The following is a 52,178-nucleotide window of genomic DNA, read 5'->3' on the forward strand; positions in this document are numbered from 1 at the left end:
CATCAATGAGTGGCTGTGACCAGCACTCTCGAAACACGCCCTAGGCGCCTGCCCATGCCCACGGCTTGGAAGCAGTGAGGGCACCCTCCGTCCCTCGGCGGAGAGCGCCCTCTTCAACGATCAGCCGTTGCTGATGTCGCCAAACGATGACACCGGGGACGCCAGCTCGATCAGCGTGCCAGATGCACCGGTGGCCACTGCCTTTGATTCGGCGTCGTACATGATCGAGCCCTCCGTCGCGGACCGGTCGGACGAGGCCGTACTCGCCGCGGTCGGCGGGCTCGTAGGCGCCGTTCTCGGGGCTGAGTTCAGGAGTTGGGAGTCCAGGAGAACACCACAATTCCGCGGTGGCCGGCTTGGCCGCCGGCCCCACGGCGGCGAAACTGAACGTGGTGGTGCGGTCGGGAACGGTGAAATAGCCGCTTTCGGTGAACGTCTGCGTCTTGTAGCTCGGGGCGCCGCCTGCCAGGCCGGGCGGAGGCACGTTCGCGGCGACTGCCGGTACGGAACTACCAGCTGCCAGTAGTCCCGCACCGGCAGCCAGGGCGGCGACGGTGCGGCGGAGCACCCGGCCAGTGGCACATGTCACGAGAGAAGGCTTCTTCATGTGGCACATCGTTGAGCTGGCCTCCCCTCTTCGCTGACGCTCGTTGGCAAACCACCTGATCGAGCGGCTGGACACCCTGCCCGCCAACTGGGACACCGGGCCCCGCCGAACAAGCGCTCATCCGCTACGCGCGCGATGTGTGAGCGGGCTACCCCCGGCACAGGGCGTCATGCGCGAGATCGAGTGCGCAGCCGCTGTGCTGTTGACCAGGGAAAATGGCATTACGCCCATAAGACCGGACAACCACGGTAAACAGCGGGGCGAAGTCAGCTCTCGAAGTACTCGGTGGCGCCTTGATCACGATGGCGGACTCGTAGCGGATGAGGGCGGTGGGATCGACGCCTCGCCCGCCGCACTGGGACGTACCTCCATGTGGGGCGGCCTGGGCGGTCGGGATGGTGCTTGCGGGAACGGCGGCGACGGCGAGCGAGACCGCGGCCGTGCCGGCGCGAGGCCGGCGCAGGAGGGTTCGCGTGCGCGGGAGCAAGGGCCGGGGCTACTGATCGTGCACGTTCGACGGGCCGGCGCCGAACATGGTGTTCCTCTCGTTTCGTCGTGGTGATCGGATCGGGCCACTCGGGTCCTTGCTACAGGTTCAGGACGACCTTTCCGGCAACGGTGCCCGACTCGGCCAGCCGCAGGGCGTCGGCGACGCGGGTGAGCGGCAGTTGCGCGGCGATCTGGGCTGTGACCTCGCCGCGCTGGAGGGCGGCGAAGACCTGGGTGAGGTCGGTGCGGAGGCGGGCGCGGAAGCGGTTCTTGGCCAGGGCTCGGCCGGCCCAGACATTGAAGAAGTACGCGCGGCGGCGGTTGGGCAGGGCGTTCCACAGCCACACCCGGCCGAGCAGCTTGAGGACGGGCCATTGCTTGGAGCCCTCGTCGTCCCGGGTCGAGGCGCTGCCGTAGGAGACGAGCGTGCCGCCGGGGGCGAGGAGGCGCCAGGAGTCGATGATGCCGCGGCCGCCGACGTGGTCGAAGACGGCATCCACCCCAAGGGGGGCGAGTTCGCGGATCCGTGCGGCGACGTCGTCGGTGCGGTAATCGACGGGGACGACTCCCCGTTCCCGCAGGGCGTCGTGGTGGCGCACGGACGCCGTGCCGATCACCTGCGCGCCTGCGGCCTGGGCGAGCTGGACCAGGACCGATCCGACGCCACCGTTCGCGCCGTGCACCACGACGGTGTGCCCCGCACGGACGCGGGCCTTGCGGTGCAGCATCTGCCACGCGGTGATGCCGTTGACGACGAGGGTCTCCGCCTCCGCCGCACCGATTCCGTCGGGCACGGGTACCACGTCCGCCGCGTCGACGAGCACGTGACTGGCCCAGCCACCGACCTTGATCAGCGCGGCGACCCGGGTGCCGGCCAGGCCCTGCTCGACCCCCTCGCCGGTCGCCAGCACCGTACCCACGAGGTCGTAGCCGGGCACGAACGGGAATGGCGGCTGGTCGTAGTAGCGGCCACGCCGCATCTGCTGCTCGGCGAAGGAGACGCCGGTCGCCTCCATCCGGATCACGACCTGGCCCGGACCCGCGGCGGGTACGGCTCCATGCCGGATCTGAAGTCCTTCGGGCTCGACCTTGCCCGGCAGAACGACCTCGACGAGTCCTTCGGCGTTCATGGCGACCTCCACTGCGTTCCAGATCTGGTTACTTGGCTTCTCGTTCGTTAGAAGTTGTAACTCAATGCCCTGGGGAGAGTCAATAGCTTTCGTGATAGCATCTAACTAGATGCGCGGATGCAGCCGCAGCGGTGCGGAAAGGTAGCAGGCCAGTGACGGAACAGGTCGCGAAGACCCCGCGTGCGCGCTACCGCGCCCAGGTGCGTACGGAGATCAAGCAACGCGCGTGGGACCAGATCGCCACAGCGGGCGCGTCCGCGCTCTCCCTCAACGCGATCGCCAAGCAGCTGGGCATGAGCGGACCCGCGCTGTACCGGTACTTCGGCGGCCGCGACGAGCTGATCACCGAGCTCGTCAGGGACGCGTACCGAAGCCTCGCCGACACCTTCCGCGCGGCCTCCGAGGCCGGTGCCGATGTGACCGCGCTGGCGCACGCCTTGCGGGGATGGGCCCTGCAGGACCCCCAGCGTTACTTCCTCATCTACGGCACGCCCGTGCCCGGTTACCAAGCGCCCGACGACACCACCGCGATCTCGTCCGAGATCATGGCGACCTTGTTGGACGCCTGTGCCGCGCTGCCCTTGGACGGATCGGCGACACCGTTCGACGCGCACCTCGAAGACCACCGGGACTGGGCGGACAGCCATCCCGCCCCGCCCGCGGCCCTCCACCGGGCCCTGACCTTCTGGACCCGGCTGCACGGCGTCCTGTCCCTGGAACTCGCCGGCCACTTCACCGGCATGGGAATCGACCCCGCGCAGCTCTTCGCCGCCGAGCTGGACGACCTGACGGGTGCGCCGGCGAACTGACCACACCACGCCCGGCCTTGGTGCGTGCCCACGGCGTGCCCTTCAGAGCGGGCAACCACGGTCAACAGCGGCGGGATCGCGCACCTGCGAGACTGCGGCCCCGAGCACGTATTCGCAGGTCATGGCCAACCTCACCGCGCAAGCGCCATCGCTTCCCAAGCTGAGAGCGCGAGTTCGATTCTCGTCACCCGCTCCAGAGAGAAACCCCAGGTCAGTGGCCTGGGGTTTGTTTATTGTCTAGGCCAATCTGGGGGTTGCGCGCCCTCTGCGCGCCCTAAGTGCAGACAGGCACCTCGGACGCGATCGGGCGCCACTCCGGGCGCTCAACCCCTCATTCATCTCAAACAGCGAGATGCATTTCATGTGACCTGCCCCCATAAGAGGTCCGATGGTCGGCGACGTCACGTTCGAAAAATCGCAGTTCAGGCTCAGGCGCTCGACGGTCGGCCGATACTGCGCTTGATCTTGGCCACGGGTGCTGGCTGGATCGAGGGTCTGGTGTCGCCATCCGCCGGGGCACCTGGAGCCGGGGAGGGGTTGTCGGTGCGAGGCGCGGACGTGGTGGTGGCGGGGGCGGGTGTGCTGGGCCGATCGGTGGCGTTCGCGGTCGCCTCGGCGCACCCGCCGGTCCGGGTGGTGCTGGCCGGGGACCCGGCGGGGGCCGGGGCCTCGCAGGCGGCGGGGGCGATGCTCGGCGTACTAGGAGAGGTCACGGACCACGGCGTACGGACCCGCCACGGGCGCCTGCGCATCGAACTGGCTGTCATGGCAGGCAAGTTGTGGCCCAGCTGGCGGGAACGTGTCCGTGCGGTCGCAGGTCCTGCCTCACCGGCGCAGGACGGCTTCGGCAGCGGCACCTTCGTGATCCTCAACGCGGTCTCGTCCCGCTTGGACGAGGCGTCCTTCGCCGCCGTCGCCGACGCAGCGGCCGCTCACGGTCTGGGCTGCGAGCAGACGGACCCGGCTGAAGTGCCCGGCTTCCGTCCGTTGGACAACGACCGTGCGCTGCGCGCCTGGTACCTGCCCGACGAGAGGTTCCTGGACGGGCGGGCCTGGCTGGACACCCTCGACGCCGCCCTGACCGCGCTGCCGAACGTCATCCGGACCGGCCCCGGCGCCCTGAGCGCCCTGACCGACGGCGGCTACCTCCTCGCCACACCGGAGGGGTCCTTCCGTGCCCCGCAGGCCGTGGTCGCGGCCGGTGCCTGGGCCGGTCGGCTCATCGAAGCCCTCGACCCCGAACTCCCTGTGCTGCCCGTGGTCTCCGCCGCCGGCACCGCCGTCACCGTGGCCGCACCACAGCCCATGCCGGCCGTGGTCCGCACCCCCAACCGGGCCTACGCCTGTGGATTGCACACCGTCCCCCAGCAGGACGGATCCTGGTACGTCGGCGCCACCGCCCAGCCCGCTCTGAGCCCGGCCCCCGCCCCCACGGCCGGGGCACTACGGTTCCTCCTTGAGGCAGCCCTCGGCCAGCTCGACCACCAGCTGGCCACCGCGTCCCTGCTGCGCACCCACCACGGCAACCGGCCCCTCAGCCTCGACGGCCACCCTTTGATCGGCCCCACCCTCCGCGCGGGCCTGTGGGTGGTCTCCGGCACGCACCGTGACGGTCTCCACGCCTCCCCGCTGATCGCCACCGCCCTCGCCGAAGCCCTGCTGGCCCCGACCGGCGCAGCTGACCAACTGCCGGGTCCGCTAGCCGCGTTCCCCCCATGCCGGGAACCGATCACCGACCTGACCGCCAATGAAGCAGCGGCACAAGCCGCGAACCACCACGCCGCGCTGGCGGCCGAGGCCCGGATGCGCCCGCCCCTGACCGGAAACTGGCCCAGCCAGCTCTCCGAGTCGTACAGCAACCTGATGGATCGTGCGTACGCGGCCATGCCTGACGGCTACGTGCCGCCTCCCGACCTTGCCCCCCTGGCCTACGAGAAGACCGGTCCGGCCCTGGCCGAACTCGCCGCAGCACACCTGCAGCGCTGCCGACGCGCGGGCCACAGCGGACGGCCACCGGCATGAACCTCGTGGACCGTGAAGGGACGGATGACGCCTTGGCCACCTCCCTCACTTGCCTTCGGCGCGGATCAGTCGCGGCCGACGTCTCGTGGAGGCCATGGCCTGTCACAACCACCCAGTTGGCCTGTCCTGCTGGTCAACAAGGTTCCCTTGCCGACCGATCCTCGGTGGGACGAGAGCGTCGAGCCTTTCCCCAGAAGACCGATGAAGATCTCGGGGTCGGGCGGTGGGGTTCGTTTCGAGGGACGGCCGTGATCACGCAGTGAGGGCGTAAGTTCGCTGGTCGGGGGGCGGGGGGCGGGCAGAGACGCTCGTGCTCGCGGGCGGTGTGGTAGCGCCAGCAGGGGTTGAGGTCCCCGTTGGAGACGACGGCGCGAAGTCGCAGGACGGCTTCGGCTTCCGGCAGGCTCCAGTGAGCGCCGGTGATGTCCATCCGGCCCTTCAGACAGAGCCGCGCCCATCCCCGATGACGCAAACGAACTCGCCACGCGAACGCCCCCGGGCACACCTCGCCCCCGGTAACACAAACGGATTCGGGCGCGCTGGTTAACGCGCGTAGCGCAGGCCCGCGCGCATGCCGCGCACAGAGTCAAGTTTCAGCCAGTCAACACCCATCCCCCACCTATTGATCGGTAAGCACCCAACCCTCTTGAGTAATGCGGGAGTCAGGATTTCGCAAGGCTTCTTGTTGTCGCGTACTCAACAAAGCGATGGTCGTCGCGGGCCGCCGCCCCCACCGGTCACCCATCGGTGGACCCCCACACCCGCAGGCCTCTGTCCACCACTTCCAGGAGGCTGTACCTTGCGTACGACCAACCCCAACTCCCCCCACATACGAGGCAGATGGGCCCGGATCGGTTCGGCCGCCTTCGGCGCCGCCGCGCTCGTCGTCGCCGGACTCGGCACCGCCGCCCACGCCAGCGCGGACACGGCCGCCACGAGCCACAAGGTGAGCGCCAAGGCGATCGCCGCCCAGGTCGCCAAGGCCCACGTGCAGTACACGCGGGCATGTGGCGCCACCCCGAAGAAGGGCTACGCCGCCTGCAACGCGCTGCGCGTCACCGGCGGCACCACCGCCTTCATGGAGAAGCAGGCGGCCCTGAAGGGCATCGCGCCCAAGACCATCAAGCCGAACGCCTCCTCCGCCTCCCCCACCGGATTCGGCCCCTCGGACATCCAGTCGGCCTACGGCCTGGCCTCCGCAGCCTCCTCCAACGGCTCCGGCGAGACCGTCGCCATCGTCGACGCCTACGACGACCCGAACGCCGAGGCCGACCTCGCGACCTACCGCTCGCAGTACGGCCTCCCGGCCTGCACCAGCGACAGCGGCTGCTTCAGCAAGGTCGGCCAGGACGGCTCGTCGTCCAACCTCCCCACCGCCGACAGCGGCTGGGCCGGTGAGGAGTCGCTCGACCTCGACATGGTCAGCGCGACCTGCCCGAACTGCAACATCCTCCTGGTCGAGGCGAACTCGGCGAGCGACGACGACCTGGGCGCGGCCGTGAACGAGGCCGTCGCCCTCGGCGCGAAGTTCGTCTCCAACAGCTACGGCGGCGCCGAGTCCGCCTCCGACACGACGTACGACTCCGAGTACTACAACCACCCGGGCGTCGCCATCACCGCCAGCGCGGGTGACAGCGCCTACGGTGCCGAGTACCCGGCCGCGTCGCAGTACGTGACCGCCGTCGGCGGCACCGCCCTCAAGACGGACTCCAGCAGCCGCGGCTGGACCGAGTCCGTCTGGCACACCTCCAGCACCGAGGGCACCGGCTCCGGCTGCTCCGCCAACGACCCCAAGCCCAGCTGGCAGACCGACAGCGGCTGCTCCAACCGCATGATCGCCGACGTCTCGGCCGTGGCCGACCCCGCCACCGGCGTCTCGGTCTACGACACCTACCAGGCGAGCGGCTGGAACACCTACGGCGGCACCAGCGCCTCCTCGCCGATCATCGCGTCCGTCTACGCCCTCGCCGGCACCCCGGGCAGCGGCGACTACCCGGCCCAGTACCCGTACGCCAAGGCCGGCACCTCCGCCCTCAACGACGTGACCAGCGGCAGCAACGGCTCCTGCTCCACGTCGTACTTCTGCACCGCCGGGCCCGGCTACGACGGCCCGACCGGCTGGGGCACCCCGCAGGGCACGTCCGCCTTCAGCGCGAGCTGAGTGACGCCACCACACATCACGCACGGAACGACCGCCCCGTCGGGTCACGGGGAGCCGCCGGTGTGAGGGGGACGTGGGGTCCCCTCGGCGGCGCGGAGAAGGAAAACGGGTCACGGCAGCCGGCCGCGGCCCGTTTTCCCTGTTCTGCCTTGGTGCGGCTCGGTTTGAGGGACGTTGATCGCGAGGAGTTCCCGGCCACCGAGCGGCGGGGCGGCGAGATCGCGCTGGAGATCCTCCAAAGCCGGGCCGAGCAAGCCGCCGACGCCCTCGAAGCGCGGGCTGACGCGAAGGAACTGGACGGCCGGCGGCGCTTCGGGGCGGACAAGGCGGTCGGCTACCTGCGGGCCAAGCCCCCTGCCTCGGAGACGACAACGCGCTCACCGAGGGCCGGCCGATCGCCACCGGCGTGATTGAGGGGCGTGCCGGCACCTGACGAAGGACCGGATGGACATCACCGGCGCCCGCTGGGGCCGGCCGAAGCCGTGCTCAAGCTCCGTGCGGTGGTCAGAAACGGCGACTTCGAGGAGTACTGGGAGTACCACGCGCAACGCGAGCACCTGCGGGTTCATGCAGTCCGCCACCGCGACGCCCCCGCACTCGCCGCGCGACGATGTTCTTCGCTCCGCCGACCCGATCATCCTGTACCGCGGCAGGTACCGCCCTCGCCCAGGACCTCAACCGGCTCCGCAGAACCCCGCCTGCTGCCCGCCCCGCACGCCGCTGGTCGCATTCTCCGAGGACTGAGACAAGGCAAGGGCTGGGCTTGCGCCGCAGCAGTGCGACGTGGCCCAGCCCTTGTCGGCCAGAAAGCGCCGCCGTCAGAAGGCGCCGGTGCCGTTGGGTGTGCCGAGACCGGTCGGCCCGTCGTAACCCGGACCCCCGGTGCACAGGTAACTGCCTCCGCAGAAGCCGTTGCTGCCCGAAGTGACGTCGTTGAGTGCCGAGGTGTGGCTGTACGGATACGAGCCGTCAACGACTTGAGAGGTGTTCCCGGCCAGTGCGTAGACGCTCGCGATGATCGGCGACGAGACGCTGGTGCCTCCGACTTCGACCCATCCGTCGGCACCCTGTGCGAGACCGAGTTGAAGCTCGGTGTCGCACAACAACGCGCCGCCGCAGCTGTTGTACGTGTCGTAGACCGCTACCCCGGTGTTGGGGTCGGCGACCGCGGACACATCGGCGACGGCGCGCTTGGCACACCCGGAGTCGTGCTGCCAGGACGGCTTGGCCTCGTACGCAGAGCAGCCCGAGCCCGCGCCGCTCCAGGCCGTCTCCGTCCAGCCGCGCGAGTTGGACGCCCTGCTCAGCGAGGTGCCGCCCACGGCGGTGACGTACGGGGAGGAGGCCGGCCAGGAGACACCGTAACCGGAGTCACCCGAGCTCGCTGTGATCGCGACGCCGGGGTGGTTGAAGTGCGAGTCGACGGAGGTGATGGTGTTGTCCTCGGACCCACCCCAGCTGTTGGAGACAGAGACGACGCCCGATGTGGCGGCTGCGGTGTCCTCGGCCGTCATGAGATCCGGGACATTGGCCGAGTTCGCCTCGACCAGGAGGATGTGGCAGCCAGGGCATGTCGCCGAGACCATGTCGAGATCGAGGCTGATCTCCTCGGCCCATCCGTAGTCACCAGAGGGCAACGGCGATGCCTGGCCGCTCTGGTTCACCTTGCGGAAGCAGCCGTTGGCGGTGGTGCACGACGGCAGACCGTAGGCGCTGCGGTAAGCGGCCAGGTCGGACTCGGCGTGCGCGTCGTCCATGGCGTCGACGATGGCCACCGTGCGACCGGATCCCGAGGTACCGCCCAGGTTGTAGGCGGAACGCAGATCGGACGGCACGTACCCCACCGTGGTCGGGGACCCGGTGGTGAACGGAGACAAGCGGCCCGAGGCGGTGCGGTGGGCCTTCATGACGCCGAAACAACGGGCCTGCCCCGCTTGCAAGGGATGGACGCAGCCGAAGCCCGTCGTACTCGCGGAGGCGGACGCGCGCGGTGCGGACGAGAGAGCGGCGGCCTGGACGCCGGTGGCCAGGCCGATGGTGAGGGCAGTGACGGCGAATGTGAGCAGCGCGGTGAGGGCCGCTGCCATCCGCCGCACCCGGCGTCTCGTTTGGTGGCGGTGGATCACGAAGGATCCGGAGGGTATCTCGCTGCGCTGCATCAAGCCTCCGTGCGGTTTGAGGCGGTTCGGAAGGGCCACATGACCAAAAGCAGCGTTGACAGACGGCATGTCAGGTCAACTGCGGGCCGGATGGTTTCACCATGCGGCCGCCCTCTTGTGCTGGTCAAGGCCATGTCAATGCAGGTCTTGTGAGGTTGCCGCGGTCAGCGAGTGAACCGCCGTTCATGCCGGCGCGTCCGCGGTAGTGCTCACTACAGGACAACGAAAACGCCTGCACCACCTGTGGGATGAGGCCCCACCCAGAGCGAACTGGCGACCCTGTTCCGCTTCGACGGACAGCATCGGCGTGGTGGTCAGGCTGCGCATGCGGTCTCGTATGCGGCGGGACTGCGACAGCCGAGGCCGCTGTGGAGCCGGTGCAAGTTGCACCAACCAACCCTGACCCCCGACGAGGCGGTCGTACGGGACTTCGCGGACCGAGTGGTCCAGATACAGGACGGGCGGGGCCATCACCTGCCCACCGACCCAGGAGGACTCACGCGCTCGGCCCAGCAGAGCCCAGGGTGAGCCCATGCATGAATCAGCAGTCATATGGACATGGGTTTCATTTCCATCTAGCCTGGCGTGCATCCATTCGGCGGGTGTCACAGGAGGTGGTCTGCGGTGAGTGGCCGGATGACACGGCAGCGCAGAGCGGTCACGCGCGCACTCGCGGGCTACCAGGACTTCGTGTCGGCCCAGGAGTTGTACGCCCTTCTGGTGGCCGGCGACCACGCGATCGGGCTGACCACCGTCTACCGCGCCCTACGTGAGCTGGAGGCGGACGGCGGTGTGGACGTCGTACGCGAGGAGACGGGCGGGCGGCTGTACCGGCTGCGCCCCACCGACGGGCACCGCCACTACCTGATGTGCCGTGACTGCGGCCGCAGCCGGCCGGTCGACTCCGAGGTCGTCGAGGAGTGGGCAGGCCGGATCGCCGCCGACACCGGCTTCGCCGCGGTCGAGCACACCGTCGAACTCACCGGTGTCTGCCCCGACTGTCCGCCCCACACGGGCGGATGCCGGCCGTCCGGGGAGCAAGGATCCGGGCACGAAGGATCCGGCCGTGAAGGAGAAGAACCGCCATGCCACTGGGATCGCGCCCCGGGCCCTCGGGGCCCAGTCCGCAGATGCGCGAGCTGAAGGAGGCCGTGCGCACCCTGCTCGGACTCGACGACGACACTGCCGTCGTGGTCCGCCAACTCGCCTGTACCGAACCGGGCTGCCCGCCGCTGGAGACCGTCGTCGCCGTGCTGCCGATGGAGGGCGCGGCCCGCCGCTGGACCCTGCACCGCCCCGCCGACCAGATCACCGAGGGCGACCTGCGAGCCACCCTGCTCGCCCCTGAACAGCATGACTAGGAGACTGACTTGACCACCCTCGATGCTCGCGATCAGCGGGTCCCCGTCACCGTCCTGACCGGCTTCCTCGGCTCCGGCAAGACCACCCTCCTCAACCGCGTCCTCACCGAGAACCACGGCCTGAGGATCGCCGTGATCGAGAACGAGTTCGGTGAGGTAGGCATCGACGACGCCCTCGTCCTCGACGCCGAGGAAGAGATCTTCGAGATGAACAACGGCTGCATCTGCTGCACCGTGCGCGGGGATCTCATCCGCATCCTGGGTGCGCTGATGCGGCGCCGCGAGAAGTTCGACCACATCCTCATCGAGACCACCGGCCTCGCCGACCCCGCACCCGTCGCGCAGACCTTCTTCATGGACGACGAGATCGCCTCCCAGCTGCGGCTGGACGCCATCGTCACCCTCGTGGATGCCGCGCACGTTCTCCAACACCTGGACGCGGTGAAGCCGCTGGGTGTGGAGAACGAGGCCGTCGAGCAGATCGCCTTCGCCGACCGGGTCGTACTCAACAAGACCGACCTGGTCGACGACGAGACCATCGTGCAGGTCGTCCGCCGTATCCGGGCCGTCAACGGCGGGGTTCGGATCATCCCTGCCGAGCACGCCCGCATCGACCTGCACGAGGTGATGGATGTCGGCGCGTTCGACCTGGAGCGGGTACTCGCCGACGACCCCGCCTTCCTCACCGAGACCGAGCACCAGCACGACACCACCGTCACCTCGGTCGGCATCGAGCTGGAGGGCGAACTGGACGAGGACCGGCTCAACGCCTGGCTCGGCGCCCTGCTGCGCACCAAGGGCGTCGACCTCTTCCGCTCCAAGGGCGTCCTCGCCATCGCCGGAGCGCCCAAGCAGTACGTCTTCCAGGGCGTCCACATGCTGCTGGACGGCACCTTCGGACGCGACTGGCAGGAGGGAGAACCCCGCACGAACAAGCTGGTGTTCATCGGCCGCAACCTCGACCGCGAGGCCCTCGAACGCGGCTTCGCCGACTGCCTGGCCACAGCGGGAGCCGCCGCGTGAGTACGACGGTTCAGTCCCCGCTCGCCTGGGAGGCCGGCGTCGACGACGCACCCGTCGCGCTCAGTGCACGGGGCGATTTGGTCGCCGTCGCCGGGGCCGAGGGGACGGTGACGGTCCTCGACGCGGCGATGGGCACCGAGATCGGGGCGTTCGAGCTTCCCGGAGGCGCACTCACGGTCGCGCTCTCCCCGGATGCCGGGCACGTCGTGGCGACCGGCCCCAGGGGGTACGCGCTGTGGCGCCGCTCCGACGGGCGCACGACGGTGCGGGCGAGGTCAACATCGACGCCGCCCTGGTCCGCGGTGGCGAGGCTGCCCTGTCGCGCACCGAGGAACGTCTCGCCGAGATGGCCAACGGCTGCATCTGCTGCGCGGTGCCGATGGCCGATCCGGACGGTGGATTGTGACGGGAGCCTCCCGGTGAAGCACCTCCCGGATTCCGGACCCGCGCCGATAATGACCTTGTGCGCTCGCTGGTCAGGAATTCCATACTGCCCCTGACGCTGGTCATCGTCGGGACGGCCGCGGTGGTGCGCGACGCCGCGGAGAACCCCCATGCAGCCAGAAGCAGCGGGCGCAGCGCTTTCGGCAAGTCCGGCGAGCCGGGCCAGTCCCCGCAGGGCCAGGACCAGGACCTCCCCGCGACGGCCCCGGCCAAGGACGGCAACGCGTACACCCCCCGCAGGACCGAGGAGAACGCCCGGATCGGCGCGGTCTTCGAGAAGGACGACCAGGGCGCCCACTTCTGCACCGCGAGCGTGGTGCGGAGTCCGGGCCGGAACATGCTGATCACCGCGGCCCACTGCGCCTTCGACCCCGACTCCGGACAGCCGCTGAACGACCTGGTCTTCGCCCCCGGCTACCGCAACGGCAACGAACCCACCGGCCTGTGGAAGGTCAGCAAGGTGGTCGTCGACGACCGCTGGGCCAAGTCGCAGGACGAGGACCTCGACGTCGCCTTCCTCGCCCTCGACCAGAAGGACGGCAAGGACATCCAGGACGTCCTGGGCGGCAACACCCTCGGCATCAACCGCGGCTTCGACCACAAGGTCAAGATCACCGGCTATCCCACCAGCCATGACACCCCGATCTCGTGCCAGAACCGCACCACGAAGTTCAGCGACACCCAGCTGAGCATCCAGTGCTCCAGCCTTGAGGACGGGACCAGCGGCAGCCCCTGGCTCGCCGACTACGACCCCAAGACCCACACCGGCACGGTCATCGGCGTCCTGGGCGGCCACGAGGGCGGCGGCGAGCAGGACGATGTCTCCTACGCCGCGTACTTCGACGACGACATCGCCAAGCTCTACCGGCGCGCCCAGGACGAGGACTGAGCCCAGCTCATCCGCACCCCGCTCACGGCGAAGGGCCGTGGCGGCGAAGCGTGCCGGGTAGGGGCCAGGCGCGCGGCCCGGAGCTGACCCTGGAGGGTTTCGATGGCCTCTTCCGTGGTGGCTCACTCTGCTGACCAGCCTGAACGCCCCTCGGGACCGATGGTGGCGATGCTCGTGCTGAGACCCCGCACAGCCGTTCCCGTACTCTTCCTCAGAGCCGCCGGGCAGGCCCGGCTCCGGAGGGGGTTCGGACAACCGCGAGGGAGACGGCATGGGAGCCACTGACCGGCAGAGTGCCGGAAACCGGAACGGGGTCGGGCACCCTCCCGGAACCAGAGGCGGTCGTGCGGGCGAGTACGGCCACGACTACGAGTACGGGAGTCCTCCCGAGTCGATACCTCACCCTGGCTACGGACCCGATGCCGACACGGGGCACGTTCCCCCTCCGGCCATGAGCGGCCATGGGCACGCCCCCATGATGGGCAACGGGCCCATCACGGTGACCGACGCCAGACATGGCTCCGCCCACGGTCCTGGAGCGGACTCCGACGATCACGGACACGCGCACCCCCATGGACACAGCCACAGTCACGGTCCTGCCGCGCCGGTCTCCCGGCACCTGCGCAAGGTCATCGCCGCGATCCTGATTCCCTTCACCGCAGCCGTCATGGTGGGGCTCGTGGTGCTGTGGCCGGGCGGGGCGCCGCCCCACAAGCGCACCGGTGTCGGCTTCGACCAGCAGACCCAGCAGGCGACGGTCACCCAAGCCGTCGAGGTGAGCTGCAAATCGGTGAACGCCTCCGGCGAGACCCCGACCGGCGACACCTCCACCGCCGAGGGCAACTCGGCGCAGCAGGAGGCGAACGGCACGTGCCACAAGGCCACGATCCACGTCGACACCGGCAAGGACAAGGGCCGTACGTTCACCGAGATCGTGCAGCCCGACCAGGCACGGCAACTGCACCAGGGCGAGAAGGTCGTAGTCGCCTATGAACCCTCCGCGCCCAAGGACCTGCAGTACTCGGTCACCGATGTGAACCGCCGATTCCCCATGTACCTGCTCGCGGGGATCTTCGCGCTCGCCGTCGTGGTGGTGGGCCGGCTGCGCGGTGTCATGGCGCTCGTCGCGCTGGCCATCAGCTTCATGGTGCTCAACTTCTTCATCCTGCCCGCGATCCTCCAGGGCTCGGACCCGCTGCTCGTGGCCGTGATCGGGTCCAGCGCCATCATGCTGATCGCCCTCTACATGTGCCACGGCCTGTCCGCCCGTACGTCGGTGGCCGTGCTCGGCACACTGGCCTCACTGGCGCTGATCGGCATTCTCGGCTCACAGTTCATCGGCTGGGCCGCCCTCACCGGCAACACCGACGACCAAACCGGCCTGATCCACGGCCTCTATCCGAAGCTCGACATGAGCGGCCTGCTGCTCGCCGGCGTCATCATCGGCTCACTCGGCGTCCTGGACGACGTGACCGTGACCCAGACCTCGGCCGTCTGGGAGCTGCACGACGCCAACCCGGCAATGGGCTGGCGCGGGCTGTACCGAGCGGGCATCCGCATCGGCCGCGACCACATCGCCTCCGTGGTCAACACCCTCGTCCTCGCCTACGCCGGCGCCGCGCTGCCGCTGCTACTGCTCTTCTCCATCGCCCAGAGCGGCGTGGGCACAGTCGCCAACAGCGAACTGGTCGCCGAGGAGATCGTACGCACGCTGGTCGGATCGATCGGCCTGGTCGCCTCGGTCCCGGTCACCACGCTCCTCGCCGCCCTGGTCGTCTCGGCAGACCGGCCCGGCCCGCAGACGGAATCGGCGACTGCGGGCGCGGCGGCGAATGGCCGAGCGGCTGCGGGCCGGGGCGGACGTCGGCGGAAGCGTTGAGCGTCCAGTGGAAACTCGCCGAGATCGTCCACGAGGCCGATCTCGACGACGAACGCTACGACGCCCCCGAGGCACCCGGCCTGGACGTCGTCCTGCGCGGCCTGTCCATGATCTGCGACGACGACCGGATCCTGGAGCTGACCGGTCCGCTCTTCGACGGCCTGTACGAATACCACCGCCGAGCCACCCTCATAGGGCGAGACCTCTCCTGAGCGCCCGCCAGCCGGTCACTGCCCACCGGTCGGCAGTGACTTCACTCCGCTGCGCGAACAGCACCGTGCCGCCGCCGATCAGCCGACATGTGTCCGACGAAGCCGCCGTGCAGCGGCTCGTGCCCGGAGCCGCCGCCTGACACCAGGCCGACCTTCCCAGGGGTCGGTCCGCCCGTGCGGGCGATGTAGCGGTCGGACGTGTTGACCATCAGTGACGGGTGCGCGGCGGCCACCCCGACGAGGGCATCGGCAAGTACCTGGTCGGGCGAGTTGATGAGCTTCTTCATGGTTCGGGCGCCTTCTTCTCAGGGCAGCGACGGCTGGCAGCACTGCTCCACGAGTCGCCATACCTCTTCGGGGGTTTCGCGGGTCAGGGCCACGGCGGCGAGGGAGGCGCAGGTGTCGTGGCGGAGCCGGCGGATGCGGGCGCGGACCTCGTCGAGGGCGGCGGGGCCGACCGAGAGGCTGTCGCAGCCGAGGCCGATGAGCAGGGGGGTCACGAGGGGGTGGGCGGCTGCGTCGCCGCAGACGGAGACGTGACGGTCGTGGCGGTGGGCGGCGGTGACGACGCGGGCGATGGCGTCGAGTACCGCGGGGTGTGCCGCCATCGCGGGGGTGGCGGTGGGGTCGCGCCGGTCCAGTCCCAGGATCTGACAGGTGAGGTCGTTGCTGCCGATGGAGAAGAAGGAGGCTTCACGGGCAAGGTCGTCGGCGGCGGCGACCGCTTCGGGGAGTTCCACCATGATGCCCAGGGGCGGCGCCGGTACGCCGACTTCGGTGGCCGCTGCTTCAAGAAGGCTTCGGCAGGCGCGCAGTTCGTCGACGCTCGCGACCATGGGGATCATGATGCGCAGGTCGGTGTCGGCTCCGGCGCTGAGCAGGCTGCGGAACTGGTCGGCGAAGGCATTGGGCTGGGCGAGCATCAGGGGGAGGCCGCGGCCGATCCGTGCGCCCTGGAGGCGGGCGAGGAACGGCGGCAGTTTGTCGTCGGCGAAGTCGAGCGTACGAGCCGTGACCACCTGCCCGGCGAGAGCGCGCAGGACGGGGACGAGGGTGGCCGCGTGCTGGTCGCGGGTGGGCCAGGCGGGATGGTTGAGGAAGGGCAGTTCGGTGCGGAGCAGGCCCACACCCTCCGCGCCCGTGGTCACGGCCGCGCGGGCCTCGGCCGGGGTGGCCACATTGGCCCGCAGCACGATGGGGTGCTGGTCGAGTGTCTCGGCGGGCAGGTGACGCTCCTCGGCGAGGGCGAGCCTGCGCGCGCGGGCGGTCTCCATGGCGTGCAGGGCCCTGGTGCGTTCCTCGTCATCCGGGTGGGCGACCGCGCTGGCCTGCTCGGCGTCGAGCAGGACCTCCTGGCCGTCCGGCAGTTCGAGCAGTTCGGGGTCGATGCCCAGCAGGAAGGGGATGCCCAGCGAGCGGGCGACGATCGCGGCGTGCGAATTCGGGCCGCCCGTCACCGAGATGGCGGCTGTCACCGTCTGGCCGGGTTCCAGCAGGTCGGCGGCGCCGATCTCGTGGGCGACCAGGACGAGCGGCTGGTCGGGGGCGGGGCCGGTCTCACCGTGGAGGTGGGCCAGGACGCGGCGGCCGACCTGCCGGACGTCCGCGGCGCGTTCGGCGAGGGTGGGGTCGTCCAGGGCGGCGATGGTTGCGGCGTAGGCGTCGATGGCCAGCCGCACGGCGACAGGTACGGGCTCGCCGTCGTTCGCCCGCTTGACGGCGTGGTCGCGCAGGTCCTGGTCCTGGGCGATGTAGCTGTTGACCTCCATGATGTCGGCCTGTTCGTCCTTGCCCTGTTCGCGCAGCGAGGTGGACAGGTCGAGCAGGCGGGCAGCTACGGCGTCGAAGGCGTCGGTGATCTGCCGCGTGGGGTCGCCGCCCGCGCGGTGGGGCAGCGCCGTTCTGGTGAGTGGCCGGTCGGTGCGGTGGACGACGCCGAGGGCTATGCCGGATGCGGCGGCGTGTCCGGTGTAGGCGCGGCGTTCGGTCATCGCTCCCCCAGCGACTCGGCGCGGGACCCAAGCGTCTCGGCGAGGGCGCGGAAGACCAGGGCGGTGGAGGTGGCGCCCGGGTCCTGATGGCCGATGCTGCGGGCGCCGAGGTAGGAGGCGCGGCCCTTGCGGGCCTGCATCGGGGTGGTGGCGCGCATGCCCTCCTCGGCGGCGTCGGCGGCGGCCACTGCCGCTGCGGCCAAGTCGGCTCCGGCGTCGGCCTGTTGCTTGAAGGCGGCCAGTGCGGGGGCATAGGCGTCGATCATGGTCTTGTCGCCGGGTGCGGCCGCGCCGAGCTTCTCGATGCTCGCGAGGCCGGCGGCCAGCGCGGCGGCGACCTGCTGTGGGTCGGGGCTCGGGGTGTCCAGGGCCTTGCCGATGGCGCGGAAGGCGCCGCCGTAGAGCGGTCCGGAGGCGCCGCCGACGGTGGAGATGAGGGTGGTGCCGGTCTTGACCAGTACGGCCCCGACGGTGTCCGGCTCGTAGTCGGCCAGGGCCGTGACGGCGGCCGAGAAGCCGCGGTGCATGTTGGCGCCGTGGTCGGCGTCGCCGATGGCCGAGTCGAGCTGGGTGAGGTGGTCCTTGTGCTGGTCCACGGCGGCAGCGATGGCCTGCACCCACGTGCGGGCGAGGTCGGTGTCCACGGAGTCTCCGTTCATGGTCGGTACGGGGCTGGTCGAGCGTTGGGTGAGCCGGGGGCGGGGGGGGAGACGCGAGGGGTGCGATCCGGGCGGGCTTGGCAGCGGGAAGGCCCCGGCCCGGCCCTCGCGTCGCGCGTGGCCCCGCCCCCGGCTCGGTTCAGATGCCCCAGCGCAGCGCCGGGGTGTTCACAGGCGCGTCCCACAGGGACAGCATGTCGGCATCGGCCTTGCACACGGTGAGAGAAACACCCGCCATGTCCAGGCTGGTCACGTAGTTGCCGACGAGGCTGCGGGCGACGGCCACGCCCTTGTCCCCGAGTACGGCGGCAACCTCGTTGAAGACCACGTACAGTTCGATGAGCGGGGTGCCGCCCAGGCCGTTGACCATGACGATGGTCTCGTCGCCGGCAACCATCGGCTGGTCGGCGAGGATCGCGTCCAGCGCCGTTGCCACGATGTCCTTGGCGGGGCGGAGCTTTTCACGTCGGCGGCCTGGTTCACCGTGGATGCCGACGCCGACCTCCATCTCGTCCTCGGGCAGGTCGAATCCGGGCTTGCCGGAGGCGGGGGTGGTGCAGGCGGTCAGCGCCACCGCGAAGGACCGGGAAGCGGCGTTGACCCGCTTGCCCATGTCGGCGACCTCCGTGAGGCTGCCGCCCTGCTCGGCGAGTGCTCCGGCGATCTTCTCGACGAAGACGGTGGCTCCGGTGCCCCGGCGCCCGGCGGTCCAGGTGGAGTCCTGGACGGCGACGTCGTCGTCGACCAGGACGGTCTCCACGATGATGCCCTCCTCGGCAGCCAGTTCGGCGGCCATCTGGAAGTTGAGGACGTCACCCGTGTAGTTCTTCACGATGAACAGCACGCCCGCGCCGCCGTCAACGGCCTGGGCCGCGGCCAGCATCTGACCGGGCACGGGCGAGGTGAACACCTCGCCGGGGCAGGCTGCGTCGAGCATGCCCCTGCCCACGAAGCCGCCGTGCAGGGGCTCGTGCCCGGAACCGCCGCCGGAGACGAGGGCGACCTTGCCCGGCTTGGTACCCAAGGCGCGGGCGATCACCCTGTTCTCCGCGTCGACCTTCAGGCCGGGGTGGGCGGCGGCGATCCCGGACAGCGCCTCGGCCAGCACCGCTTCAGGGGCGTTGATCAGCTTCTTCACGACAGGGCTCCTTCAGCGGCGGCGACCGGCTCGGCCGTCACATCCGTGGTGGCGGCGATGCCGCGACTGGCGTTCAGGGCGACGTACAGGAAACCGGCGGCAACCGCACCCACGACGTCGCCGATCAGGTAGACCGGCAGCTGGTTCCAGTGGACCGTGCCGTTGAACACCTGGCCCACCAGCATGGGGCCGACGACACGAGCGGGGTTGATCGCGGAACTGGTGGCGGGTCCGACGACCATGATGACGGCGAACACCGCCAGGCCGATGGCGAGTCCGGCGAAGCCGCCGGCCGAGCGGCGGTCGATGGCACCGAAGACGACGAAGGCGAGGATGGCGGTGCCGACGGCCTCGGCGAAGAAGGCTTGGCCGGCGCCGACTTGGGTGCCGTAGTTGGCGATGCCCAGACCGACGGTCACGGCCTGGTGGCCGAGCACCCCGATGATCGCGAGGGCTCCAAGGACCGCGCCGACGACCTGGGCGGCTATGTAGCCGGGGACGTCCCGCCAGGGCATCTTCTTCGTCGCGGCGAGCGCGAGGGTGATGGCCGGGTTGATCTGGCAGCCGGAGATGTGGCCGATCGCGTAGATCATCGCGATGACGACCGTGGCGAACGCCAGCGAGATCATGCCCAGGTCGGCGAAGGTGAACGGGGCCTTGCCGTTGACGATGAGTGTTGCGGGGACGGAACCGACGCCGATGAACACCAGCATCGCGGTGCCCAGCATCTCGGCCACAAGCTTTTGTGGGTAGGTGTTTTCTTCCATGGAAGGCGCCCAGAGCCGGACGGCGGCTTGGGCGTCTCACCTCCTCCGCGGGGAGCGGGCTGTGAAGGGAGGTGGCCGCCAGGTTCATCAGGGTCGGGGCAACCTGGCGGCCGCTCAGGGGGAAGCCGGGCGGATCGAGTGTCCGGCTGGCCAGCGCGTTCATCATGGATGAACGTTGTTCGGGAAATTAAGGCCGCGTTTCCGGCCTGTCAAGAGGTTCGGCAGACGCTCGCGTTCCGCCGACGGTTCCGCCGTCACGAAGAAGGCCCCCGGCGGCGTGCGGGGGGCCTGGATCAGGTGGCGGGCGAAGGAGCGGCCGACCGTCACCGAGTTGCGGGGACGGGTCAGGTCATCGCGGTGCGTGCGGCTGTCCCGCGGGGGGCGCCCAGGTCGCGGGAGAGGTTGCGGGCGGTCTCCCGGACGGCGACCGCAAGCTCCTGACGTGCTGATTCGGCCAGCACGCGCTCGACGGGGCCGACGATGCCGAGAGCGCCGACCACGACGCCGGAGCGGTCGAAGACGGGGGATGCGATACCCGCGTCACCGATGGCGGATTCCTGGTCCTCGATCGCATAGCCCGTCCTGAGGACCTCCTTCAGCTGCCCGGCCAGCTCCTCCGGGTCGGTGATGCTGGCGCCGGTGAGCACTGCCGGCTCACCCGCGAGCAGCCGCTCGCGCTCGCCGGCCGGAAGGAAGGCCGCGATGGCCTTGCCCAGGGCGCACGTGCTCCACGGGATGCTGGCGCCCACCTCAAGGATCTGCACAGCCCCCTCGGGCCGGAAGGCGTGGTGCACGACCATGACGTGGTCACCGGTGAGCACGGCCACCCAGACCGCCTCGTTCGCCCGGTTCGCCAGCTGGTCCGCCCAGGTCAGCGAGCGGGTGCGCAGCTCCTGGGTGTCCAGGTAGGCGTTGCCCAGCTGCACCAGGTCCGGGCCGAGCTGGTACTTCGAGCTGTCCCGGTCCTGCACCACCAGCCCCTCGGCCTCCAGCGTGCGCAGCAGCGCGTGCACGGTCGGCTTGGCCACGCCCAGGCGGTCGGCCAGCTCGGTCACTCCGAGCCGGGGCCCGGTGGACGCGAGTTCCCGCAGGATCTGCACCGCCCGCTGTACCGCCTGCACCATCGAATATTTCTCCCTGGTTCACTATTGATGAACAGCGTTCCGAGATTTACGGTACTTGTTCATGAGCGCATCTGTCGGCATCGTACTCGTGTCCCACAGCGCCGAGCTCGCCGCGGGCCTTCGCCTGCTGGTGCAGCAGATCGGCTCCGACACGGTCCCCCTCGCCACCGCCGGAGGAACCGACGACGGCCGGATCGGCACCAGCTACGACCTCGTCCTCGGCGCCATCCGCAGCGTCGACCGGGGCCAGGGTGTCGTCGTCCTGCCGGACCTCGGCAGCTCCGTGCTGACCGCCCGCACCGTCCTGGAAGACCATCCCAGCCCCGACGTGCTGATCGTCGACGCGCCCTTCGTCGAAGGAGCCGTCGCAGCCGTCGTCACCGCCGCATCCGGCGCCGACCTCAAGACCGTCGCCGACGCCGCCAAGGAGGCCCGTCATGTCCACAAGCTCTGAGACCACCACCACGACCACGACGACCGTGTCCACGCACGAGACGGCCGTCGTCCTGCCCGCCAACCTCCACGCCCGGCCGGCGGGTCAACTCGCCCGCGCCGCAGCGACATTCACCAGCGCCATACAACTGCAGTACGCCGACCGGACGGTCAACCCGACCGGGGTGCTCGCCGTCATGGGGCTGGGCGCCACCGCCGGCAGCAGCGTGACCGTCCGCGCCGAAGGCGACGACGCCGAACAGGCCGTCACGGCGCTGGTCCACATCCTCGCCAACGCCGAGTAGCCCGGCCGCCACCAGCGGCACGAAACCAGCCGCCGCGTCCGCCATGAGAAGCCAAGACCAGTGGAGGTGGCCGAGGATGGGCGCCCCTGCCACGAGCACGTCCGACGCCCCGGTGGACCCGCCCGCGCGGGTCGAACACGTCTGCCCGCTGCTGCCGCACATCCCCGAGGCCGTCTGCGCCGTACGCCGACGGGCACGCACCGTCCTCGCCCAATGGCGCGTGCCCACCCCGACGGCCGACGCCGCCCTCCTGGTGATCTCGGAGCTGACCACCAACGCCATCGTCCACGCACTGCCCCCGGCAGTGCTGCGGCTGTCCCTGCCCGGGACCGGCAGCCGCCGCGCCCTCCGCATCGAGGTCACCGACGCCGGACCGGTACCTCGACGACACCCCTCGCACGACAGCCCCCACCCCGCAGAACACAGGGAAAACGGCCGCGGGACCGACATCGTCGCGGCCCTGGCCGCACGACACGGAATATCCCACCACCCCGAGAGGACCACCCGATGGGCCGACCTTCACATGGGGGTTTGACGCTTCATGGAGGGTGGCCGCCTGCTCACTCGGTTCCCCACGCCGAGTGGCTGGCGCTCAGGCCGGGATGACGCCTGCTTCACAACCCCGTTCGAGTACGGGAGAGATGACCTCCAGCCAACGCAGCTCTCGGGCGCACGCTCCGAGAGTGCCGGCTGCCTCGCCGCGGTGAGAGGCCGCCGGTACCTGATGCGCTTGGCTGCAGCCAAGCGAGCAGCTGCGGTAGGGGAGCGAACCAGTCTCCCTCAGGTGCTCGGGCGGAGCCGGCGGCACCGGAGCCGATGCCGTCCGCGCCCGACTGGGCATGACTCTGCGCCACACCATTGACAGTCCACTGACAGATTCACTACGGTCCCTTCCGTTAGGAAACTTTCCTAACGGCGTACAGCACGAACACACACCGGCAGGCTTCAGCGCCACCGTCGCATGCGGTGTCCCGGCATCACTGCTCGACCCGCTCATGGGCCCGGACGGCGATCCCTCCGGTGCCCCGGGCAGGGGTCAGCCGCGCGTCGAGGCGCCGCCCACCCGCATCGCCTGGTGCTCCCGACCACTCGGCGCGGACGCGAACCCCCCACATCCAAAGCGAGGTTCATCCGCATGACCTCTTCAGCACGTCGCGGACGCACACTTCACCAGACCCCTGCCGTCCTTCCGTAATACGAAGGCCGCGCGCTCAGCCGGACAACCTGCTCTTGTCGCCCCGCCGTAACTTCCCCGCGGGGCACGCCGCCCGCCCTGCAGACGACGGGCCGGCATCCCCTTCGGCAGCTATGCCGTCCGCGGCTCACATCCGCCGCTGCCACCTCACCGGCCACCGGGCTCGGTTACCTCGAACGCGCGCTGCCGGAGCCCATGTCCCCCAGGATCCAAGGAGGTTCCATGCGCCATCGTCTCATGCCACCGCTGCTCATGGCCGCGAGCGCCCTGTCGCTCGCCCTCATCTCACCGTCCGCATCGGCCACGACCGGCACCCCCGACGTGAGCGGCCATCTCCACAGTGCCCGGTCCTCCGAGAGCCAGACCGTCAACGTCAATGTCACGTCTTACGGTTACAACGACAACGACGACGGCAACGGCCACTACGGCACCGCGCAGATCGCCTACCCGCAGATCCACAGCGAGGCCACCGAAGACCTCGGCACCTACGATCAGCCGTCCACCTTCGCCACCGACCCCGGCGAGTTCGCTCCCGGCACCCGCATCTACGTCCCGTACCTCCAGAAGTACTTCATCATGGAGGACGGGTGTGCGGAATGCAGCTCGGACTGGCAGAACGGCATCCACCACGTCGACCTGTGGATGGGGCCCGCATCCATGCAACCGGAGCCCGCGCTCGACGACTGCGAGGGATCGGTCACCCAGAACGCCGACATCATCGCCGACCCGGACCCGGGGCTGCCCGTCGACACCACCCCGCTGTTCTCCGACGGACAGTGCACGGCCGTCCACCACTGAGCCGTCCGGCACCGGAGGCGCGTGCCGTTCCGCGGCGCCGCCGGTGACCGGCCAACTCACGTGCCACAACGCATGGTTCGCCGCAGCCGAGCACCTGACGCCCTTGGCAAGGGCGTCTCCGTGGTCGCCGGCTCAGCGGCGGCCGCACCGGCCGGGGCGCCGATCGTGGCGCCCCACTCCGTGCTCCAGGCCCTCCGCGTCCGACCACCGCCGCCCCTCCCGGTCCAAGCCCGACGGGCGGCGGCCCCGGCCACTCCACTCGGCCGAACGTGGCCGCCCATTGGGCCCCACCGTCCTCGGACCGCCTACGCTGACACAGGAGTGTGCATCTGCGATCCGACGTGCCGGGGGACATCCCGCACCCGCAGGTGCAGCGCCGCGACGGAGCAGTCGAGCCCCCGCGCGGCCTCCCCGCGTGGGTTCGTGCCCTAAGCGTGCCCACAAGACCGGACTACCAGAGGCGCGCCACGGATCGTGGTCTCGGCGGTTCTCGGCTGCCTGGGCGTGACGGTCCTGCTCCGGGGGCGAGTTCGTGAGCGGTACGGGACTGCTGGTGCTTCGACCGCATAGGTTGACCGGTTCGGTCAGACTGCCGTGGCGAGCGGGCGTCGCCCCGGCGGATGCCTTTCCCGCCGCGGATACGGACGCGTTCGCGTCGTTGGGCGGCGAGGTCGTCGGGGTGGCGGGCCTTGGTGTTGCGCCGGCGCAGGCAGGCGTGCAGGGCCTGGGTCTGAGTGGTCACCGGCGCCTGCTTCTGGCGCCTCCGCCGCCACCGCGACTGACCAGCCTGGGGCAACAGCGGGGCGGTCGAAGCCATTGACACCGACTTCGACCGCCCCACGGGAGTCTGCGGACATGCCCCGGCCGCCTGCCCGGCCGCCTGCGCTGTCCGCGGCTCGCCGGCGTGTGCCGATGCGGCGCGGTTCTCGGTGCGGCCCGGCACGCCGAGCCCGTCGGCCGGGTGGGCCGGCCGGGCGCTGTGCGGTCTGTCAGCCCAGGTCCGCCAGGAGGGCGTTCAGTTCGCTCTCCTGCTGCGCCGGCGACATCGGCGGGTTCGAGTGGTCGATACCGAAGGTCTTGAGTACTTTGTCCATCTGGGCGTCGATGGAGGTCCAGCCGGTTCCGTCCAGCGGCTGCAGCGAGGCCTGATCGGCGTCCCACAGGTCACGCAGTGACTGGGCGGCCGCGTGGGCCCCGGCCGCGTTCCCCGAGCGCGCGTCCTTGAGCGAGGTGGATGCGAGGGTCCGCAGCGCGCCGACCTTCGCGGGCGGGAAGTTCTTCACCGCCTGGCCGGGAGCCAGTTGGACGGCGGAGGTGGTGTCGGTCTCCGGCGCCGGGCCGACGTGCGGCTGGCCGTGGGCCCAGACCAGCAGGCCCGCGGTGGCGACGGCCAGCAGTCCGAAGCCGGCAAGCGCGATGCGCTCCTTGCGCGGGTCGCCGGCGACCCGCGCGGCGTGGGCCGCCTCGTGGGTCTCGGTCACATCCGAGCGCGTCACCGTCAGGTAGACCACCGTCGCCAGGATCAGGCCGAGGAAGATCAGGCTGGTGGTGAACGTGCCCAGCGCGAGACCGGTCGGGTCGCCCGGGTTCTGGGCGACCTTGGGGGAGGCGAGCCAGTCGCCGATGTTCGCGCCCAGCGGGCGGGTCAGGATGTAGGCGAGCCAGAAGGACAGCACCGGGTTCGCGCCGAACCTCCACAGCGCCGTGATCGCCGCGATGAGGCCGAGCGGCAGCAACACGGAGACACCCGGGCTCCAGCCGGTCAGCTCCAGAGTCCAGTCGCCGGTCGCGGTGCCGAGCGCGAAGGTGACCAGGACAGTCAGCCAGTAGAACGACTCCCGCGAGAGCGTGGTGACCGAGTGGATCGACAGCGTGCGCTCACGCGCCCACCACACGCCGAAGACCACCGCGAGCAGCACCGAGAAGACCGCGGAACTGATCCACAGCGGCACGTTCAGCTGGTCGGTCAGGATGTCGGTGTACAAGGTGCCCGTGACGCTGACAACGACCACGGTCAGCCAGTAGGGGAAGGGGACGTACCGCTTCAGCCGCAGCTGGACGGCCAGGACGACCACGAAAACCCCGGTGAAGATCCAGGCCGTGTTCACCAGACCGACGCCCAGCTGGGTGTTGATCCAGTCGGCGAAGCTCTCACCCACCGTCGTGCACAGGACCTTGATCACCCAGAACCAGATGGTGACCTCGGGGACCTTGTTGAGCATGAGCCGCCCGCTGCGCGTGCGTGCCTCCGTTGTCGTTGTCATGCAGGGAGGTTTACGCGGGGAACCTGCACGCAACCTGACTACGTGGCCGCACGCGCGGCCGGGAGCGTCACCTCGACGTGACCGCGGCCGTCCGCGATCGCGCGGACCTCCGCACCGGCCGAGGCGGCGATGCGCCGGACCACCGGCAGCCCCAGCCCGTACCCGTCGCCGCCGGTCACACCCGCTTCGAAGACCCGGTCGACCTCCGCGGGATCGAACCCGGGGCCGTCGTCCAGGACATCGACCACGATTGCCTCACCCTGGATGCGCGCGGTGATCCACACCCGCGAGCGTGCATGCCGCAGGCCGTTCTCCAGCAGGGGCGCCAGCAGCGAGACGGCGACCTCGGCCGCCACGGCGACCTCGGCCTTCGCGGGAAGGGCGACCTCGACCGCGCGGCCGGCGATCGCCTGCCGCGCGGCGGAGCGCAGATCGCACCGGGTCCCGGTGTCCGTCCGTGCGCGCGCGGCGCGCAGAATCGTCGTGATCGCCGCATCGAGGCGGTCGACCTCGCTCAGCACCGCCTCCGGCGGCACCGGCTCGCCGGACAGCTGCGCCAGCTGCGCCTCGCCCCGCAGGACCGTGAGCGGTGTCCGCAGCTCGTGGGCGATCTCATCGGTGAGCCGGCGCTCGTCCGCCAGCGCGTTGTCGACGCGCTCCAGGAGGTGGTCCAGGGTCCGCCCCAGTTCCCCGAACTCGTCGCGGGGGACTCCGAGGTTGAAGCGGCGCCCGGGTTCGTGATGGCCCCAGTCGTCGGCGAGGGCGGCCATCTCGTGCACGACCCGCAGCGCGCGGCGCACCACGAGGTGCGCGACACCGCCGGCGAGGAGGATCGTGAGGCCGCCCAGTATCAGCGACAACGTCAGGCTGTGCTGTTCGGATGTCTCGTAGGGCGTGAGGTCCACCCGGACGATCACCATGACGTGGTGGCCGTCGATCGGGACCTTCCGCGCGTACAGGAGGTAGTTGTCGACGGCGGCGGTCTGCGATCGCTGTGCGCCTGCCAGCGCCTCGACGCGCTCGACCACGCCTGCCGGTACGTTCCCGTCGATCAGGCGGCCGTCGGCGTAGACCCAGGCGACCTCGTCCAGCGCTTCGCTGCTGTTCTCCGTCAGTACGACACGGCCGCCCACGGCGGTGACGTTCGCCGCGACCGCCTCGGCGCGGGTACGCGCCAGATCGCGCGCGTCGGCGTCCGTCACCCCGCTCAGCAGCACGTGCGAGACCACGACCAGTATCGCGACCACGGCGGTGGCGATCAGCACAGTGAGCGCGACGACCCTCCTGCGGAATCCCGTCACTGCCATCGGTAGCCCACGCCGCGGACGGTCGCCAGACGCTCGGCCACCCCCAGCGGACCGAGCTTGGTCCGCAGCCGGCGCACGAAGGAGTCGAGGGTGTTGTCGCTGACCTGCGCTCCGTGCGGCCAGCCGGCAGCGATGAGGGCGTGCCGGCGTACCGCGTCGCCCTGCGAGGCGATCAGGCGGCCCAGTAGCCGGAACTCGGTCGGGGTCAGGCTCATGCTCACCGAAGCGTAGGTCACCACGTGCTTCGCCGGATCGAGGACGACCTCGCGCGGCGCGGGCGCGACGGTGACCCGGCGCAGCAGCGCTCGGACGCGGACCAGCAGTTCCGGGATGTCGAAGGGTTTGGTCAGGTAGTCGTCGGCGCCGGCCTCGAAACCGCCCACCTTGTGATGCAGGCCGTCCAAGGCGGTGAGCATCAACACCGGCGCGTCGACGCCGCGAGCCCGCAGGGCGAGGCAGACGTCGCGGCCGTCGGCGTCCGGGAGCCCGAGATCCAGGACGACCAGATGGGGCGCCGGTGCGAGCTGCCGCAGCAGGCTGTCGGCCGTGGCGGCGACGGAGACGGTGTGGCCGTCGTGCTCCAGGGCGCGCTTGAGGACGCCGCGGACCGCCGCGTCGTCTTCGCACACCATGATGAAAGCCACGTGCTGACCCTAGATACTCCCGTCCCAGTTCTCCATCTGCCCTGATCAGCCGCCTGACGGTCGAGAGCGGGCCGCTGGTGCCGCACACCCCTGCCCTGCCATGAAGCCGCGACGGTCGGGCGTAAGGGGCCGAGCCGCAGCGGCAGGGGTTCGTGGGAGGACCACAATGGGTCGCATGGACTCTGTGCAGGAGTACATCGACGCCATCGCGCCAGCTCACCGTTTACTCTTCGACCGGGTGAGTGGGCTGGTCCTGGAGGAATTCCCGCAGGCGAGCGTGGCACTGTCGTACGGAATGCCCACCTACCGGGTCGGACAGCGCAGGCTGCACATCGGTGTCTGGCAGCACGGCGTCTCGATCTACGGGTGGGGAACAGACCGCGATGGTGGCTTCAGCTCCCGCCATCCCGCGCTCATCAGCGGAAAGGCCACCATTCGGCTGCGGTCCACGGACATGGCGGCCGTCACTGACGACGAACTGCGCGCTCTCATCCGTGCCGCGCTGAAGGCCTGACCGGAAACCCGGCCGCACACGCAGGCACAGCCAGGCGGCCCCTGGACGGCCCGACCGCGTTCCGCCCTCGCGGTTGAGTGTGCGGTGACGTCCGTTGGCGGCATCGATGCCCCGCGCCGGCTTGCGCTGGTGCTTCACCGTGGCGTGCTGGTAGATCGGCGGGCCCGCTCCGAGGACTGGCCGGCGCGGACCATGAGGTCCTTGGAGACACCCCCTGCAGCGCAAATGGTGGAAGTACCCGATCACGATCGCCGTAGCAGTGACCACCGCCTTCGTGAAGGTCACCACCACGGACGCCGGCTCACGGCACGGCGCACGCCCCGAGGCCGATGAACACGGGAGCGTCACCGCCAACCCGCCCTTCTCGAACGTCCACGTCCACCACGATCGCGGACCTCACCTCGCTCCCAGCCCCCAGCAGCCTGCCGAGCGACAGCCGCGTCCAGCCCACCGAGACACCCATGCTCGCCGAAGTCCCGGATCCCTCCTGCGTCGGCTTTTCCGGCCCACTGCTGACGGACATCACCAACGCACGCAGCAGTGCAGCGCCTCGGCATCCGCCCGCACGCGCTGAACACGTCCACAAACCCGGACATACCGGACCATCACCGGACGGTCCGGGGGTTCGGCATCGGCCTGCCCGCGCCACTCGGAGTTCGGCGGCGCGCCGGGACCCCCTCTCGGGCGCGGGCCGCGCAGCCGAGGCAGGCAAGTCCAGGCCATCCGCAAGCCTCAGTAGCGCGCCACGGCCGAGCTGCGTCCGCCGGACATCACGGGATACGTCGGCGAGGCAGTCTTCGTCCAGGGCCACCGCGAGCGCGAGATCCAGCAGGACCTTGCCCGGATCGTGCACCGTACGGGCCTTCCGCCATGGCGCCAACGCCTGTGATGTCGCCGCGTCCAGGCCCGTGAGCCGGCGGGCGTCACGCGTGGCACATGCCGCGGTTGACCATCTGGGTGTGGCGTGCGACCACCGGGCGGGCGCTCTTGGCCAGGGACTTCACGAGCGGGCTCGTACCCGAGGCGATCTCCTTGTCGATGAGCGCGAGGGTCTGCACGTGGGCGGGGTACTGGGCCTTGAGCCACGCGGCGTCGTACGCGGCTGTCCCGGCGAGGGCCTTGAGGGCAGCGGTTTGCCTCAGTTGCGCGGCCGATTGTCCGGACGGCAGAGCGACGCCGAGTTGTGCCGCGGTCTTGACGACACCGGCATCAAGGGTGCGATGGTCGCGGATGAACTCAGCGCCAACCCGCTTGACGCAGGCGGTGGTTGCGGCGCTCTGAGCTTGCTGACTGACCGTGATCTCCCACAGATTTCCCTGGTGGGCCGCGGTCAGGAGCTGCCTGTCCAGGGGAGAGACCGCCGACGGTGAGGACGACGAAGCGAGAGCCGGGAGCGACGTGGCACCCATGACGCACAGGGTGGCGGCGCAGACGGCGACGGAGCGGGCACGGGATCGAGTCGTGTGCATGAGTCCTCCATAGGTCGCACGTGCAGGCCCGAGGAAATCCCCAACCTCATTGCTCGAAGGATGAAAACCGCACCTGTGCCATGGTTCACCCGGTTGAGTTGCTCGGCAACCGAGGTCTCCGGGGGCGACAGCTCCCTCTCCCGCGGCACCGATCTCCGCCGCGACCGCGACACAGTGGAGCGGGCCACCAGTCCCGGACCCGGGACCGAGGACGGACGCACGCCAACGACGGCCGCCGCATCCCCCGCACACCGGAAGGCGTGAAGCAGTCAGCCCCTGGTACCGCGGCGCCCGCGTCATCGTCCGCCTGAGCGGGACGGCCTGGCCGCGAACTGCGCCTTTGCCGCCAGTACGCGTGCTCCGTGCGTGCGCGATGCGTGCGCGGACGGTCCGGCACGAGGCGACTTGAGCGGGATCAAGCACACAGCCGCGTGGCGCTGATCAGGCTTGACGGCACTACGCGGCAGCGCCGAGCACCCCCGGCAAAGAGCCGCGCACCCCGGCAAGGATTCGATCCCACCTCGATGGGCAGGTCACGCGGCGCCGCTCGGCGGGCGCGGGAGCCGGACCTTACGTAGATTGAAGAGCGAGCGACTGGCAGGGAATGCGTGTGACACCGGGGATCGACTACACAGGGGTGTTCGCCGCCCTTCCGAGCCCGTGCCTGGTGCTCGGCACGGACCTGGTGATCGCCGATGCCAACCTGGCCTTCTGCGAGGTGACCGGACGGAGCCGGGCCGAGCTGCTCGGGCAGTACCTCTTCGACACCTTCCCGGCCAACCCCGCCGACCCGGAGGCCGACGGGGTGGAGACGCTGAAAGCCTCACTGCACCGTGTCCTGTCCTCCGGCCAGACGGATCACATGGGGCTGCAGAAGTACGACATCCCGGTCGCCGGCAACCCCGACGTGTTCAAGGAGCGGTGGTGGACCGCGATCAACGTGCCTCTCCTCGGCCCGGACGGAAAGGTCGCCTGGATCATCCATCGGTCCGAGGACATGACCGACGTCGTCCGCGCCCGCCGCACGGCGCACCTGCCGTCGGTCAGCCCCGGCCGGGAAGCGGCCATGGAAGCCGAGCTGTACGCCCGGGCGCGGCAACTGCAGCAGCTGAACGAGGAGCTGCGACAGGCCCACGCCCGTGAACGGCGCATCGCCGTCGCCCTGCAAGAAGCCATGCTCCACTCCCCGGACCTGGCCCGGCACCCGAATATCGCCGTGCGCTACCTGCCCGCGACCGGGTCACTGAACGTGTGCGGCGACTGGTACGACGCGGTCGACCTGCCTGCGGACCGCTTCACCGTCACGGTCGGTGATGTGGTCGGCCACGGGCTGACGGCCGCGACCGTCATGGGCAGGCTCCGCAGCGCACTGAGCGCCGCCACGCGCACCGTCCACGGCCCCGCCCAGGCACTGGAAGTCCTGGGGCTGTACGCCCGCTCGGTCGAGGGAGCACTGGCCGCCACCGCCGTCCAGGTCCTGGTCGACTGCCACAGCCATTTGCTCATCTACAGCAGCGCCGGTCACCCGCCGCCCGTCCTGCTGCATCCGGACGGCTCCTGCGAGCTGCTCGACCAGGCCACCGATCCGCCGCTGGGCGCCCGCCCCGAACACATTCCCCGCCCCCAGGCCAACGCGACCTACGCTCCTGGCGACACCCTCATCCTCTACACCGACGGACTGATCGAACGCCGCGGTGAAGACATCGACGTCGGTCTGACCCGCCTGACCTCGACGCTCGCCACCTGCGCCGAGTTCGGCGCAGAACACCTCGCCGACGCCCTCCTCGCCCGCCTCGGCCTCGCCAGCGGGGCCAACGACGACATCGCGATGGTCGTCGTCCGCCTGGACCGAACGACCCGGCCGTACTGATCGGGCCGAAGCGGCCGTCGGTGAGCGTGCAGCCTTCAACGTCTTCCCCCGCTCGCGAAAAGCGTGCGGCGTGCCCACTCGAACGGCGAGACACATTTTTCCGTGACCCGGGTCGCCAGTGGCTGTCTCGCACGCGAAGTGGCCCATGCGGAGCCATAGTTCGCATCAGGGGAGCAGCACGATCTTCCCCTTCACCCGACCCGCCTCGCTCAGCTCCTGCGCCTTGGCCATGCCGGCGAGCGGCAGTGTCTGCTCGACCGCCGCACGCACCTGTCCGCGGGCCGCGAGCGCGACCAGCTGGGCCGGGTCCGCGGCGTCCGGGGCGACGGTGACATCCGCGAAGCGGATGCCCGGTTCCCCGGCCTTCGCACGACGGCGTACTGCGCTGGGCCGTCGAGCCGGCCGAGGGAGAACCGACGGCTTGTCGAGCGGTTTCTGCGCTCTCTGCACACCTGACCGCGCCACGTTCAGGCCCTCTGGCACCGGCCGCGCCACAGGACGCGGCATTCCCCTCGCCCGCAGCGCGGGGAACCCACTTCCCGCCACCGGCCATCGAGGCCACCGACGCCGACTTCTACGACGCCGACACCAAGCTCGCCGTGGACTCCAGGGGGACGGTAGCCGCGCGCCGAGTGAACACGTACGCCGCGTCAGCAGGCTGGGAGGCTGAACCTGTAGCCCTGCTGGGTCAGCCAGGGGAGCAGTTCGCGCAGGGCTGCCACGGTTTCGCTGCGGTTGCCGCCGCCGTCGTGCATGAGGATGATGCCGCCGGGACGCAGTTCCCGTTTCGCGGTGGCAAGGATCGAGGCGGCACCGGGGTGCGCCCAGTCACGGGTGTCGACGGTCCAGCCCAGCGGGCGCAGACCGTCCTGCTCGGCTATCTGGCGGTTTTCGGGGCTGAAGTCGCCGCCGGGGGCACGGAACCACCTGATCTGGGTGCCAGGCCCGCCGGCCTTGCTGATCATGTCCTTGGCTGCGGTGATCTCGTGGACCTGCTTGTCGTGCGGGAGGGTGCGCATCGGCTGGGGGTGGTCCACGGTGTGGTCGCACAGCCGGTGGCCGTCGGCGATGACGCGCTTGACCAGGGCGGGGTTTGCGGCGGCCTGTGTGCCGATCTGGCAGAAGGTCGCCTGCGCGTGATACTGCGCGAGCAGGTCCAGGATCTGGCCGGTGGCCGGCCCTGGGCCGTCGTCGAAGGTGAGTGCAACGGTCCGGCCGCCCGTGGCCGCGCTGTAGGCGATCGAAGCGCTGGGGGAGCCGGCAGGGGCGGCCTGCGCGCTGACGTCGGATGCGGCACTTGCGCTCGTACCGACCCCGGCCAGGGCGAACGAGACGGTCACCATGCAGCCGAGAGCCGCACGGCGCAGCAGACGGACGGACTTCGGGTTCGGCATCCTGTACTTGCTCCTGGCATTGCTGGCCATCTCGGGATGGCGACGACGGGACCCCACGACGATGACCCAATGCCGGACCAAAGCGAAGCATTAGCCGACATTTGCGGCTTTTGTCACTACCGGCCGATGGTGACTCCACGCTTCAGGGTGGTTACGCTTCGTCAACATGAGGCGGCTCTTTCCCTGCGGGGGCGCCCGTGGCCGTACCTCCACAGGGAACGTCCGGGGCTCGGCGCATGGGGGCTCGCACGGCGGGCGTGAGCAGCTGATGTTGGTCCCTGTCCGCCGGGGCTGTCCGCTGCCCGGCGGCGAGTGGCCCTCCTCGGTCAACGGCCGGACGAGCGCATGGGCGATCCTGTGGACGTACGCTGCTGACCGGTGCTACTCGATCGTCGGTATCCGATGCGGGGCGAGGTCACCGGTTCTCACGCAGCCACCCGCGAAACAGCGATCAGCCGATGTCGACCGAGTACGCCGTGGTGTCGAGTCGGTCCGTGCCCTTGAAGACCTCGGTGCCCGCTTCGATGCCGGAGACGTTGTCCCACATGGCGCCGTCCAGGCTCACGCTGCCGTACTTGGTGCCGAGGGGACCGGCCCCGCCCTGGCGGTCGAGCCAGACCATGATCTCGTCGGTGGGCCGGTCCTGCCGGTCCGCGGTGTTCTTGGTGTGCAGCCACAGGTCGTAGGCCACGTCCATGGTGCCCGGGTTGGAGGGCAGCGAGAACTTCCAGGTGGTCCTCACCGGCTTGTGGTCGCCGATCCGGAGGGCAGCCCGGTCGCCGCCTTGTCGACCTTCCGGCCCCAGTGCCGGCCCACGAGGCTGCCGGCATACGACTTCACGTCGGAGTCCTTGCCCTTGGCGCTGTTGGCCCAGACGCACTGGGTGCCGACACCTTTGTCCTGGCCCCAGAGGTTGTTGTTCACGTAGTACTTGCCGAGAGTGATCGTGTCGAAGGCCGCGCACTTCTTGCTCGTCTCACCCGCCTGGGCGACGGTGACGCCGGCGGCAGCCACCAGCACGGCCGTGCCGGCCGCCGCCGGCGTCTTCGCCTTCTCGGACAGCCGCGGTCGACGGTGTTGCATCGGGGATCCTTCCGGGAGAACGGTTCGCGTACCCCCTCAGTGACCGCCGGGTGCCTGGGAGGTTGCCGCGGCTTGTCCCCTGGAACCGGCCGCGTGCCGATACGCCCGGCAGGACGTCGAGTCGATGTCCCACCGCCCACTCCCGCATGCGCCGCGCGCGTTCCGCCTCCGCTCTCGTCACCCGCTCCATGCGAAACCCCCGAGTCAGAGACCCGGGGGTTCCTTGTTGCCCATCGCCGGAGTGCCGAACTCCCGGCGTGCGCACATGGCTTCAAGGCTGGGAACGCTCGCCGCCCCCGGAAGGGCGGCGACCGCGGCCGGTCCCACCGACGGATTCATGAGCGGGGTCTCGCTGAGAGTCCGCATGGTGGGTCAGTACCTTCATGATCTCCGAGGCCAGCACATCCGCCAGAGCGGGCGCGAGAGCGTCTGCCAGTGCGGTCGCGAGAGTCTGCGCGAAGAGCACCCTTTCCAGTTCCGAGGAACGGGAGGGCGGCTTGGACAGAGACGCCACGGCCGCTTCCATCAGGGCTCCCGCCAGCGGGTCCTTTCCTTGCTTGACGCCAATGCCGATATGGGGGATTCCGGCATCACGCACCATTTCATCGAAGATCTCGTCGATGAAGCTCTCCAAGGGATCCCGTTCCGATTGTCCGCCGGGCTCAGCTGCCATTGTCGTTCCTCATGTCCTCGATTTCCTTATGGAAGCTGCCCCCCGATTCCGGCGACTGCAAGGATCGGGGGGCAGGGGGCGACATCCCCTTTCAGCGGCGCATCAGCGCAGCCAGCAGGAGGGGGTTCTCGATGATCGACTCGCCGCGCTCCTCACGACGGCGGCGCATCAGCGCGGCCAGCAGAAGCGGATGCTCGATGACCGACTGCTCACCGCCCTCCTCACGACGGCGGCGCATCAGCGCGGCCAGCAGGAGGGGGTTCTCGATGATCGACTCCTCACCACGCTCCTCACGACGGCGGCGCATCAGCGCAGCCAGCAGGAATGGATGCTCGATGATCGACTCCTCACCACGCTCCTCGCGGCGGCGGCGCATCAGCGCGGCCAGCAGAAGCGGATGCTCGATGACCGACTGCTCACCGCCCTCCTCACGGCGGCGCGCGAGCGCGGCGAGCAGGAGGGGGTGCTCGATGATCGACTCCTCGCCACGCTCCTCACGACGCGACAGCATCGCAGCCAGCAGGAGCGGTCCGAAGGCGGATTCCTCGCCCAGCTCTTCCTGGCCTACTCCGACCTTTTCTCGAGTGGGGGTCTCCGTCGTTGCCGTCATGGCTCTCTCTTTCTTTGACGCATGACTCGGCGGAGCACTCGGCTGTCACGAGCTCTGCGCTCCGCCCTTCAACGCCATCGTCGATGCCTGCAAAGCCGATCGCACTTCGATCATGCGCCAGATGGCCACGGGATTCCCGAGGACTCGCGCTATGCGAGAACGTGGGTTACGGTGCGCGGAAAATGAGGGAACCGAAAGAGCCGGCCTTCAGCTGCCTCGCCCCTTCCCGTGCGGCACGCCATGTCGTCCGCCCGGGTCGGTGCTGGCGCGCCCCGCGGGCCTGCGGTCTCCATGTCCCTCGGCAGTGCCACGTTCATCCGCTCCCGCCGCACCTGGGCCGTGCTCGGGAACCCCGACGGCGTCCAGTTCGGCCAACCCTGCAGTCGGCATGGCCGGTTCCGTACGCTACTCTGCGCCCACTATTCGAACATCCGAGTCATCGGACAACAGAAAACGGGGGCCGTGCCATGCCTGGCATGCGATTCCGTACGGTTCTTGCGGTCACGGCCGCCACGGCGGCTCTGGGCTCGGTCTCCGCCTGCGGCGGCACACCCACGTCCGTGACGGGCCACCACGCGTCCGCCAAGCCGACAGCGGTCGCTGTCTCACCGGTCGCCTACCTGCTCAAGGTGGAGGACGCCACGGCCAAGGTCCACTCGGCCAGGATCGACCAGACCGTCACGACGGGCACTCTGCGCCAGATGCACCTCGTCGGAGACCACGACTGGGCCCACGGTCTGCAGGGCAACGTCACCGTGTCGGTGAAGGCCGACACTCCGACGCCGGTCCCTGCGATGCAGATGAAGCTCCGCAGCGACGCCTTGTACGTGAAGGTGCCCGCCCAGAAGGTGGCCAGGATGGGCGGCAAGCACTGGGTCAAGGAGCCGCTCGCGCTTCTCGCCGCGCAAGGTGCCGCGGGCAAGGCCTCCACCGACCAGCTGAAGCAGGCGAACCCCGCCCTGGCCGTACGGATGCTGATCTCCAGTGGGGATCTGCGCAAGGTGGGCCCGGAGACGGTGCGCGGGGTGAGCGCCACCCACTACACGGGCACGCTGGACGTGGCCCAGCTGATCGCGAGCAAGCAGGGTCTGACGCCCGACGACGTGAAGTTCCTCAAGGAGCGACTCGTGGCATCAGGAGCTGCGGACGACCACGTCGACATCTGGGTCAACAGCGAGAACCTGCCGGTGAAGACGCAGGAGCGGATGCAGACGGACGCCGCCGAGGTCACCTCGACCGCCTACTTCTCCGACTACGGCGTCTCGGTCGATCTGTCCGTCCCCGACGCGTCGGACTCCTTCACTCTCCACTCGGTGACCGGCGGCAACCGGACCGGCACCGCCTGAGCCCGATCCCCTCCCGGCCGCAGGAGAGCGCGCGAGCCGAGGCCGGAGCCGGCATGGTCGCCGGCTCCGGCCCGGTGGCGGAGGACCAGGAGTGCCGCGACAAGGCGGCGGTCCTGCGCGCGGCACACACGGCCTGCCGGCTCAACTCACATGAGCCGGCGGGCGGTTCAGCCGGTGAAAGCGGCCGTGCCGTTCGGTGTGCCGAGCCCGGACGGGCCGTCGTAGCCAGTGGTGCCGGTGCAGAGGTAGGAGCCTCCGCAGCTGCCGTTGGAGCCGCTGGTGACGTCGTTCAGCGCCGAGGTGTGGGCGTACGGGAAGGACGACGGGGAGGAGCCGGCGGACGGGGTGCCGCCCAGCGCGTAGGTCGCCGCGATCAGCGGGGAGGAGGCGCTGGTGCCGCCGAAGACCATCCAGCCGCTGCCCTGGCCGTAGGTGTCGTACACCGCGACACCGGTGTTGGGGTCGGCGACCGCCGAGACGTCCGCGACCGTGCGGTTCGCGCAGCCGGAGTCCTTCTGCCAGCTGGGCTTGGCGTCGTACGCGGAGCAGCCGGAGCCCGCACCGCTCCACACCGTGTCGGTCCAGCCGCGCGCGTTGGACGCCGTCTTCAGGGACGTGCCGCCCACCGCCGTCACATACGTGGAGGACGCCGGGTACTCGACGCCGTAGCCGCCGTCTCCGGAGGAGACGGTGATGGCGACGCCCGGGTGGTTGAAGTAGGTGGAGTCGTACGACGCGTCGCTGGAGGACTCGGAGCCGCCGTAGCTGTTGGAGACGAACCTCGCGCCCAGGCTGACGGCGGTGTTCACGCCCGTGCCCAGGTTGGTCATGCTCGCCGAACTGGCCTCCACCAGCAGGATCTTGCAGTTCGGGCAGGCCGCGCTGACCATGTCGAGGTCGAGGGAGATCTCCTCGCCCCAGCCGGAGTTGGCGCGCGGGTACTTGGTGCCGCCGCTCTGGTTCACCTTCTTGAAGCAGCCGTTCGCCGTGGTGCAGGCGGACAGGCCGTACTGGGAGCGGTAGACGGCGAGGTCGGACTCGGCGTTCGGGTCGTCGTAGGCGTCGACGATCGCCACGGTCTGGCCCGAACCGCCGCTCGTGGACGGCAGGTTGTACGCCGACTGGAGCGAGGCGGGGCCGTAGCCGGCGGGCGCGGCGGCGGCCGTCAGAGTGCTCTCGGCGTGCGCCGAGGCGGGGGTGCCCGCGGTGACCTGAAGGGCGTTGCAGGCCATCACGTCCTTCTTCGTCGGAGCCGCGCAGGCGCGGGCGACGGAGACCCCGTGGGACGGGGAGGCGGTGGCCTGGGCTGCCTGGCCGACGGGGGCGGCCAGCGCGAGGGCGGTCGTGGCGAACGTGGCCACGGCGGCGAGGGAAACGGTTCTGCGCAACGTAGGTCCTCCACATGGTGGGTGTACCGGGAAGGGCTGTGGGGGGTGCGCGGTACGGCCTCGGCGCGGGGTGTACGCCGGGGCCGCGCAGAACGTACGGATGTCGGGGGCACGACAACAAGGTGGACGTTGAAGTGGGAACGTTCCTTTGCCTTTCCTGGGATGTTCATGTGCCTTCCCTGGGCGAGCCATGGCCGAAATTCGACCCTCCCATTTCTTGACCGGCACAGGTGACCGTTCGGCCGGGAGTGGTCGGTAACCCCGCTCCGGAGCAAGCCTTTTGAGCCGTGCCCGGCAGCCGGTTCAGCAGCCCGGACCCGGAGCGCACGTGACGTTCCTCACGGAGAAATCGCGGAGCCGAGAGCAACTGCACCTTTCGCCACGGTCTGCGGTCACCGGCCGGGACGTGGCTTGATCCATCCGCCGGCAGGGGCGCCTGTGGGTTCCCTTCGAGCCGCCTTAAGATCAGCGCCTGCCGCACCGCGTGCCCCCACCACCGCTACGGCCTCTTGGTTTTCTTTTGTTGCCCAGAAGAGGTCTCATGAAGCTTCGCCGTGCCCTTGTGGCGGTCGCCACGACCGCCGCTGTCGCCCCCGCCGCGCTGACGACGGCAACCGTGGCCTACGCCGATGACAGCTCGGCCTCGGCCACTCCCACCACCAGCGCGACCGCCTCCGCCGCGGCCTCCTCCGAGGCCCCCACAGGCACTTCCTCCGCCGGCGACACGGCCGCCACCACGAGCGCGACCGCCTCCACCGGAGCCCCGGCCGCGGCTGACTCCGCCTCGGCCGTGCCGAGCGCCATCCCGACGCCGACCGCGCAGCCCACCGATCTCGGCTTCTGCGAGGCCCAGAACCCGCACTACAAGGCCACGCTCCGGATCGCGCTGAGCGGCCTGCCCGGCAAGATCGTGAAGGGCAGCGGCTGGCACCCGTTCAAGATGACGGTGACCAACCCGTCGAAGGACGCCATCAAGGACATCACGCTCGCCGCGGGTGTCGGTCCGCTGGACGGCGACAACCCGTTCACACTCAAGCAGGTGGCGCTCCAGGCGTACGACCCGGACGCGAAGCAGTGGTTCAACGTGACGGACGACGGCACGTACGCCCTCGGCTCCCTGGGCCCGGGTGACCTGCCCGGCAGGACCGCGGTCGACCTCAGCTTCCGGCTGAACGTCACGGCCAAGGCCCCGGTGGGCAAGGCCCTCACCATCGGTCTGGGCGTCTACCCGGACACGAAGAACAACTGCGTGGCGACGGGCTTCGCCGCCTACAAGATCGACATCGTCAAGCCGGGCACCCCGACCACCGGCTCCAACCCGGTCCCGCAGACCGGCGGCAAGGCCCCGCTGCCGTCCAAGGCGCCGGCCAAGAAGGGCACCTCCCACGTCGTCCCGGTCTCGGACACGAACGCGGCGGGCTCGCTGGCCCACACCGGCGCCTCCTCCGCGCTCCCGCTGATCGCCGGTATCGGTGGCGCGGCCGTGGTGGTCGGCGCCGGCGCGGTGCTCGTCGTGCGTCGCCGCAAGTCGGGCGGCGCCGCGGCCTGACGCCGCCAGCAGGCCGCGAACGAGCCGAGGGCCCGCATCCGGACACGGATGCGGGCCTCTTCGCGTGGCAGGGGCAGGTCGCGCTCTCAGCGCCGATCGGCTCCCGGCCGGTCGACTCCCGTGAGGGCCAGCAGCACCACGGCCAGTACCTGGATGGCGACGACCACCGTGATCAGCACGGGGACCGAGTAGCCGTACAGCCCGCCGGTCAGCGCGCCGCCGGCCAGGCTCGCCGCGCCGACCACGCCCGCGAACAGTCCGTACGCGGTCGCCCGCCGCCCGCTGGGCACCAGGTCGGCGACGGTGGCGCGCAGGGTGGACTCCTGGATGCCCATGGCCGCGCCCCACACCAGCGACCCGGCCACGGCGATCGCGACCGTGTTCGTGAACGCCAGGGCCACCACGCCCGCGGTCAGCACCGGCAGCGCGAGGAGCACGCGCGGGCCGTGCCGGTCGTAGAGCCAGCCCGTGGCCAGCGCCGCGACGGCGTCCACGGCCATCGCCGCCGCGTACAGCACCGGCACCCACGCGGCGGTCAGCAGGTGGCGCTGAACCAGGTGGTAGGAGAGCACGCCGAAGGTCGCGAACCCGGTCGTGGTGGCCGCGGTGAAGGCGGCGTACGTCCAGAACGCCCTCGGCAGCCGCCCGTCCCGGGTTTCCGGCGCCGTGGGTGCCGAGGCCCGCGCCTCGCGTTCGTAGGCCTCCGGGTCCGGCACTCGTGCCCGCAGCCACAAGAGCAGCAGCAGTACGACGACGCCGGGGGCGGCGAGGACGCCGAGGGCGGGACCGTAGTCGTTCCCGGTGAGCGCGAGCACGCCCGCCACCAGCAGCGGGCCGGCGATGGCGCCGATCTGGTCCAGCGCCTCATGGACGGCGAAGCCGCGGCCCCGCCCGGTCGCGGCGGTGGCGTGCGAGAGCAGGGTGTCCTTCGCGGGCGAGCGCACCGCCTTGCCGACGCGCTCGGCGATCACCAGCACGCACACGGCCCACAGCACTCCGGCCACGCCCAGCAGCGGCACCGAGACGACCGTGAGGGCGTACCCGGCGATCGCCAGGCCCCAGAAGCGGCGGGTCCGGTCCGCCAGCGGGCCGGAGACCAGCCGCAGCCCGAGCGCCGCCGCCTCACCGGCACCGGTGACCACCCCGACGACCAGCGAGGACGCGCCCAGTGAGGCCAGCAGGGGCCCGGTGATCGAGCGGGCGCCCTCGTACACGACGTCCGCGAGCAGACTGACCGTGCCGAACCACAGCACGAACCGCCACGGCCCCATCCGCCCGGTCCGGTCAGCTGCCCCCGACTCGGACACCGGCCGATTCACGCCCACAACGCCTCCGCGACGACACCCCGACGAACACCGTCCCCGACCGGCCACCACACTCATGACGCCATGGGCGGCGGCGAAGAACCTCGCCCCATCCTCCACCGGCCGCGGCGTCCTGCACGAGAACGCCGAGCTTGTCCCCGCCACGCGGACAACCCGGCGCCGAGCAGCAACCGCGCGTACGACGAAGCGGCCCCGGCCGTCGCGCATATGCGCATGAAGGCATTCACAGCAGTCACTTTCGTGCATTTTCGAAGTTTCTCGCCCTTACGGGAACCATGGGGCCTTCACACTGCGTTCACCTTTCGGGCACACTCAGTCAGGTGCGAGGGGGAGTCATGGGATGGCGGCTCAACGCCACGGTCGGTGCGGCGATCATCACCGTCGCCGGTACGGTCGGCACCGCGTTCATCAACGGCTGGTTCGGCATGCACAAGACGGACGACAAACCGCAGTCGACACAGAGTTGCGCGTTCCCCGCCGTCCGGCTCGACGCTCCCAGCCAGGTGGGCGGCACGTTCGAGACCACGGCCAAGCTCATGTGCCCGCCGCCGACGGGCACGAAGTACTACCTCATCAGCCAGATGGACGGCGTCGGGAAAAAGGGGACAGAGCACCCTGTCTATTGCCCGCGTGATCCCATCGGCCCCGAAGCGGAGAAGAAGACATACACCTCTGAGCGAGATGTGCACACCTCGCCGGTGGGGTCCACGCGATCCCTCTACTACCTGACCGTCAATGACGACCAGGAGCAGAAGCTGCTGGCCAATCTCCACGGCGACTGCGCGTGGAGCCTGCCGGCAGGTGCGGGCAAGGTCTCCAACACCGTCGAGGTCGAGCGCGGCTGGCAGTAATCAGAGCACACATCACCAGGGGCGCTCCGGGTGGAACGCCCGTGGGGGGAGCAGGCAGCATGGGAATTTCCCTTTCCGAAGCGCTGGCGGAGCTGCGGCGCGAACTGTACGCGGCCCAGGCGGAAGGAGCTCATCAGCAACTCCGGTTCGAGGTGGAGAAGGCCGAGCTGTCACTGGAACTGGAGTTCCGCCAGGAGGGCAACGGCAAAGCGAAGGTGGAAGTGAAGGCCTTGGGCGCCAGGGCCGGCGCGGAAGCCGGCGGTGTGCTGGGCCGTTCCCGACGGCAGGTACTGACACTGACGTTGCAGGTACGCGACGAGGCCCTGGGCGGCTCCACGTTCCCGATCCGTCGTGACGTCGGAGGACTGGACATGTGCGACGACGGGTCACCGCAGCGGTCGCCTGACGTCCAGCCGTCACCTGACGCCCAGCGGTCGCCCGACACCGCGGAAGCCGCCGCACAGGCCGGGCGTCCGCGGGCATGGGAGAAGTGACATGGACCCGCAGCGACTGACCCTGGTCCGGACCGGTGGCCCACCTGGTTCCGGCTCCGGGTACCTGGTGGGCCCGCAACTCGTCCTGACGGCGCTGCACGTCGTACGGCGGGAGGGCCGCTGGGTCCGGAGGGTGACGGCAAGGGTGGGCCATCCGCGTTACGGCGCCGGGCCGGTCGAAGTGGAGGCACAGGTGTGCTGGCCGGATCCCCAGCACGGTGTTCCCCCTGACGACGCTCTCGACGTGGCACTGCTGTGGCTCGCGGAACCGGTGTCGACCGATGGAGGGCCGGTACGGTGGGGACGGCCCGGTGGGGTGGCCCCTGTCCCGTTCGAGGGAGCGGGTTTCCCCGCTTTCGCCGCCGTGGGCGGCGGCGCCGAGGTGCAGTTCGAGTTCGTGCGCGGACACCTGCCGGCGATCTCCACGACTTCGGTGGGCTGGGTGCTGGACTGCCGCGTCCGGCCGGCGCTTCGGGCCGATGCGGAGCGCCCTTGGGCGGGCGCGTCCGGCTCGGCGGTCTTCTGCCACGGCCGGCTTGTCGGTGTCGTGTCCGAGGACAACCGGACGATGGCCTGGCGCCGTCTGCAAGCCGTCCCCGTCCACGAGGCATTCCGCCTTCCGGGCTTCGCCGACGTGGTGAGCCGGCACGGTCACCGCGGCACCACCGCCGTCGTGGACGAGCTGACCGCCCAAGGTGTGACAGGCGCGGCGGAAGACACGATGCGCGAATACCTCCTGGCCGCCCGCAAGGCCGGCGAGCAGCATCCGTATCAGAGCGTCTTCGGCCCGAGCGCGCCGCCGTCCTTGGTGAAGGTGTTCGTACGCCAGCGCAGCAGCCGCGTGTCCCGGGACCAGGCTGTGTCCCGAAGCGATGACGCCGCCGTTGCGCGGCACACCCCTGACGGAGGTGTACCGGCGGAAGGCGTCGAGACCATCTTCCGCAAGGCCGATCGCATGTGCGTCCTCATCGCCGGCCCGGGGGGCGGCAAGTCCACGACTCTGCGCATACGGCTGCGTGATGCTGCCGCCGTCCTGCTCGACGACGCGCAGACATCAGGGGACGAGGAGCAGGCAGTCCCCGTGTGGGTGAGCGCACGGACCCTCACCGGGGATGAGACCCAGGTGGCGGAAGCACTGGCCGCCGCCACCAGAAAGCTCACCGGGTGCGGACGGTATCCGGGACTGTCGGAAGGCCGCCTGCGGGAACCGCCGTGGCCTGGAGCGTACTGGCAACTGCTCGTCGACGATCTCGACGAGCTCGCCACGGCCGCTGAGCGCCGCACGGTGCTGGAGAAGCTGGCCGGCGCTGTCGCGAGCGACCCCCCGATCTACCGGTGTGTCATCGCGACGCGTCCGCTGGCCGAGCATGAACTCAACGTTCTCGACCGCCAGGTACCCCACTACGAACTGCAACCCTTCACCACCGACGACCTGGACAACTATGCCGGGCGGTACTTCGCTGCCCGGTGGTCGCCCCAGGAGGCCGCCCGTCGCGCTCACCGGTTCACGCGGGAGCTGCGCGACATCTCCTTGGAGGAGCTCGCCCGCACCCCGCTCATGGCGTTCATGCTCTGCCAGCTGTACGTCATCGATCCCGAGCGCACCTTGCCCAACGGCCGTACCGCGGTCTACGAGGAGTTCACCGACCTGCTCTATGTGAACAACGAGAGCAAACGGATCGCGGACAGCCATGAAGCATCCATTGCGCGTCTGGTCGGGAGTGTGCAGAGTGCGCGAGCGCGCCAGGAAGCGGATGCCGCCGCGCGGCAGGTGCACCTGCAGCTGCCCGAGCTGATCCAGTACGTGGCCCACCGGTGGTTCACAGGTCACGAGTCCTCCGTACCCGAGGCGCTGGCCTCGCACGAAGCCGTGCGCCGTCCCGGCAAGGTTCGCCCGGAGCGCTGGGAGGCGTTCTTGGAGGACCTGTTTCTGCACACCGGCCTGCTTGTGCACCGCGCCGATGGTCTCGGCTTCCCGCATCGGACGTTCCTCGAATACCACGCCGCGCGCTACGCGACACGTCACGAGACGGCGCGTGCCCAGCTGCTCCGCGAGTTGTTCCCCGATCAAGAACGTTCATCCGACAGTCCCCCGAAGCCGCCCGATCTACCCGTTTCCTACCTTGGGTTCCTTCTCGACGGACTCCTCGGCGCCGACGACTCCGTCGCGACCGAGACCGCGCGGTGCGTGGGTGCCCTCGCGGAGCGAGGAGAGATGAGGACCTTGAGCGTGCTCATGACGCTGGTGGCGGGCCTGAAGACCAAGCTTCCCGAGGAGCCCCTCGTCCGCCGCCTGCGCCACCTGATCGAGCGCCCGAGCATCTTCGATCCGCTCGACGCACGTGTCTACGCGGCCTGGTGGTTGACCCGGCTGGACGGACATCTGAAGACCGGTGCGGATCTGCTGACCCGATTCGCCGAGGACGACGGCAACAGGGTGTGGGACCGGGTGAGAGCAGTCGGCTTCCTGGGGCAGCTGGAGGGCCATCAGGAAGGTGCCGCCGCCTGGCTGTCCCACTGGGCCCGGTGGACGTTTCTCGAAGTCGACGAACGCATCCATTCCGCGGAGGCATTGGCTCGGATCGAGGGACACCGCGAGGCCGGGGCGGCGTTGCTCGTCCGCTTCGCCGAGGACACCGGTCTTCCCACGCGCGATCGTCTGACGGCGGCGCGAGCGCTTACCGGGCTTCCCGCACACAGGGCGACCGGAGCGGCGTGGCTCACCCGCTTCGCCGAGGACGCCTCGACAGAGGCTCACGGACGCACCTGGGCTGCCTGGCAGCTGGCCTGCATGGAGGAGTACGAGGAGGCGGGGGCGGCTTTGCTGACCCTCTTCGTGGAAGACACCGCCTTCGTCGGCAGCGAACGCGTATGGGCGGCCTGGGGCTTGGCCCAGCTGGACGGGCACCGCGAAGCCGGGTTCGCATGGCTGGGGTGCTTCCTCGAAGACAGCGCGCTGGCCACGGAAGCCGCACAACGGTTCCTCGAACTGACCAAGGACATCACGTAACGCTCCGCCACGTTACGGGGACGTGGTCGCGCCGGACGGCGTCGGCCTGGAGGTCCCGGCCGGCGTCCGGCCGGGACACGGTCGGCGGAAATGATGTAGCCAACTCGCCGACGGCATCACGGTGTTCGACCACGGCCGGGTGAACTGTAGCGCCGGGTCGGCGGGCCCGGCGGGCGTTACTGCAGGACTCCGACCGCGCGCGCGACGATCAGCGCCAGGGTCAGCAGCGAGATCGTGGACTGCGTGGACATCAGCAGCTTCGCCCAGCGGGACAGAGGCATGGTGTCGGTGGGGCTGAAGGCCGTGGCGTTGGTGAGGGCGACGTAGAGGTAGTCCATGTACTGCGGCTCCCAGTCCTCGGGCGCGATGCCCTCCTGCTGCATCTGGGGGAAGAGGAAGTCCGGGTGCTGGTGCGTGCCCAGGGACCGGGCCACCGGGCCGCCCCGGTCCCACTCCCAGTACCAGAGGCTGAAGGCGATGACATTGGTCAGCCAGATGCCGCCGCCGGCCGTCAGCAGGGCCACGGCGTTGGAGCCCTCGGTGCCGTGCAACAGGTCTCGTACGAGGATGACGGCCGACCAGCCGTTGGCGAGGCTGACCGCGGCGGCCAGCAGCAGGCCCAGTGCGCGCAGCGGACGGGAGCTGTAGTCGATCCGCCGGTGCGGATGGGCCACCCACAGCGCCGCCATCATGACCAGTTCCAGGACGGGCAGCAGCCAGTGCGGGTGGATGCTGAGCCGTTCCGGCAGCGCCCACTGCACCGAGACGGCGACCAGCAGCGCCGCCATCACGGCCCAGCGCTGCTCGCCTCGGGTGCGCCGCTGCCACGCGGGACGCTCGGATTCGGTCGCCTGATCGGCCGGAGCGAGCAGGCCCTCGATCCGTTCCAGGCGGACATGCAGGAGCTCGGTCCAGTGCTCGGGGCCGGGGCGCGGGGTGTCATGCGTGGTCATGGGCCCCATTCTCGACAGATGCTTGCCACATTACGCAAGCAGGCAACTAACGCCGGACGGCGAGTGAGGCCGGCCGGGCCCCAAAGGTGTGGGGCCCGGCCGTCTACAGCGGCGGGTAGGCCGGGAAGGCGCAGGAGGGGAGTGAGCCGCTGCCCTGGACCTTGGTCACGGTGACGCCGGTCCCGGACGGGGTGACGGTGCTGTCGTACACGCCGATCTTCGCGTACTGGCCGGTGCTGGTGTCGCGGTCGAGGCTGACGTTCTGCAGGGTCAGTCCCAGCGGGTAGGCCGGGCTGTAGCCGTTGAAGACCGACTGTGCGTTGGAGGGAGAGTTCACCGCGCGCAGGCCTGCCACCGTGATGCCGGTGAAGTACGGGATGCGGGAGCCACTGCCGTTCGCGTAGTGGGTGTCGAAGACCAGTGGGTAACGGACGCCGGTGATGCAGGTGTTGACGTAACTGACGTCGGAGACCTCACCGCCGCTCTTGGCGGAGCTCTTGATGCGGATGCCGTTGCTGCTGCCGCTGACGATGCCGGAGCTGTCGGTGCCGGCCACGGTGTTGTTCTCCACCAGCACGTTGGTCACTCCGCCGGCGGTCTCGCTGCCGATGGATATGCCGTGGGTGCCGTAGAAGTGGTTGCCCGCGATGGTGACGTTGCGGACCGCGCTGCCGCCCTTGACGGCGATGCCGTCGTCGCCGTCCTGGATCCAGGAGTCCTCGATGGTGACGTCGGTCGCGCCGCCGGGGTCGATGCCGTCGGTGTTGCGGGCGTCGGCCGGCGTCTTGATCCGCACGCCCCAGGCGGTGAAGCCGTTGCCGTTCTGGTAAGTGACATGGAAGTTCGGCGAGTTGAGCAGGTCGATGTCGTAGAGGGTGAAGTCGTCCGCGTTCTTGACGGTGATCAGCCGCGGGTTCTGCTGGTTCTCGTTCGCCGTCTGGGCCTGCCTGGCCAGCGCCCACCAGGTGGTGGAGGTGCCCAGGATGTCCTGGTCGCCGCGGCCGTCGATCCGTCCCTGGCTGCCGCTGCCGGAGCGCACGCCCTCGATCCCCGCGTGGGCGCCGGAGACGGAGATCAGCGGTGCGCAGCCGCCCTCGGCCGGGGAGAGGGTGCCGCAGGTGGGTTTGCCCTTCACCTGATAGGAGGCGGGGTTGCGGGAGCCGTAGAGGGTGACGCCGCTGTCGATGACGAGTATCTCGCCCTGGTGGACGGTCAACGGCCCGGTGAGGAAGGCGTTGTGGGAGCCCGATGCCTTCAGCTCCACGGCCACCGGGCCCGAGCCGTTCCGGGTGCAGGCGTCCAGGGCGGCCTGGAGGACCGCGGTGTCCGGCGGGTTCTTCTCCGCAGCGGCACCGAAGGCGCGGCCGGAGGCGGTGAGTTGGGCGGTGACCGTCTTGCAGGTGGTGGACGGAAGACGCGGCTCGGTCACATGGCGGCTGTCACCGGTGGCCGGTCCCGAGGTGACGGCATGCGCCGAGCCCGCCGAGCCCGAGGCGTTCGCGGAAGCGCCGGTGCCCGCGCTGCCCCGCGTCGGGTCCCAGCCGTCGGTGCCCGCGAGGTACTTCCGCACGGTGCGGTCGGCGGCCTGCGCGGCGGTGAGCCGGGGTGTGCCGGCGTTGGTTGCCGCACCCGGACCGGTGTCGGCGTAGGAGGCGAACCGGGCGGACTTCCAGGAGAAGCCGCTCATGTCCGTCCAGGGGGTCGCCTTCTTGATCGCGGCGGGCAGCACGGTGTTGCGGAACAGGACCTGGGCCACCGAGGTGGCCGAGGGGTGCCACGGACGGCCCAGATAGTAGGTGTCGGCCTTGGCCGTACTGCTCACCGTGCTGTTGGCGATGAGGAAACCGTACTTCTGCGAGGAGTCGGTGTCGGCCGCGGTGAGGAAACCGTTCAGGCCCCCCGCGGCGGCGCCGTTGTCCCGGGCGACGAGGGTGTCATGGTCGAAGACGGCGTCGGCGTCGCCGAAGAGGAAGTCGGTGTCGCCGGCGATCGTGTCGCCGCGGAAGTACTGCCGGGTCAGCGTGGTGGCGGTCGGGGCCCAGGCCAGCAGGGTGTCCTGGTGGCCGAGGAAGCGGTCGTGCTCGTAGACCTGCCGGTCGCCCTCCGCGTTCAGGGCGACGGCCTGGCCGCTGATCCCGGGATGCGCCGCCTTGCCGAAGAAGTTGGCGATGGTCAGGTTCTTGACCGTGAGGTCCTTGGCGGCAAAGGTCGCCGTGGCACTCCCGGCGGTGCCCAGTTGGCCTCCGCCTGGCTTCTTCGTTCCTGCCGCGTTGTCGTAGGTGATGACGACGTCCGCCGGGTTGCCGGTGGCGCCCGCGATGGTCAGCCCGCTCTTGGCGGCGGGCACGGTGACGACCTCGTGGTAGACGCCCTTGGCGACGGAGATCGTCTCTCCGGGCGAGGCGGCGTCGATCGCCGCCTGGACCGTCCGGTAGGGGGCGCTGCCGTCCGCGGCGACGGTCAGCGTGCGGGCGGAGTGCGTGGAACTGGCCTGGGCGAACAGGGGGATGCAGGCAAGGCCACCGACTGCGGCCAGGGCGCCGCCGGCCGCCACCGCCGTACGGCGGGTGACGCGAGAACGCCGATGGGACTGAGGGGACACCAGAGGGTTTCCTTCCTCCAGGAGGAGTGACACCCCCAAGTGGCTCCGTCGACCCGAAAGGTTGCCGCCTCCTCCGGCGCCGCTACGTCATGTCAGCTTCTTCAGGATTTCGGCCGCGGCAGGTCCGGCGGAGGCGGGGTTCTGACCGGTGACCAGGTTGCGGTCCACGACCACGTTCGGGGCCCACGGTTCGCCCGCCCGGTAGTCCGCGCCGATCTCGACCAGGCGGTCCTGGAGCAGCCACTTGGCGCCCGCCGCCAGGCCGTTCTGGGTCTCCTCGACGTTGCTGAAGCCGGTGAGCCGGTAGCCGGCGAAGGCGTTGCTGCCGTCGGCCTCGGTGGCGGCCAGCAGCGCGGCCGGGGCGTGGCAGACCACGCCGAGGGGCTTGCCGGACTTCAGCGCCGAAGTGAGCAGCCGGCCGGAGGTGGCGTCGACGGCCAGGTCCTCCATCGGGCCGTGGCCACCGGGGTAGAAGACGGCGGCGTAGTCGTCGAGGTCGACGTCCTCCAGCTTGACGGGGTGCTGGATCTCGCTGATCGAGGCGAGGGCGTCCGCCATCTTCCGGGCGCCCTCCTCGCCACCGTTGAACTGCGGTGCCAGGCTGGCCTGGTCCAGGGGCGGCACGACGCCGCCCGGCGTGGCGATGACGATCTCGTGGCCGGCGGCCTTGAACGCCTGGTACGGAGCGACTGCCTCCTCGGCCCAGAAGCCGGTCGGGTGCTGGGTGCCGTCCGCCAGCGTCCAGTGGTCGGCGCCGGTCATCACGAAAACAATCTTTGACATGTGCGGTCTCCTGGAACCAGGTTTATCCGGCGGTCCCCACAGAAGCAGGAACCCCAGGTTTTCGGACTGATTACTCGGTCTCTTTACTCGGTCTCTTTACTCGTGGAACAGTCGACGAACACGCAGCCCGGGCTGCGTAGGTGGCCTGACTGGTCCTCATCGCCAGAATGTTTTTCTGAACCACCTTTCCCACGTCTCCGGTGGTGATCCACAGAACCCGGTGCTCTTCGTTCCCGAAACTAAAGCCGCTGAAGTATCCGCGCCAATGAAGAGACCGATACCAGGTATCGATGACCCGATGCCTGGTCCCCGGGGACGAGCTGCGGGTGGCTGCCGCGCGTACCTCGTAGGCTCGGAGCCGTGAGCGCTCACGACACCCATGGGTCCGGTCCGCTGGACCTGAACCTGCTGCGCACCTTCCTCGCGGTGCACCGCCTGGGCTCCTTCACCGCAGCGGCGCGCCAGCTGGGCCTGTCGCAGTCCACCGTCACCACGCAGATCCGGGCGCTGGAGAACCGCCTGGGCCGTGAACTGTTCGAACGCCGGGCGCAAGGTGTCACCCCGCTGCCCCACGCGGACGAACTCGCCGCGCGGCTGTCGGCCCCCCTCGACCAGTTGGCCGGCATCACCGGTGAGGAGCCGGGCAGCACCGTGGCACCGGTTCATCTGGCGGGGCCCGCGGAGTTCATGAGCGTGACCGGCGTGAGGGTGCTGGCCCCGCTGGTCGCACAGGGCGTCCGGCTGCGGGTGGTCATCGGGCTGACCGAACCGCTGCTCGAAGAGCTGCGGGCAGGACGCCACGACCTCGTCGTCGCCACCCGGCGGCCCCGCGGCCGGACGCTGCACGCCGAACTCCTCGCCGACGAGGAGTTCGTCCTGGTCGCCGCCCCGGTATGGGCCGAGCGGCTCAAGGGGCAGGAGCAGGAGCTGCCCACCGCCCTGGAGGACCTCCCGCTGATCGCCTACGCCGAGGACCTGCCCATCGCCCGCCGCTACTGGCGCCACGTCTTCGACCGCCGCCTGCACGCCCAGGCCGCGATCACCGTCCCGGACCTGCGCAGCGTCCTCACCGCCCTCACCGCCGGCGCCGGCTGGAGCGTCCTGCCCAGCTACCTCTGCCGCACCGAACTCGCCTCCGGCACCCTCCAACTGCTGCACCAGCCGGAGGACCCGCCCATCAACACCGCCTACCTCGTCCAGCGCCCGGGCAGCGCCGCCAACCCGCATGTGACACTCGTCCGCGAGCACCTGCTCGCCGCCGCGAAGACCTGGTGAGCCGGCCCGGCGGCACTCATGAAGCGCCGGCACATCATCGAGCCGTGACCGCGCCCGGCATCCGGTACGTGAAGTCACAGCGGTGGCAACCCGGGAGCGTCGGTCGTTCGGCCGTTGCGGCGGTACGGTGTGCGGCAGTCGATCGCCCGTTCTGCGATCGCTGACCACCAAGGGGGTTCCATGAAACACCGACGCCCGCGCCACCGTCGCAGAGCGATCGCCAGAGCAGTCGGTACGGCGGGTGCGCTGGCCGTCGCTCTGGGTGCGGGGATGACGCCGGCGATGGCCGCCGGGAAGCCGTCCGACAAGCCTGCGGCCACCGGGTTCTCGCCCGACCAGCCCGACCAGCCCGACCCGAACACGCCCTGGGCGCCCGAGAACGACGAGGCGCCGCTGCACCACAAGCCCGTGCACCCCGATGCCCTCGCGTCGGGCCGCACGGATCCGTCCGGTCTCCAGCTCAACATGCCCGCGCCGACCGGGCCGTACAGCGTGGGCATGGTCGGCCTGCACCTCGTCGACCAGTCCCGTACGGATCCGTACGTGCTCGGCGATACTCCTCGCGAGCTGATGGTGTCGCTCTGGTATCCGGCCACCGCCACGTCCGGGCACTACCAGGCACCGTGGATGCCGTCGATATCCGGCGACCACTTCCTCGCCTCGCGCGGGCTGTCGCCGCAGCAGGTGACCCTGCCGAGGACCGCGGGCCATGTCCTCGCCCCGGTGAACACCAAGCTCGGCAAGCTGCCCGTCCTGCTGTACTCCACCGGGCTGCACTCGGACCGCGCGATGGGCACCGCTCTCGCCCAGGACCTCGCCAGCCGCGGCTACCTCGTCGTCACCGTCGACCACACCCACGACGCCGGCGAGGTGCAGTTCCCGGTCAACCGGCTTGAGGTCAACACGATGCCCCCGGGCGCCCACTCCTCCGACACGCTCAAGGTGCGCGCGGCCGACATCCGGTTCGTCATCAACCAGCTCGGCACGATCAGCAAGGGCGGCAACCCGGACGCCGGCCACGCCACGCTCCCCTCCGGGCTGTCGAAGTCGGTGGACATGTCCCGCATCGGGATGTTCGGCTGGTCGCTGGGCGGCGCGGCGGTCGACACCTCCATGCAGCTCGACCACCGCATCGCCGCCGGTGCCGACCTGGACGGCCAGTTCTTCGGCTCGGCACCGA

45 protein-coding genes and 4 pseudogenes are annotated in these 52,178 nt (G+C 70.1%); 24 read left to right on the top strand and 25 right to left on the bottom strand.

Going from position 1 to position 52,178, the window contains the following annotated elements:
- Window positions 1–1,194: 1,194 nt before the first annotated feature.
- Window positions 1,195–2,226 carry a medium chain dehydrogenase/reductase family protein gene (locus AV521_RS42635; RefSeq protein ID WP_076097116.1) on the bottom strand — a complete coding sequence of 344 codons (1,032 nt, stop codon included), beginning with the start codon at window positions 2,224–2,226 and terminating at the stop codon, window positions 1,195–1,197.
- 152 nt (window positions 2,227–2,378) lie between these two features.
- On the opposite strand from AV521_RS42635, the gene AV521_RS42640 reads away from it, so the two are divergent.
- The 4 genes from AV521_RS42640 to AV521_RS42655 all read left to right on the top strand — a co-directional run bounded on the left by AV521_RS42640 (window position 2,379) and on the right by AV521_RS42655 (window position 7,628).
- Window positions 2,379–3,035 carry a TetR/AcrR family transcriptional regulator gene (locus AV521_RS42640; protein ID WP_076097027.1) on the top strand — a complete coding sequence of 219 codons (657 nt, stop codon included), beginning with the start codon at window positions 2,379–2,381 and terminating at the stop codon, window positions 3,033–3,035.
- A gap of 543 nt (window positions 3,036–3,578) precedes the next feature.
- Window positions 3,579–5,057 carry an FAD-dependent oxidoreductase gene (locus tag AV521_RS42645; protein ID WP_179023828.1) on the top strand — a complete coding sequence of 493 codons (1,479 nt, stop codon included), beginning with the start codon at window positions 3,579–3,581 and terminating at the stop codon, window positions 5,055–5,057.
- Window positions 5,058–5,856: 799 nt separating this feature from the next.
- Window positions 5,857–7,218 carry a S53 family peptidase gene (locus AV521_RS42650; protein WP_076097030.1) on the top strand — a complete coding sequence of 454 codons (1,362 nt, stop codon included), beginning with the start codon at window positions 5,857–5,859 and terminating at the stop codon, window positions 7,216–7,218.
- A 164-nt stretch (window positions 7,219–7,382) separates the two neighbouring features.
- The gene (locus AV521_RS42655; protein ID WP_143658746.1) at window positions 7,383–7,628 is read left to right on the top strand and encodes a hypothetical protein; all 246 of its coding nucleotides are present in this window, start codon (window positions 7,383–7,385) and stop codon (window positions 7,626–7,628) included.
- A gap of 408 nt (window positions 7,629–8,036) precedes the next feature.
- Here the strand turns inward: AV521_RS42655 and AV521_RS42660 are convergent, their stop codons facing one another.
- The gene (locus AV521_RS42660) at window positions 8,037–9,305 is read right to left on the bottom strand and encodes a S53 family peptidase (RefSeq protein ID WP_256725945.1); all 1,269 of its coding nucleotides are present in this window, start codon (window positions 9,303–9,305) and stop codon (window positions 8,037–8,039) included.
- A 696-nt stretch (window positions 9,306–10,001) separates the two neighbouring features.
- On the opposite strand from AV521_RS42660, the gene AV521_RS42665 reads away from it, so the two are divergent.
- The 7 genes and pseudogenes from AV521_RS42665 to AV521_RS42695 all read left to right on the top strand — a co-directional run bounded on the left by AV521_RS42665 (window position 10,002) and on the right by AV521_RS42695 (window position 15,185).
- Window positions 10,002–10,520, top strand: coding sequence for a Fur family transcriptional regulator (locus AV521_RS42665; protein ID WP_371917113.1), 519 nt, complete (start codon window positions 10,002–10,004; stop codon window positions 10,518–10,520).
- Entirely contained in the window at window positions 10,508–10,738 is a 231-nt protein-coding gene (locus AV521_RS42670) for a hypothetical protein (protein WP_256725946.1), read from the top strand. Before AV521_RS42665 ends, AV521_RS42670 begins: the two co-directional genes overlap by 13 nt.
- 9 nt (window positions 10,739–10,747) lie before the next feature.
- The gene (locus tag AV521_RS42675) at window positions 10,748–11,761 is read left to right on the top strand and encodes a GTP-binding protein (protein ID WP_076097039.1); all 1,014 of its coding nucleotides are present in this window, start codon (window positions 10,748–10,750) and stop codon (window positions 11,759–11,761) included.
- A gap of 235 nt (window positions 11,762–11,996) precedes the next feature.
- Window positions 11,997–12,137: pseudogene (locus AV521_RS48930) on the top strand (GTP-binding protein); the annotation flags it as partial.
- An 87-nt stretch (window positions 12,138–12,224) separates the two neighbouring features.
- The gene (locus AV521_RS42685) at window positions 12,225–13,094 is read left to right on the top strand and encodes a serine protease (RefSeq protein WP_076097042.1); all 870 of its coding nucleotides are present in this window, start codon (window positions 12,225–12,227) and stop codon (window positions 13,092–13,094) included.
- Window positions 13,095–13,569: 475 nt separating this feature from the next.
- Window positions 13,570–14,973 carry a YibE/F family protein gene (locus AV521_RS42690; protein ID WP_371917114.1) on the top strand — a complete coding sequence of 468 codons (1,404 nt, stop codon included), beginning with the start codon at window positions 13,570–13,572 and terminating at the stop codon, window positions 14,971–14,973.
- Window positions 14,970–15,185 carry a chromate resistance protein ChrB domain-containing protein gene (locus AV521_RS42695; RefSeq protein WP_218639416.1) on the top strand — a complete coding sequence of 72 codons (216 nt, stop codon included), beginning with the start codon at window positions 14,970–14,972 and terminating at the stop codon, window positions 15,183–15,185. The genes AV521_RS42690 and AV521_RS42695 overlap by 4 nt, the downstream gene beginning before the upstream one ends.
- 56 nt (window positions 15,186–15,241) lie before the next feature.
- Here the strand turns inward: AV521_RS42695 and AV521_RS42700 are convergent.
- From AV521_RS42700 to AV521_RS42725, 6 genes and pseudogenes are all read right to left on the bottom strand, one after another.
- Window positions 15,242–15,472, bottom strand: a pseudogene (locus AV521_RS42700) (dihydroxyacetone kinase subunit DhaK); the annotation flags it as partial.
- Between the two features lie 18 nt (window positions 15,473–15,490).
- Window positions 15,491–17,176 (bottom strand): phosphoenolpyruvate--protein phosphotransferase, encoded by a 1,686-nt coding sequence (locus AV521_RS42705; protein ID WP_076097046.1) that lies wholly within the window; start codon window positions 17,174–17,176, stop codon window positions 15,491–15,493.
- A complete protein-coding gene (gene dhaL, locus AV521_RS42710) occupies window positions 17,173–17,835 on the bottom strand; it encodes a dihydroxyacetone kinase subunit DhaL (RefSeq protein ID WP_107481177.1) in 663 nt (220 codons plus the stop codon). Before dhaL ends, AV521_RS42705 begins: the two co-directional genes overlap by 4 nt.
- Before the next feature lie 139 nt (window positions 17,836–17,974).
- A complete protein-coding gene (gene dhaK, locus AV521_RS42715) occupies window positions 17,975–18,973 on the bottom strand; it encodes a dihydroxyacetone kinase subunit DhaK (protein ID WP_076097051.1) in 999 nt (332 codons plus the stop codon).
- Window positions 18,970–19,740 (bottom strand): MIP/aquaporin family protein, encoded by a 771-nt coding sequence (locus tag AV521_RS42720; RefSeq protein WP_076097053.1) that lies wholly within the window; start codon window positions 19,738–19,740, stop codon window positions 18,970–18,972. The genes dhaK and AV521_RS42720 overlap by 4 nt, the downstream gene beginning before the upstream one ends.
- A gap of 344 nt (window positions 19,741–20,084) precedes the next feature.
- Window positions 20,085–20,864, bottom strand: a complete 780-nt coding sequence (locus AV521_RS42725; protein ID WP_076097056.1) for an IclR family transcriptional regulator — start codon at window positions 20,862–20,864, stop codon at window positions 20,085–20,087.
- Between the two features lie 61 nt (window positions 20,865–20,925).
- Here AV521_RS42725 and dhaM point away from each other — a divergent pair, with 61 nt between their 5' ends.
- The 4 genes from dhaM (at window position 20,926) to AV521_RS42745 (ending at window position 23,594) form a co-directional block, all read left to right on the top strand.
- Window positions 20,926–21,318 carry a dihydroxyacetone kinase phosphoryl donor subunit DhaM gene (gene dhaM, locus AV521_RS42730; RefSeq protein ID WP_076097059.1) on the top strand — a complete coding sequence of 131 codons (393 nt, stop codon included), beginning with the start codon at window positions 20,926–20,928 and terminating at the stop codon, window positions 21,316–21,318.
- Window positions 21,302–21,601 carry an HPr family phosphocarrier protein gene (locus tag AV521_RS42735; protein WP_079249687.1) on the top strand — a complete coding sequence of 100 codons (300 nt, stop codon included), beginning with the start codon at window positions 21,302–21,304 and terminating at the stop codon, window positions 21,599–21,601. Before dhaM ends, AV521_RS42735 begins: the two co-directional genes overlap by 17 nt.
- 76 nt (window positions 21,602–21,677) lie before the next feature.
- The gene (locus tag AV521_RS42740) at window positions 21,678–22,136 is read left to right on the top strand and encodes an ATP-binding protein (RefSeq protein WP_076097061.1); all 459 of its coding nucleotides are present in this window, start codon (window positions 21,678–21,680) and stop codon (window positions 22,134–22,136) included.
- A gap of 882 nt (window positions 22,137–23,018) precedes the next feature.
- Window positions 23,019–23,594, top strand: a complete 576-nt coding sequence (locus tag AV521_RS42745) for a hypothetical protein (RefSeq protein ID WP_143658747.1) — start codon at window positions 23,019–23,021, stop codon at window positions 23,592–23,594.
- 610 nt (window positions 23,595–24,204) lie between these two features.
- Here the strand turns inward: AV521_RS42745 and AV521_RS52445 are convergent.
- The 4 genes and pseudogenes from AV521_RS52445 to AV521_RS42765 all read right to left on the bottom strand — a co-directional run.
- Window positions 24,205–24,333: pseudogene (locus tag AV521_RS52445) on the bottom strand (IS630 family transposase); the annotation flags it as partial.
- 250 nt (window positions 24,334–24,583) lie between these two features.
- Window positions 24,584–25,858, bottom strand: a complete 1,275-nt coding sequence (locus AV521_RS42755) for a hypothetical protein (RefSeq protein ID WP_076097066.1) — start codon at window positions 25,856–25,858, stop codon at window positions 24,584–24,586.
- A gap of 38 nt (window positions 25,859–25,896) precedes the next feature.
- A complete protein-coding gene (locus AV521_RS42760) occupies window positions 25,897–27,165 on the bottom strand; it encodes a sensor histidine kinase KdpD (RefSeq protein WP_076097067.1) in 1,269 nt (422 codons plus the stop codon).
- Window positions 27,156–27,809, bottom strand: coding sequence for a response regulator transcription factor (locus AV521_RS42765; RefSeq protein WP_076097069.1), 654 nt, complete (start codon window positions 27,807–27,809; stop codon window positions 27,156–27,158). Before AV521_RS42765 ends, AV521_RS42760 begins: the two co-directional genes overlap by 10 nt.
- 175 nt (window positions 27,810–27,984) lie before the next feature.
- Here AV521_RS42765 and AV521_RS42770 point away from each other — a divergent pair, with 175 nt between their 5' ends.
- The gene (locus tag AV521_RS42770; RefSeq protein ID WP_076097071.1) at window positions 27,985–28,323 is read left to right on the top strand and encodes a DUF1801 domain-containing protein; all 339 of its coding nucleotides are present in this window, start codon (window positions 27,985–27,987) and stop codon (window positions 28,321–28,323) included.
- 775 nt (window positions 28,324–29,098) lie between these two features.
- On the opposite strand, the pseudogene AV521_RS52450 reads toward AV521_RS42770, so the two are convergent.
- Together AV521_RS52450 and AV521_RS53075 are read right to left on the bottom strand one after the other, a co-directional pair.
- Window positions 29,099–29,248, bottom strand: a pseudogene (locus tag AV521_RS52450) (IS1380 family transposase); the annotation flags it as partial.
- A complete protein-coding gene (locus AV521_RS53075) occupies window positions 29,247–30,092 on the bottom strand; it encodes a DUF4142 domain-containing protein (protein ID WP_079249689.1) in 846 nt (281 codons plus the stop codon). The pseudogene AV521_RS52450 and the gene AV521_RS53075, both read right to left, overlap by 2 nt.
- Window positions 30,093–30,402: 310 nt before the next feature.
- Between AV521_RS53075 and AV521_RS42785 the strand changes: the two genes are divergently transcribed.
- Window positions 30,403–31,662, top strand: coding sequence for a SpoIIE family protein phosphatase (locus AV521_RS42785; protein ID WP_107481178.1), 1,260 nt, complete (start codon window positions 30,403–30,405; stop codon window positions 31,660–31,662).
- A 165-nt stretch (window positions 31,663–31,827) separates the two neighbouring features.
- Here the strand turns inward: AV521_RS42785 and AV521_RS42790 are convergent, their stop codons facing one another.
- The 6 genes from AV521_RS42790 to AV521_RS42810 all read right to left on the bottom strand — a co-directional run bounded on the left by AV521_RS42790 (window position 31,828) and on the right by AV521_RS42810 (window position 35,422).
- Window positions 31,828–32,112 carry a zinc-binding dehydrogenase gene (locus tag AV521_RS42790; protein ID WP_256725947.1) on the bottom strand — a complete coding sequence of 95 codons (285 nt, stop codon included), beginning with the start codon at window positions 32,110–32,112 and terminating at the stop codon, window positions 31,828–31,830.
- A 200-nt stretch (window positions 32,113–32,312) separates the two neighbouring features.
- Window positions 32,313–33,056: a polysaccharide deacetylase family protein gene (locus AV521_RS42795; RefSeq protein WP_079249691.1), complete on the bottom strand. Its 744-nt coding sequence runs from the start codon at window positions 33,054–33,056 to the stop codon at window positions 32,313–32,315.
- 451 nt (window positions 33,057–33,507) lie between these two features.
- Window positions 33,508–33,798, bottom strand: coding sequence for a hypothetical protein (locus AV521_RS51885; protein ID WP_256725948.1), 291 nt, complete (start codon window positions 33,796–33,798; stop codon window positions 33,508–33,510).
- Window positions 33,795–34,139: a hypothetical protein gene (locus tag AV521_RS51890; protein ID WP_256725949.1), complete on the bottom strand. Its 345-nt coding sequence runs from the start codon at window positions 34,137–34,139 to the stop codon at window positions 33,795–33,797. The genes AV521_RS51885 and AV521_RS51890 overlap by 4 nt, the downstream gene beginning before the upstream one ends.
- A 271-nt stretch (window positions 34,140–34,410) precedes the next feature.
- Window positions 34,411–34,812, bottom strand: a complete 402-nt coding sequence (locus AV521_RS42805; RefSeq protein ID WP_076097084.1) for a hypothetical protein — start codon at window positions 34,810–34,812, stop codon at window positions 34,411–34,413.
- A gap of 91 nt (window positions 34,813–34,903) precedes the next feature.
- Complete coding sequence (locus tag AV521_RS42810) at window positions 34,904–35,422, bottom strand: hypothetical protein (protein WP_143658748.1); 519 nt, start codon at window positions 35,420–35,422, stop codon at window positions 34,904–34,906.
- A gap of 476 nt (window positions 35,423–35,898) precedes the next feature.
- Between AV521_RS42810 and AV521_RS42815 the strand changes: the two genes are divergently transcribed.
- Window positions 35,899–36,768 (top strand): hypothetical protein, encoded by an 870-nt coding sequence (locus tag AV521_RS42815; protein WP_076097089.1) that lies wholly within the window; start codon window positions 35,899–35,901, stop codon window positions 36,766–36,768.
- 167 nt (window positions 36,769–36,935) lie between these two features.
- On the opposite strand, the gene AV521_RS42820 is transcribed toward AV521_RS42815, so the two are convergent.
- Entirely contained in the window at window positions 36,936–38,156 is a 1,221-nt protein-coding gene (locus AV521_RS42820) for a S53 family peptidase (RefSeq protein ID WP_076097092.1), read from the bottom strand.
- Window positions 38,157–38,697: 541 nt separating this feature from the next.
- Here AV521_RS42820 and AV521_RS42825 point away from each other — a divergent pair.
- Entirely contained in the window at window positions 38,698–39,705 is a 1,008-nt protein-coding gene (locus AV521_RS42825; RefSeq protein WP_076097094.1) for an LAETG motif-containing sortase-dependent surface protein, read from the top strand.
- 86 nt (window positions 39,706–39,791) lie between these two features.
- On the opposite strand, the gene AV521_RS42830 is transcribed toward AV521_RS42825, so the two are convergent.
- A complete protein-coding gene (locus AV521_RS42830; protein ID WP_076097097.1) occupies window positions 39,792–40,976 on the bottom strand; it encodes an MFS transporter in 1,185 nt (394 codons plus the stop codon).
- Window positions 40,977–41,365: 389 nt separating this feature from the next.
- Here AV521_RS42830 and AV521_RS42835 point away from each other — a divergent pair, with 389 nt between their 5' ends.
- The 3 genes from AV521_RS42835 to AV521_RS42845 are packed head-to-tail and all read left to right on the top strand — an operon-like array spanning window position 41,366 to window position 45,385.
- A complete protein-coding gene (locus AV521_RS42835; protein WP_076097099.1) occupies window positions 41,366–41,881 on the top strand; it encodes a hypothetical protein in 516 nt (171 codons plus the stop codon).
- Window positions 41,882–41,940: 59 nt separating this feature from the next.
- Window positions 41,941–42,375, top strand: a complete 435-nt coding sequence (locus tag AV521_RS51895; RefSeq protein ID WP_076097101.1) for a trypco2 family protein — start codon at window positions 41,941–41,943, stop codon at window positions 42,373–42,375.
- 1 nt (window position 42,376) lies between these two features.
- Window positions 42,377–45,385, top strand: coding sequence for a serine protease (locus tag AV521_RS42845; protein WP_076097103.1), 3,009 nt, complete (start codon window positions 42,377–42,379; stop codon window positions 45,383–45,385).
- 176 nt (window positions 45,386–45,561) lie between these two features.
- Here AV521_RS42845 and AV521_RS42850 read toward each other — a convergent pair whose 3' ends face one another.
- From AV521_RS42850 to AV521_RS42865, 3 genes are all read right to left on the bottom strand, one after another.
- The gene (locus tag AV521_RS42850) at window positions 45,562–46,338 is read right to left on the bottom strand and encodes a DUF1345 domain-containing protein (RefSeq protein WP_076097105.1); all 777 of its coding nucleotides are present in this window, start codon (window positions 46,336–46,338) and stop codon (window positions 45,562–45,564) included.
- 103 nt (window positions 46,339–46,441) lie between these two features.
- Window positions 46,442–48,940, bottom strand: a complete 2,499-nt coding sequence (locus tag AV521_RS50195; RefSeq protein WP_218639418.1) for a pectinesterase family protein — start codon at window positions 48,938–48,940, stop codon at window positions 46,442–46,444.
- Window positions 48,941–49,027: 87 nt separating this feature from the next.
- Window positions 49,028–49,723: a type 1 glutamine amidotransferase domain-containing protein gene (locus AV521_RS42865; protein WP_076097107.1), complete on the bottom strand. Its 696-nt coding sequence runs from the start codon at window positions 49,721–49,723 to the stop codon at window positions 49,028–49,030.
- Window positions 49,724–50,083: 360 nt separating this feature from the next.
- On the opposite strand from AV521_RS42865, the gene AV521_RS42870 reads away from it, so the two are divergent.
- On the top strand, window positions 50,084–50,998 hold the full coding sequence (locus AV521_RS42870) for a LysR family transcriptional regulator (protein WP_076097110.1): 915 nt from the start codon (window positions 50,084–50,086) through the stop codon (window positions 50,996–50,998).
- 180 nt (window positions 50,999–51,178) lie between these two features.
- Window positions 51,179–52,178: hydrolase (locus AV521_RS42875; RefSeq protein ID WP_256725950.1), on the top strand; the 1,000-nt coding region annotated here is incomplete at its 3' end.

Origin of the sequence: Streptomyces sp. IMTB 2501 (genome assembly GCF_001953885.1) — a bacterium.
Taxonomy (GTDB): domain Bacteria; phylum Actinomycetota; class Actinomycetes; order Streptomycetales; family Streptomycetaceae; genus Streptomyces.

Excerpts from the sequence above, each read along its gene's own strand:
- AV521_RS42635 (WP_076097116.1), bottom strand. The coding sequence starts at position 2,226 with ATGAACGCCGAAGGACTCGTCGAGGTCGTTCTGCCGGGCAAGGTCGAG.
- AV521_RS42660 (WP_256725945.1), bottom strand. The coding sequence starts at position 9,305 with ATGGCAGCGGCCCTCACCGCGCTGCTCACATTCGCCGTCACTGCCCTC.
- AV521_RS42670 (WP_256725946.1), top strand. The coding sequence starts at position 10,508 with ATGCGCGAGCTGAAGGAGGCCGTGCGCACCCTGCTCGGACTCGACGAC.
- AV521_RS42690 (WP_371917114.1), top strand. The coding sequence starts at position 13,570 with ATGATGGGCAACGGGCCCATCACGGTGACCGACGCCAGACATGGCTCC.
- AV521_RS42705 (WP_076097046.1), bottom strand. The coding sequence starts at position 17,176 with ATGACCGAACGCCGCGCCTACACCGGACACGCCGCCGCATCCGGCATA.
- dhaL (WP_107481177.1), bottom strand. The coding sequence starts at position 17,835 with ATGAACGGAGACTCCGTGGACACCGACCTCGCCCGCACGTGGGTGCAG.
- AV521_RS42720 (WP_076097053.1), bottom strand. The coding sequence starts at position 19,740 with ATGGAAGAAAACACCTACCCACAAAAGCTTGTGGCCGAGATGCTGGGC.
- AV521_RS42725 (WP_076097056.1), bottom strand. The coding sequence starts at position 20,864 with ATGGTGCAGGCGGTACAGCGGGCGGTGCAGATCCTGCGGGAACTCGCG.
- dhaM (WP_076097059.1), top strand. The coding sequence starts at position 20,926 with ATGAGCGCATCTGTCGGCATCGTACTCGTGTCCCACAGCGCCGAGCTC.
- AV521_RS42735 (WP_079249687.1), top strand. The coding sequence starts at position 21,302 with ATGTCCACAAGCTCTGAGACCACCACCACGACCACGACGACCGTGTCC.
- AV521_RS42740 (WP_076097061.1), top strand. The coding sequence starts at position 21,678 with ATGGGCGCCCCTGCCACGAGCACGTCCGACGCCCCGGTGGACCCGCCC.
- AV521_RS42745 (WP_143658747.1), top strand. The coding sequence starts at position 23,019 with ATGCGCCATCGTCTCATGCCACCGCTGCTCATGGCCGCGAGCGCCCTG.
- AV521_RS42755 (WP_076097066.1), bottom strand. The coding sequence starts at position 25,858 with ATGACAACGACAACGGAGGCACGCACGCGCAGCGGGCGGCTCATGCTC.
- AV521_RS42760 (WP_076097067.1), bottom strand. The coding sequence starts at position 27,165 with ATGGCAGTGACGGGATTCCGCAGGAGGGTCGTCGCGCTCACTGTGCTG.
- AV521_RS42770 (WP_076097071.1), top strand. The coding sequence starts at position 27,985 with ATGGACTCTGTGCAGGAGTACATCGACGCCATCGCGCCAGCTCACCGT.
- AV521_RS53075 (WP_079249689.1), bottom strand. The coding sequence starts at position 30,092 with ATGACGCGGGCGCCGCGGTACCAGGGGCTGACTGCTTCACGCCTTCCG.
- AV521_RS42795 (WP_079249691.1), bottom strand. The coding sequence starts at position 33,056 with ATGCCGAACCCGAAGTCCGTCCGTCTGCTGCGCCGTGCGGCTCTCGGC.
- AV521_RS51890 (WP_256725949.1), bottom strand. The coding sequence starts at position 34,139 with ATGCAACACCGTCGACCGCGGCTGTCCGAGAAGGCGAAGACGCCGGCG.
- AV521_RS42805 (WP_076097084.1), bottom strand. The coding sequence starts at position 34,812 with ATGGCAGCTGAGCCCGGCGGACAATCGGAACGGGATCCCTTGGAGAGC.
- AV521_RS42810 (WP_143658748.1), bottom strand. The coding sequence starts at position 35,422 with ATGACGGCAACGACGGAGACCCCCACTCGAGAAAAGGTCGGAGTAGGC.
- AV521_RS42815 (WP_076097089.1), top strand. The coding sequence starts at position 35,899 with ATGCGATTCCGTACGGTTCTTGCGGTCACGGCCGCCACGGCGGCTCTG.
- AV521_RS42825 (WP_076097094.1), top strand. The coding sequence starts at position 38,698 with ATGAAGCTTCGCCGTGCCCTTGTGGCGGTCGCCACGACCGCCGCTGTC.
- AV521_RS42830 (WP_076097097.1), bottom strand. The coding sequence starts at position 40,976 with ATGGGGCCGTGGCGGTTCGTGCTGTGGTTCGGCACGGTCAGTCTGCTC.
- AV521_RS42835 (WP_076097099.1), top strand. The coding sequence starts at position 41,366 with ATGGGATGGCGGCTCAACGCCACGGTCGGTGCGGCGATCATCACCGTC.
- AV521_RS51895 (WP_076097101.1), top strand. The coding sequence starts at position 41,941 with ATGGGAATTTCCCTTTCCGAAGCGCTGGCGGAGCTGCGGCGCGAACTG.
- AV521_RS42845 (WP_076097103.1), top strand. The coding sequence starts at position 42,377 with ATGGACCCGCAGCGACTGACCCTGGTCCGGACCGGTGGCCCACCTGGT.
- AV521_RS42850 (WP_076097105.1), bottom strand. The coding sequence starts at position 46,338 with ATGACCACGCATGACACCCCGCGCCCCGGCCCCGAGCACTGGACCGAG.
- AV521_RS42865 (WP_076097107.1), bottom strand. The coding sequence starts at position 49,723 with ATGTCAAAGATTGTTTTCGTGATGACCGGCGCCGACCACTGGACGCTG.